The organism is Microbacterium oxydans (assembly GCF_900095745.1).
Lineage (GTDB): Bacteria > Actinomycetota > Actinomycetes > Actinomycetales > Microbacteriaceae > Microbacterium > Microbacterium oxydans_B.
Map to the genome: position 1 here is coordinate 1 of NZ_FMIR01000017.1, position 56,565 is coordinate 56,565.

Below are 56,565 nucleotides of genomic sequence, written 5' to 3' on the forward strand. Positions count from 1 at the left end.
GTGCCAGCTCGACATCCGCCTGCCCCGCCCAGCCCACCCACGCGCCGTGCACGTTGCGCATCATCGGCTCGAGGGCGGCGACGAGCCCACCGGGAGACGTGCGCCAGACTTCCTCGCCGTCAGGTCCCTCCACCCGGTCGACCGGCAGGCGGTTGGCGACGACGACGAAATCTGCGGCGGTCAAGTGGGACTCCTCACATCAACGATGGAATCCAACCTACCCAGGATCACGGAATACCGTCGCCCGAGGTCAGGCGGTCACCGACGAACGACCTCGCCTCTCGCCGCTGAGAACCCAGTTCGCCACTCCCGCTCCGAAGGCGATGAACGCGGCGATCATCGGCAGCAGGAGTGCGGCGGATGTTCCGACGTTCTCGGCGATCTCGCCGGCCACTGCCGCACCGATCGACTGCCCGACCACGACGCCGGAGCCCAGCATCGTCATCACCGTCGCCGAACGTCCACGCGGGCTGCGGGCGGCACCGAAGCTGTATTGCGTGACCAGGGTGGGTCCGATCCCGATTCCCATGATCGCCAGCGCCAGCATCATCGTGCCGGGCGAGTCGACGAGGCCGAGCAGGAGTGTTCCAGCCAGCAGGATGCCGGAGAAGACGAGCCACCGTGCGCGCATCGAGAACGACGGAGGAAGCCAGGCGACGCCCAGCGCGAGCACCGCCGACCCGACGCCCATCACGCCGTAGAGCAGTCCGGCCTGCTCGGGCGCACCGCGGTCCGCCATGAACGACGTCAGCGACGTCAGCATCGTCCCGAAGAAGATCCCGACGCCCAGGATGCCGAGGACGACGATGAGCAGCTGCGGCCGGAACAGCTCCGAGACCGCTGACGGGGCCCTGCCGTCGGCGTCGCGGTCCTGCGACACGTGACGTCCGCTGGGGTGCAGCGCGAACGCGCCGACGAAGACGACGGTGAGCACGGCGGCGCCCACCAACGGGGCCCAGGGCGCGAATGCGGACGCCAGGATGCCGACCAGGAAGGGGCCGAAGACGAAGACGGTCTCATCCGCCGCGGACTCGTAGGCCATCGTCCCGGAGACGGTCTTCGCGCGGCGCGCCTCCGGCATCCGATCGGCGATGATCGTGACCAGACGTGAGCGCGAGAGCGGCGCGACCTGCGGTGCCGTGGCGCCGATCCCGACCGCCGCCAACAGCACGAAGCCGTCTGAGGCTTCCCCGTAGACCACGAAGGTGAAGAGCAGGAGCATCGCGCCGTTGGCCAGTGCGAGCACGACCAGGACCACCCGCTGGCCGAACCGGTCGGCGGCAGCACCGAGAAGGGGGCCGAAGCACGCCGTTCCCAGACCGACGGCGGCCGATGTGAGCCCACCCAGCGAGAGCGAGCCGCGGGCCGAGACGACGACGGTCAGGACGCCGACGACCATCATGGCGAACGGAAGTCGCGCGATGAAGGCGATGAGGAAGTAGGGGAATCCGGCGAGACGGAGAAGGCTCGGGCTCGGCTCGGTGATCTGCGGGGGTGCTGATGCGCGTGTCATGGCTCTCGCGCGTCGAAGACGCGATGTCGGGTGCCGCCGCTGTCCGCCGGGGATGCCGACGGCCGGTAGATACACGGTTTGTGCGGCCGCGGGCGAGCCGCGACGACCCCAGGATAGCGGATGCGCCCGGGAAGCAGCCGGGAGATCGGTGTTTCGAGACGGGTCTATCCTGGGCGACACCGCCGCACCGCTGTCCCCGCACTCACTCCTCCGAGGAAGAACCTCCGTTGACCACTGCCCCGCATGCCGCTACCGCCGCACTCGCCCTCCCTCCGCGTTCGCAGCGCGCAGGAAACGCCAAGACCTCGCCGGTGCGCGACCTTCTCGCACTGACCGAGCGCCCGGAGGTCATCTCGTTCGCCGGCGGCCTCCCCGCGCCCGAGCTGTTCGACGTCGTCGGCATCCGGGCGGCGTTCGACGCGGTCCTCGACTCCCCCACTGTGCTCCAGTACTCCACGTCCGAGGGAGACGCCCGGCTCCGGGAGGAAGTCGCCCGGCGCTACTCCGCGGACGGATTGCCCACCGCGGCATCCGACCTCATCATCACGACGGGTTCGCAGCAGGGGCTCGGCCTGATCTCGACGACGCTTCTCGATCCCGGCGACACGATCCTGGTCGAGGAACCGTGCTACCTCGCGGCCCTGCAGACCTTCGCGCTGGCCGGGGCTCGGGTCATCGGCGTCCCCTATGACGGCGACGAGCTGGATCTCGAAGCACTGGACCGGCTGGCCGCCGAGCACAGCCCGAAGTTCCTCTATACGGTCCCCACCTTCCAGAATCCCACCGGACGCACGCACGGACTCGATGCCCGTCGGCACATCGCCGCCATCGCACAGCGGCGGGGGTTCCGCATCGTCGAGGACGAGCCCTACCGCCAACTGCAGTATTCGGGTGAGGCCCTCCCCTCACTGGCCGAGCTCGCACCGGAGCACGTGATCAGCCTCGGCAGCTTCTCGAAAGTGATCGCCCCGGGACTGCGCATCGGATGGATCCGCACGACCGCTGATATCCGCCCCGCCGTGACGATCGCGAAGCAGGCCGCCGACCTCCACACCTCCACCATCGACCAGGCCGCAGCTGCCCACTACCTCCTCTCGGGTCGCGGGGAGCCCGCGCTCACGCGCATCCGTGAGGCCTACTCCGCCCGGCGCGACGCGATGCTCGACGCCCTGCCCGCCGCGCTGCCGACCGGCAGCACCTGGAACCGTCCCGACGGCGGCATGTTCGTCTGGGCACGGCTGCCTGAGGGTATGGATGCCGCCGAATCGCTCGGACGCGCCCTGGCCAACGATGTCGCGTACGTGCCCGGTGCCTCGTTCTACGCCGGAACGCCCGATCTACGGACGCTCCGTCTGTCTTTCACGACATACTCCCCTGACAGGATCAGGGAGGGCTTGTCAAGGCTCGGTACGACCTGGGGTGCGGGAAGGTAGCGTGGGGGCATGCGCTACCTCTTCAGCACCGGACTCGTCGCTGCGATCTCTGCAGGGGTCTCGCTGCTACGCGGCACCCGCGAGCAGCCGATCACCTGGCGCTCCCTGCTGTCCTGGCTGAGCTGGGGCATCACGATGGCGCTCGCCGTCGGCGCGGTGATCGATATGAACCGCGAGCGACGCGGGGTGCTCGTCGACGCCGACTCGCCGCAGTCGGTCAAGAAGGCGAAGAAGGCTCAGCGACTCCAGTTCCGCTCGCAGAAGGCCCTCGCCGACACTCAGGATCACGCCAAGGACGCACGGCACTGACACCGTGCGCCCCGAGCGCATCGTTCACCGTGTGAGGATCAGCGCCTCGCCCTGACCGCCACCGCCGCACAGGCCGACGGCGGCCGTTCCCCCTCCGCGACGCGCGAGCTCGTGAACGGCGTGCACCACGAGTCGGTTACCGGATGCGCCGATCGGGTGCCCGATCGCGATCCCTCCGCCGTGGATGTTCACGATGGCCTCGTCCAACCCGAGCTCGACCTGCGAGCGGGCCACGACCGCGCCGAAGGCCTCGTTGATCTCCACGAGATCGAGGTCCGAGGGGGCGATGCCCTGCTTCTCGCACGCGCGCTCGATCGCGCGCGCCGGCTGGGACTGCAACGAGTTGTCGGGGCCGGCCGTCTGGCCGCTGGCGCCGACGGTGGCAAGTACCGACCAGCCCTTGGTTTCGGCCGCGCGCCGCGTCGTGATGACCACGGCCGATGCGCCGTCGGAGATCTGTGACGAGTTCCCCGCCGTGATCGATCCGCCCTCCGCGAAGGCCGCCCGCAGACCGCCGAGAGTTTCGACGGTGGTGTCGGGGCGCACCCCTTCATCCTTCGTCACGCGAACCGGCTCGCCCCGGCGCTGGGGCACGGCGACGGCGACGATCTCGGCCTCGAACACTCCCGCTTCCTGCGCCGCGGCCGCTCGTTGATGCGACAGTGCGGCCACGCGATCCTGCGCCTCCCGAGTGAGCTCGTATCGCTCGTTGTGGCGCTCCGTCGACGCGCCCATGCTCTCCCGGTCGTAGGCGTCGGTCAGACCGTCGTAGGCCATGTGATCGAGCACCTCGACGCTGCCGTATGTCCAACCGTCGCGGGACCCCATCAGCATGTGCGGTGCCCGCGTCATCGACTCCATCCCGGCGGCGACGACGACGGACGCGTCGCCGGTACGGATCATCCGGGCGGCGTCGATGATCGCGGTCAAGCCCGACAGACACACCTTGTTCACGGAGTGGGCGGGAACGTCCCAGCCGATCCCGGCGCCGATCGCTGCCTGCCGAGCAGCATTCTGGCCGGAGCCTGCCGCCAGCACCTGTCCGACGATCACCGCGTCGACATCTCCGGGGTCGACGGAGCCCTGCTCCAGCGCGCCCCGGATCGCGAAGGATCCGAGTTGAGGAGCGGTGAAGGCCCCCAGCTGGCCTTTCAGTCGCCCCTGCGGGGTCCGGGCGGCGGCGACGATGACGATGTCGTTGTCAGTCATGGTGCGAGGTCCTTTCGTGGAGGAGATCCGGATGGATGGTGAGCGTCGGCTGGGTGGCGGCGATGACCTCGTCCACGCTCACTCCGGGGGCTGTCTCGACGAGCGTCAGCCCCTCGGGGGTGACGTCGATGACGGCCAGGTCCGTGATGATCCGGTCTACCACGCCGCGACCGGTCAGCGGCAGCGAGCACTCGTCCACGATCTTGGGCGATCCGTCCCTGGCCACGTGCTCCATCAGAACGATCACCCGAGCGGCACCGTGCACGAGATCCATGGCACCGCCGGGACCCTTCACCATCTTGCCCGGGATCATCCAGTTCGCGAGATCACCGCTCGTCGAGACCTGCATCGCGCCGAGGATCGCGGCGTCGATCTTGCCGCCGCGGATCATCCCGAAGCTGGTGGCCGAGTCGAAGAACGCCGCACCGGGCAGGGTCGTGACCGTCTCTTTGCCCGCGTTGATGAGGTCGGGGTCCACGGCGTCCTCGTGCGGATAGGGCCCGACGCCGAGAATCCCGTTCTCAGATTGGAGCACCACCGTGATGTCGCTCGACACGTGGTTCGGAACGAGCGTCGGCAGGCCGATTCCGAGGTTGACGTAGGAACCGTCCTCCAGCTCGGCTGCCGCGCGGGCCGCCATCTGGTCTCGTGTGAGTGCCATTTCAGGCTCCTTCCACGGCGACGGTGCGTCGCTCGATGCGCTTGGGGATGTCCGTGCCCACCTCGACGATGCGATGCACGAAGACACCGGGAAGATGGATGCTGTCCGGATCGAGGTCGCCCGGCTCCACGAGCTGTTCGACCTGAGCGATGCAGATGCGTCCGGCCATCGCGGCCAGCGGGTTGAAGTTGCGCGCCGCCTTGTTGAAGACGAGGTTCCCGTGGCGATCGCCGCGGGAAGCGTGCACGAGCGAGAAGTCCGTGGTGATCGCCTCCTCCAGCACGAAGTCCGCCGGCGAGCCATCGACCTCGAATGTTCGGACGTCCTTCACCGGGGAGGCGACGGCGATCGTGCCGTCCGCGTTGTACCGGCGGGGCAGCCCGCCTTCTGCGACCTGGGTGCCGACACCCGTCTGCGTGTAGAAGGCCGCGATCCCCGATCCCCCGGCCCGGAGCTTTTCGGCCAGCGTGCCCTGCGGCGTGAGTTCGAGCTCGAGTTCGCCGCTCAGGAACTGACGCTCGAACTCCTTGTTCTCCCCCACGTACGACGACGTCATCTTGCGGATGCGCTGCGCGCCGAGCAGGACCCCGAGTCCCCAGTCGTCGACCCCGCAGTTGTTGCTCACGACGCTGAGGTCTTTCGTGCCCTGCTCCAGCAGGGCTTCGATGAGCGCGATCGGGTTGCCGGACAACCCGAAGCCACCGACCGCCAGCGAGGCTCCGTCCGGGATGTCGGACACGGCGTGCGCTGCCGAGTCCCATTGCTTGTCGATCACGTCTGCTCCTTCGAAATCGTGCCTCACTCCAGCATCCGCTCTTCGGTCCGTGGCGCAACCGTCGGGTCTTGCCATGTGGGCAGATACGGAGATAGCGTCCACGATATGGAATCGACCGCGCGCTCCGTCCCCGGCGCACAGGCCATCGCTCGGGCCGCGCGCCTGCTCCGGCTCGTGACGGCCGCCGGTGCGGACGGCGCCTCCCTCCAAGATCTCGCACGTGCTGCCGAGCTGTCGCGCTCGACCGCCCATCGCTTGCTCAGTGCACTCAAACTCGAGGGCCTCGTCGACCGCGACGAGGACAGCACCCGCTGGATGCCCGGCCCCGAGCTGTTTCTGATGGGCTCGGTTGCCGCTGCGCGCTACGACGTGACCGCCCTCGCGCGGGACATCGTCCGGTCGCTGGCGGTCAAGACTGAGGAGAGCGCGTTCTTCTCCGTGCGGCGAGCGGATGAGACGGTGTGCCTGCTTCGGGAGGAAGGCTCCTTCCCCATCCGCTCCTTCGTCCTGAGCGAGGGCGTGAGGTTCCCCCTCGGCGTCGCCAGCGCGGGTCTCGCAATCCTGGCGTTCCTCCCTGACCATGATGTGGACACGTATCTGGAGCGGCACCCCGACCTCGAGAGCGCGTGGGGGCCCACACACCGCCCCCGCGCGCTGCGCACCCGATTGGCCGAGACCAAGGAACGCGGATACGCCGTCAACCCCGGCTTGATCGTCGAGGGCAGCTGGGGCATCGGCGCCGCGGTCTTCGATCGATCCGGACGCCCGGAGTGGGCGCTCAGTCTGACCGGAGTCGAGTTCCGCTTCGGTCCGGATCGGATGGCGGAGCTGGGTCGAACCCTGTTGGCGCACGCCCATCAGCTCTCGGCGCGGATAGCGAACGCCCGACGTTAGAAGTAAGTACATACCATCTGGTATATACTCGATGGTATGAATCGTTCGGATGTCGTCGCATCACTGGTGCTCTCCGGCTACGCTCTGGGCCGCATCGCGGCGCAGGATGCCGGCAACGACGCGCCCGCCGCGCAGTGGCGGGTGCTGACCCTCCTCGAGCAGGAGGGTGCCAGGCGCGTGGGCGAGCTGGCCGCCGCAGCGCGTACCACTCAGCCCGGCATGACCCGCCTCCTCGGCATGCTGGAGCGTGAGGGGCTCGTGCTCCGCTCCCCCGACCCGGACGATTCGCGAGCGACCGTCGTCGACATCACCTCTCAGGGCGCTGCCGCCGTCGCTGCCTGGCGCGCAGAGTTCCGCGAGATCCTCGCGCCGCGGTTCGCCGCGCTGAACGACGACGACTGGTCCGCTCTCACCCGCGCGGCGGAGATCCTCGCTGCGCACACCGCCACGGAACGAACAGGAGAATCTCGGTGAACAACACCGCCACCCCCTCGGTGTGGAAGCAGCCGGCGCAGGTCTGGGCCGTCGCCTTCGCATGCGTCGTCGCCTTCATGGGCATCGGACTCGTCGATCCGATCCTCCCCGCGATCGCGGAGTCGCTCCAGGCGTCGCCGGTGGAGACCGAACTCCTCTTCACCAGTTACCTGTTGGTGACCGGCCTCGCCATGCTGGTGACCAGCTGGATCTCCAGCCGCATCGGCGCCAAGACCACCCTGCTCATCGGGCTCGCGCTCATCGTCATCTTCGCCCTCCTGTGTGCTCTGAGCGGCAGCGTCGATGCCGTCATCGGCTTCCGTGCCGGCTGGGGACTCGGCAATGCACTGTTCATCTCGACCGCCCTCGCGACGATCGTCGGGTCGGCATCCGGCGGGAGCAGCGCCGCGATCATCCTGTATGAAGCGGCACTCGGCCTCGGCATCGCTGTCGGCCCCCTGCTCGGCGGCCTCCTCGGCGAGCAGAGCTGGCGCGGCCCGTTCTTTGGCGTCGTCGTGTTGATGGCGATCGCCTTCGTCGCCGTGCTCGTGCTCTTGCGCGGACCGGGCGAGAAGCGGGTACCGGTGCCCTTCTCCGCCCCGTTCTCGGCGCTCCGACGCCCCGCCCTCGCGATCCTCGCGGTCGCCGCACTGTTCTACAACATCGGCTTCTTCGTGCTGCTGGCGTTCTCGCCGTTCCCCCTGGGCTTCGGCGCAATGGGAATCGGGTTCACATTCTTCGGCTGGGGGGTCGCTCTCGCGGTCACGAGCGTCTGGGTGGCGCCGGTGCTGATGCGCCGCATGCCGCGCACGCGGATCATCCTCGTGGTGCTCCCTCTGCTCGCACTCGACCTCGTCGCCGCCGGGCTCGTGGTCGGGAACGCGGCCGCCCTCGTCACCTGCATCGTCATCGGCGGTCTGCTGCTCGGTGTGATGAACACCGTGCTGACCGAAGCGGTCATGGAGGCCACGGACCTCCCCCGCTCCGTCGCTTCCTCCGCCTACTCCGCGGTGCGTTTCCTCGGTGGCGCGATGGCTCCTCCGATCGCGGCGCTCCTGTGGCACGCGTTCAACGCGACAGTGCCATACCTGTTCGCGGCGGCGTCTGTCCTCATCGCAGCGCTGACGGTGTTCCTCGGCCGGCGCGTGCTCGCGCACATCGACGACGAGCCTGAAGACGCCGCCGCTGAGGATGCCGCGGCGATCCTCGTGGGCGACGCCGCCTGAGGCGTCATGTCGGTGCCGGATCGGCCGCTGACGCCCGATCCGGCACCGACATCCCCCTCCGATATCGTGGGGCGATGAGCGAAGAAACGCCCCTTCCCGAGCGCAGCAGACTCGTGCAGCAGCACCTTGTGGATGCAGGGGTCGACACCACCATCCGCGTCCTGCCGGACTCGGCGCGCACCGCGGCGGCCGCGGCCGCGGCGATCGGATGCGACGTCGCCGCTATCGCCAACAGCCTCGTGTTCATCGCCGACGGAGAGCCGGTTCTCGTCATGACCAGCGGCGGCCACCGGGCGGAACTCGCCGTGCTCACCGCCAGCATCGGCGCGCGCGAAGTATCGATGGCACCGGCGTCCGTCGTCCGCGCGGCCACCGGCCAGGCCATCGGCGGCGTCGCACCGGTCGGGCATCCGACCCCGCTGCGCACCTTCCTCGACGACGCGCTCCAGCGCCACGACGAGCTGTGGGCGGCAGCCGGCCACCCGCACACCCTCATGCCGCTCACGTTCGACCAGCTGCGACTCATCACCGGAGGCACGGTCATCGCCGTGGCTTGAGGCTGACCCACGACCTACGGAGGCGGTCTGCAGCCGCGTGACTCCCCACCACCGCCGCGGGGCCGACGCCGCGGAGCTTCTGCTCCGACGACATCGACCCCAGTGCCCGGATCAGCCCTGGGCCTCGCGTCGTCGAGCGCGTACGGCGGCCAGAGTGGTGAGCGCGACGCCGAGCAGAAGCGCGCCACCGGCGCCCCAGAGCATGACCGCCGGCACATCGCCACCGGTCGTGGCGAGGGAACCGGCGGTCAACGGCAGCTCCGTCGGAGGCGTCACATCCGTCGGCGGCGTCGCGGGAGTCTCCGGCGTGGGAGGCGTGGCCGGCGGCACCACCGGCGGCTTCGCCGTCGCGGTGTTGGTGAGCGTGATCGCGAGTGTCGAACCCCCGTAGACGGTGATCTGTGCGCCGCCGTCTGCGGTCGCGCGCACTCCGGTGCCCGAGAACACCGGCGCACCCCATTCGATGCCGTCGATGGCCGGCGGGGTCAGCTCCTCGAGCGTGACGACGGTGCCGGCGGGGAGGCGAACGGGAGCGGTCGTCGCTCCTGCGATCACGGCGATGGTCTTCTCGACCGCCGGGTCGCCGTAGCTGTAACGGACCGTGTACTCGGCGTCGGCCGGCACATCCGTCGCGCCGGAGCCGCCCACAGCCTTGGTCAGGGTGAACGCACCGGTGGCGGTTCCGTCTCCGGTGCCGCCACCCGTGACCTGCCAGACCTCACGGTCCTGCAGCACCACTCCGTTGACATTGGCGACATTGCTGAACGAGGTGCCGTCCGCCTGAGTGCTCGGTACCGTGAGGTATTTGACGAAGTACATCCGTGCGGGATCGATCGCACCAGGGATCTCGAGGTGGAACGCCGTGCCGCCCTCGTTCCAGGCTCCGGTCCAGTTCGTGATCGTGCGGTCGTCCTGCTGGTCGGCGTCGGTGCTCCAGACCACGAGTTGACCGTCTTCGTTGTGGTGCTCGGCGACCTCACTGTTCGGTGCGGTCAGCACGTCGTCGACGATGATCGACTCGACCCCGGCAAAGCTGGACCCCGGAAGCTCGATCTGCCACGCGATGTTGCCGTCGTCCGTCTGCCACGACACCTTCTGAGGTTCCGTGGGCAGCGGCGCCACAGGCGTGATCCCACCCCCGGGGGTCTCGACCCGGGTGGTCTTGCCGTCGATGACGAACTCCAGGGTCGTTTCCGTGCTCTGCTCGTCCGCGCTGGCGAGGAACCACAGCGAGCCGTTCACGCCGGTGCGGCCGTTCACGTAGTCGGTGAGGGTGCAGGTCACGACCGGTGCCGCGTCGCTGCTGACGGCGCATTCGGCGACGATCTCCGTCGGGTCCTCGGTCGACGGGACCGAGAACGTCAGGCCGGACCGAGCGAACTGGGTCGGCAGCGTGAACCCGAACGTCTCGCCGCCGAGAGCACCATCCGGCACCGACCAGTCCGCGCCCACGCGCACCTGATCGAACTGCGCCAGAGTCTCATCGCCGTCCACGGTGGTCACCGTGATCGACGCGGGATCGATGGCCGCCGGATGGTCGTACTCGGCAGCGGTGGCCGCGGTGGCGCCCATGCCCGTGACCACAGCGGTGAGTGCCGCCGCAGCGGCGGCGACGAGCGTGATGGATGTGCGGCGCGATCGCGCGCGCCGATTACTTCTGTACACGGTGTTCCCCAGTTTCTTGTCGAAGCCCCACCGCCTCGGCGGTGCTGCTGCGCAGCGACGCATCCGACGGCGGTGACGCGGTTGTCCCCGTGTGAGAGACGGCGTCGACAAGAGCCCATTACGCGGTACACCGGCATTCTCTGCAAGCCCTCAGAAACCCGGACTTCGCGGGCCTGTCCGGATCGACAAGCGGACCGCGTGCACAAGAAAGCAGAAAAGCCTCAGAAACTGGCGAGAGTTTCTGAGGCTGATCCGTGCACCCCCTCGGACTTGAACCGAGAACCCACTGATTAAGAGTCAGTTGCTCTGCCGATTGAGCTAGAGGTGCGTGGCCCGGGATAACCCCGACCGAGGAATTACATTACCAGCCGACCGCCCCCATGCGAAATCGAGGCGGGCCCGGGCGTGCCGGTCTCCGTCGCGCGCGGAAACATGGCCCTTCGGCCCTCAGCGCCCGCTATTCGGCCGACTATCCTGAAAGCGTGACCGCCTCCCCTCACACTGACGACCTGCGCAGCGATATCGCCCTCGCGCTCCGCCTCGCCGACGCCGCCGACGCCCAGTCGCTCCCGCGTTTCGATGCGGCCGACCTCGAGATCTCGACCAAGGCCGACAACTCGCATGTCACCGACGCCGACCTCGCGACGGAGCGTGCGATCCGCACCATCCTCGAGACCGAACGACCCGACGATGGAATCTTCGGCGAGGAGTTCGGCGCGCAGGGCGGGACGCATCGCCAGTGGATCATCGACCCCATCGATGGCACGGCCAACTTCCTCCGCGGCGTTCCCCTGTGGGGCACGATGATCGCCCTGGCGATCGATGGCGTTCCCCAGGTCGGTGTCGTCAGCATGCCGGCACTCGGCAGACGCTGGTGGGGAGCCACAGGCGAAGGCTCCTGGACGGCCACCGAGGGCGATCCCCGCCGGCTCCAGGTCTCCGCGGTGGCATCACTCGACGATGCCAGCGTGAGCTTCCAGAGCATCGGGCAGTGGTCCGACGCGGGACGACTCGACACTCTGCTCAAGGTCGCGGCACGCGTCTGGCGCGATCGCGCCTACGGCGACGTGTACTCCTACATGCTTCTCGCCGAGGGACGGATCGACATGGTCGCCGAATTCGACGTCAAGGAATACGACATCGCCGCGGCCGTGCCGATCATCCGGGAGGCCGGAGGGCGGATGACCGCCGCCGACGGGGCCGAGACGATATCGGCGCGCTCGACACTCGCCACCAACGGCACGCTCCACGAAGAGTTCCTGAAGCTCATGCACGACTGATCCGAACCATGAGGCCACGATGACCCCCCGCATCATGACCGCCGCAGCAGGCTCACTGTTGCTGCTCGTCACTCTGACAGCGTGCGGAGCACCTGCGGATCCGCCGGCCTCACCCACATCGAACGCCGTCGCTCCAAGCCCGGCACCGAGCCCCGAGCCGGTGAACTCGAGCGTCCCGGAGGCTCCTGCCGAGCTCACCTGCGAATCCATGATCTCGGCGGGAACGGTTTCTGTGTTCACGGATATGGGATGGACCGCGCAGTCGAAGGAGTTCGTCGTCGGCGGGGTGGAACTCACCGACGGGCTGCTGTGCTTCTGGGCCGACTACAGCGTTGCGTCCGACCACGGCCAGCTCTACGGGTGGGCGGCTCTGAGCACGGAGGAAGCCACTCAGGCTCAGGAGGGTCTGCTTGCTGAGGGGTGGAAGCGGGAAGCAGGCGCGGACGGCGTGTACGTCACAGAGGATCCGCGGTACGCGATGGGTCTCGATGAGGACGGCTACGGGATGACTTATCTGTTCGGCGACGGATGGGTGCGGTTCGCCGACACGCGTCAAGGACTGATCCTTGTCGAATGGACCGGCTGAGCGCCGCTCGAGGTCACGACGTCACTACGGTGCCGCGCTCCCCATCGAACTCTCGAGGACGGGCCGGAATCCCCGGGCGACCGGTGGGGTCCAGAGCAGGACGACGATCAGGGCAGCGACCACGGCAGTGGCGGCTGCTCCCCAGTCCCACCGATCTCCGAGCACGAGCACGATCGCGCTGAGTGCGAACACGACCCCGAGGAAGATCGTGAGCAACAGCCGCGAGAGACCACTGCCCCGGCGGATACCGGCCGCGACCGCGAACACGAGAAGACCGAACAGCGCGATGGCCGCGCCCGTGAGCGAGAACGCGGAGGCGCTCACGTCCGGGTCGTAACGTCCGAGGAAGACCAGGATGCCGAAGCCCGTGGCGAGGACTCCGAACACGTAGGAGAGCACGGCGACCGTCGTCGTGATGACGGTCGCCAGCCCACGACGAGGACCGATGCCCGGCTCGGGTGCCGGCGCAGGCGCCGAGGCCGGCTCCTCTCTCAGGACGAGCCGACGATGCACGATGCGCACGACCTCGATCGCCGCGATCATCACGATCGTGATCCCGGTGAGCGCGATCGCGAGGTCTTCCCCCGGATCGACGAGGACGAAGAACTGTCGCGCGAGGGGAAGCGAGAACACGGCGATGAGCAGGATGAACATCGCACCCACGACCAGCACCTTGAAGCGGTTGAGGGGGCGGGCGAGCACGGCGAGCACCCAGATGCCGACGACGGCGAGGATGACGGTCGCTCCGGTGCGCAGCTGCTCCTCGTGCGCGTCGAGCCCGCGCGCGACGAAGGTGAACCACGTGAGACCGAGCGCCACGATGATCCCTGAGGGAATGGCGAAGCTCAACGATCGCCGGAGGAATCCGGGCACATAGCGTGCCGCGTTGGGCATGAGCGCGAGGAAGAACGCGGGGATGCCGATCGTGAGGCCGTCGGTGATGGAGAGCTGACGCGGGAGGAACGGGAACTCGAGCACGAACACCCCGAAGATGATCGCGAGAAGTGTGGCGTACACGGTCTTGTTCAGGAAGAGCATCGAGACGCGTTCGATGTTCGCGATGACCTGACGTCCTTCCGCGACGACATCGGGCAGGTGCGAGAACTGCCCGTCGAGCAGCACCAGCCGCGCCACCGCCTTCGTGGCGGGCGAGCCCGAGTTCATCGCGATACCGATGTCGGCGGCCTTGATCGCGAGGGCATCGTTGACGCCGTCTCCGGTCATCGCCACGGTGTGCCCGCGGCTCTGCAGGGCCGAGACCATGCGCTTCTTCTGCTCGGGTGAGACGCGTCCGAACACCGTGTGCGTCTCGAGCACGTCTGCCAGTTCGGCGTCATCGTCAGGAAGACGACGTGCATCGAAACCCTCGGTGACGTCCACTCCCACCTCACGCGCGATCGCCGCGACGGTGCGCGGGTTGTCACCCGAGATGATCCGGATCCCGACATCCTGCCGGGCGAAGTATTCGAGGGTCTGTGCCGCGTCGGGGCGCACCTGCTCGCGGAAGGTGAGGACGATGGCCGCGGCCACACCACCCGGAAGCCGCTCGGCATCCACATCCGCCTCGGACAGCGCCGATTCCGAGTGACCGAGGACCAGCGTACGACGGCCGGTCTCTGCGAGGGCGGTGACCGTGCGTCCGAGCTCGGTCTCGTCCGATGTCGCGGCATCGCCGAACACCATCTCCGGTGCACCCATCACCCAGGTCCCGGCGATCTCGTCGAAGGAGACCGCGCTCCACTTGCGCACGGACGAGAAGGGGACGTACTCCGCGACCGTGAGCGGAGACGCGGCCGGATACGCCGCTCGCATCGAGCGCGCCGTGGTGTTCGCATCCGGAGACGCGGCGTACCAGCCGAGCGCCGCCGCTGCCGCCTCCGCACGCTCCGATGTGAGGCCGGCGAGTCCGTGGGCTTCGTCGAACCCGATCTCCCCCACGGTGAGGGTGCCGGTCTTGTCGAGACACACGACGTCGACCCGGGCGAGCCCTTCGACCGCGGGCAGCTCATTCACCAGAACCTGCCTGCGCGCGAGTTTCGACGCACCGACGGCGAATGCGATGCTCGTCATGAGCACCAGTCCGAGGGGGATCATCGCCGTCAACGCGGCGATCGTGTTCACGACGGCCTGGACCCAGGAGCCGCTGGAGAAGACGGTGGCATACCCGCCCGTGACGATGATCTGCGCGTTCAGGACGAGCAGCCCCACCGGGCCGATCACCCAGCTCACCCATTTCAGGACCCGGTTGACCGACGAGCGGAGCTCGCTGGAGACGAGCGAGAAGCGCTTCGCTTCACCCGCGAAGTGGTTGGCATACGAGTCGGCGCCCACACGGGTCGCCTGCGCGGTGCCCTCCCCCGCGACGACCACGGCGCCGGAGAGCGCCTCGTCGCCCGGCTGCTTCTCCACCGGGTCGGACTCGCCGGTGAGCATCGACTCATCGATCTGCAGCCCGCGCGCCGTGAGTATTCGAGCGTCGGCCGGCACCTGCTCGCCGGCGCGTAGGACCAGCACGTCGTCGAGGACGACCTCGGTGGGGGCGATTGCCGCCTCTGCGCCCTCCCTGAACACCAGGGCGCGGGGCGCATTCATCAGCGCCAGGCGGTCGAGCGCAGACTTCGCTCGGAACTCCTGAACACAACCGATGATGGCGTTCGCGAAGGCGGCGAGCCCGAAGAGCGCATCCTGCCACCGCCCGACCAGGAAGAGGATGAAGAAGCACGCGAAGACGATGCCGTTGAACAGCGTGAAGACGTTCGCCCGCACGATGCTCCATGCGCTGCGGCTCGTGTCCGCCACGAACGCGTTCGTCCTCCCGGTCGCAACGCGTTCGGCGACCTCCGCTCGGGTGAGACCGGTCGCGACAGTTTCGGGGGTCGATTCCACAGACCTCAATATAGGTCCCCCGTCGAAACCAGCGGAGGTCTTTCGCGCTTCCTCGACGTGTGTATGGTCCGTGCCTGTGATCGCGCTCACCGCAGCAGCGCCCGAGTATGCGGATGCCGTGCTGACGGTGCCGTACACACAGACGGTGGAGTGACACCCGGGTCCGCACACGAAGAAGCCCCGTGACCTCCTGGTAGGAGTGCACGGGGCTTCTTTTCAGTGACAGCGACCTGGTGGAGCTGGGGGGAATCGAACCCCCGTCCAACGCTGAGTCTCCACGCCTTCTCCGGGCGCAGTCTGTGAAGACGTTCTACTCGGCTCCGACCTTTGTCACAGACACCTAAGTCGACAAGCCCAGCCTGGGAAGAGTCCCACGTGACGTCCAGACGCCATCACGCAGCAAGATTCCTAAATGACGCCAGGATCCGTATCGGAATCACATACGGCCTGACGGACTATCGGGCTCGCTTATGCAGCGAGGGCGAAGTCGTTGCGCTTGGTTTCGGCAACTATTTTTTTGCAGAGAGCGTTAACGAGATAACTCTGCATCCTCGGCCCGCTTCTCGTGGATTCACAGGCGCTGTCGAAACCGATCAGCCCCGTGGTCCTTCTCTCGAAGGAGCCGCTGTCACACTGTGGAATTACCATCCCGGGCGACGAACACCCGAGCATCACAGACTACAACGTTCACCGGCTCTCCGCCATTCCGCAGGTGCCCGGAGTGCTGGCGTAGAGTCGGCGCATGAGCGAAGTCACCGTCACAGTCCGCGGCGAACACGAGGCGCGCATCGCGCCGGAGCGCGCCACCATCCGGGTCAGCGTGCGGGCGGAGGGCTCGGAGCGCACGACGGTCGTCGAGCACGTGATGCGGTTGGCCGAGCCCGTGCGCGGCAGCATCACCGAGCGGGCTGACGCGGGCAGCGTCGTCGACTGGACCAGCAAACGACTCTCCGTGCGAGCCGAGCGTCCCTGGAACAACGACGGGAAGCGCCTCGCCCCCGTGTACTACGCGAGCATCGACTTCACGGCGACGTTCGCAGAGGCGTCGGAGCTGTCGATATGGGTTTCGGACGTCTCGCCCTGGGACGGCGTCGAAGTGGGCTGGGTGGACTGGCACCTCACCCCTGTGACCCGAACACAGGTGGAGCGCGAGGTGGCCGCCGAAGCCGTCAGCGTCGCCGTGACTCGCGCCAAGGCGTATGCGGGGGCTCTCGGACTCGACGAGGTCACGCCGCTCGAGATCGCCGATGTCGGCCTCATCTCGAGCGGACAGCCGATGCCGGGTGCACCGATGATGAAGGCCCGCGGAGGCGTCGCATTCGCCGCCGACGCAGCCCCGGCCATGGAATACGAGCCGGAGGAGATCATCATCTCCGCGACGGTCGAGGCGCGCTTCCTCGCCCGCTGAGCCCGTCAGCCTTCGACGGTGAAGGGCGCGAGTTCTGCCGCGAGGCGTTCGGACACCCGTGCGTGCACAGCGGTGCCCGCCTCTCGATGCTCCACCTCGAGGAGCATCCCCGTCTCATGGATGGCTGCCACGAGGTCACCGCGGTCATAGGGGATCACCGCGTGGATCTCGATCGCGGGCTTCGGGAGGGCTTCCTCGATGACGGCACGCAGCTCGGCGATTCCCTCACCGGACCGCGACGACACGAAGTGCGCATGCGGCTGCAGACCGCGGAGCACCAGGCGCTCGTCGTCATCGATCAGGTCAGCCTTGTTGAAGACGACGATCTCGGGCAGATCTCGCACGCCGACATCGCCGAGTACGTCGCGCACCGTCTGCAGCTGCCCGGCCGGATCGGGGTGCGACGCATCGACGACGTGAAGCACCACGTCCGCCTCTCCGACCTCCTCCAACGTCGAGCGGAAGGCCTCGACGAGCTGATGCGGGAGGTTGCGGACGAAACCGACGGTGTCGGTCAGCGTGTAGACACGGCCGTCTTCGGTCTCCGAACGGCGCACGGTCGCGTCCAACGTCGCGAACAGCGCGTTCTCGACCAGGACGCCGGCACTGGTGAGCGCATTGAGCAGACTCGACTTGCCTGCGTTGGTGTAGCCGGCGATCGCCACCGAGGGGATGGTGTTGCGTTTGCGCTCCGCACGCTTCGCTTCACGAGCCGGTCCGAAGTCACGGATCTGCCGACGGAGGAGCGCCATCTTGGTGCGGATCCGTCGCCGATCGAGCTCGATCTTGGTCTCACCGGGGCCACGGGATCCCATGCCCGCACCACCGGCGCCGACCTGGCCACCGGCCTGGCGACTCATGGAGTCACCCCAGCCGCGAAGACGAGGGAGCAGATACTCGAGCTGGGCGAGCTCGACCTGCGCCTTGCCCTCCCTGCTCTTCGCGTGCTGGCTGAAGATGTCGAGGATCACGGTCGTGCGGTCGATGACCTTCACCTTCACGACATCCTCGAGCGCGCGTCGCTGGCTCGGCGCGAGTTCGGTATCGGCGATGACTGTATCGGCTCCGACGGCAGCGACGATGTCCTTGAGCTCCTGCGCCTTGCCGCGCCCGAGATACGTGGCAGCATCCGGGTGGGGGCGACGCTGCAGTACGCCATCGAGCACGACGGCACCCGCGGTCTCCGCCAGTGCGGCGAGCTCACGCAGCGAGTTCTCGGCATCCTCCTGCGCACCCTGCGGGTATACACCGACGAGGACGACGTTCTCCAGGCGAAGCTGTCGGTACTCGACCTCGGTGACGTCCTCGAGCTCTGTCGAGAGTCCACCGACGCGGCGAAGGGCGTGACGGTCTTCGAGATCCCATTGCGCCCCGTCCCTGCTGGTGTGCGCAGCGGTCGACTCGTCCTGCAGCGCCTGCGCTGCCCCGAACACGTGCACGTCGGAGCGCTTCTCTGCGTTCGCGAGCACACGATCGACCGTCTCGTCGCCGTTGGAGGGTGTCGTGGTATCCGTCATCCGTTCCTTGTCTCTGGGGGTTTTGTAGCGAGCCTTAACCTTAGCCCGCGCTGTCCGGTACGCTCACCGTATGGGGTCAGACCACTACTTCACTGCGGCCCCGGCAAGCCCCGAGAATCTGCGCAGGATCCGTGTATCACTCGCAGGCCGAGAGCTGGAAGTCACCACCGCCGGTGGCGTCTTCAGCCCGGATCGGCTGGATGCCGGCACTGCAGTGCTTCTCGCCAACATGCCCCCGGTTCCCCCGGGAGGCAATCTTCTCGACCTCGGCAGCGGCTGGGGCCCCGTCAGCATCTCGATGGCCCTCGCCGCTCCGCATGCGACGATCTGGGCCGTCGATGTGAATGAGCGAGCCCTCGATCTGGTGCGCCGCAACGCCGCGTCCCTCGGGCTCACCAATGTCAACGCATCTCTACCCGACGATGTTCCCGAGCACGTCTCGTTCCGCACGATCCGTTCGAATCCGCCCATCCGCGTCGGCAAGAACGAACTGCACGGGCTGCTCGAGCGGTGGATACCGAGGCTCGACGAACGCAGCGATGCCTGGCTCGTGGTCCAGCGCAATCTCGGCGCCGATTCGCTGCAGCGCTGGATCGGTTCCACGTTCCAGCCCGGATACAGCGTCTTCCGCACCGCCACGGGCAAGGGCTACCGCATCCTCAAGGTACGCAAGCACGGAACGCCGCCGACCGAGCCGATCGCACTGTCCGGGCTCTGACCGCTTCGATCCGGAGCGGCCACCCCCGGCGACGATGACGCCATCCGGCTTCGGTCAGCGCAGTTCGATCTCTCCGCTGAAGACGAGTTGAGCGGGACCCGACAGCGCGACGTGCTCCCCGTCTTCCGCGGGGAACATCCGCACTCCGAGCGTCCCCCCTGGGACCTCGACCTGCCAGTTGTTCGGCGCGTTCTCCCCTGCCCAGTAGCGTACGGCGAGTGCGGTCGCAGCCACACCGGTGCCACAGCTGAGGGTCTCACCGACGCCGCGCTCGAACACGCGCATGCGCACGTGCCCGACTCCGTCACGAACCAACGGCTCGCCCGGAACGACGAACTCGACGTTGGCACCGGCCGGCAGAACGGGCTCGAGTTCCGGCGCGCGGTGCAGGTCGAGCAAGCCGAGCTCGTGCTCCGACGCGATCGCCACGATCACGTGCGGATTGCCCACATCGATGCCGAGACCAGGACGCGTGACCGGAAGGCCGTCGACCCGCACCAGCGGATCGTCGCCGGAGAGCTTCCACCGACCGAGGTCGACCTGGTATCCGGTCGCGCTGCGCGTCACGTCGCGCACACCGGCACGGGTGCCGATCGGGAGCGTCGCTCCCGGTTCGATGGTCGCGAGACCTGCCCGTACGAGATAGTGCGCGAAGACCCGGATGCCGTTGCCGCACATCTCCGCGATCGACCCGTCGGCGTTGCGATAGTCCATAAACCACTCGGCGGCGGGTTCCTCCGCCAGCGCTGCAGCACCGTCGGCGATGGAGGCCGACCGCACGACCCGGAGGATGCCGTCGGCACCGATCCCGAAGTGGCGGTCACACAGCACTGCGACCTGCTCCACCGTGAGATCGAGCGCCCCGTCGGGGTCGGCGATGATGATGAAGTCGTTGCCCGTGCCGTGACCCTTGGTGAATGCGACCATGCTCCCCAGTCTAGAGAGCGCGGCCATACCGCGGAGACGCCGCGCATCCCGCCACGGAAGCGTTCGAAGAAATCACTCCGAGACTCCGGCCGAGACGACGGCGTAGCGACCGCAGAGGAAGTTGCGGTTTCGCGCGACCTCGAGAAGTTCGAGGTCGAGCCGTCGCGGAAGCAGCGGTGCGCCGGACCCCAGCGTCGCCGGCGCGTACTGGATCCACACCTCATCCAGGAGGCCCGCGTCTGCGAACTGACCGGCGAGGTCTCCCCCACCGACGATCCAGATGTCCTGATCTGCGGCGGCAGCGAGCATATCGGCGTGCACGCTCCGCACGTCGCTTTGTGTCAGCCGCACATCAGCGCCCTCGGGGAGCGGGATCTCGCGGTGCGTGAACACCCAGGTGGGCTGACTGTAGCCCCATCGTCCTTCTTCGTGCTTCATCACCCATTCGTAGGTCGACGAACCCATCGCCAGCGCGCCGATATTCTTCTCGAAGGCGTTATAGCCCATCGGTCCGTCGGGATCGACGTCTTGCGTGAGCAACCAGTCGAGCGAGTGCTCGTCGGTCGCGATGAATCCGTCAAGGCTGGATGCGGTGAAGAAATGCGTGGCCATACCGTGAGCTTCGCACCGGCCACCGACATCGCGACGAGGTCAGTCGCGGCGCACCGGCTCACTCAGCCAGGAGTGCCTCCGCATCCGCCGGGGCATCCCACCACTCCAGGTCGCGGTACCGCTTGAACCACGACACCTGTCGACGGGCGTAGCGGCGTGTGAGCGCCTGTGTCTCGGCGATGGCTTCCACCGCGGTGAGAGTGCCGTCCAGCTGGCCAAGCGCCTGCGCGTACCCGATCGCTCTGGAGGCCGTGGCGCCCGGCTCGAGACCCTTCTGCCGCAGTTCGGCGACTTCGGCCAGCATCCCGGCCTCCCACATCCGCTCGACGCGTTCATCCAGACGGGCGACCAGCTCCGAGCGTTCGACATGCAGGCCGATGAGTCTCGTGCGCCGATGCCACAGTACGGGCTTCTCCGGCAGGGACGCGCCGTGCGTACTGCTCCCCTGCGCGAGCACCTCGAGGGCGCGGATGACCCGTCGGCTGTTACGCGGGTCGACCTTCGCCGCTGCTGCCGGATCCTCCGCTCGGAGCCGATCGAGGAGAACGCCCAAACCGTGCGACTCCAGCTCTGCTTCCAGGCGTGCACGGACCTCGGGGTCTCGCGGCGGAAAGTTGAACTCGTAGACGACACTCGACACATAGAGACCGGAGCCGCCCACCAGAATCGCATCGCCTCCGCGTCGGTGAATCGCGTCGATCGCGTCTCGTGCTGCGGGCTGGTACCAGGCGACCGCCGCTTCCTGATCGACTTCACGAACATCGAAGAGGTGGTGGGGGATCCCGCGACGGTCCTCGACAGGGAGCTTCGCTGTGCCGATGTCCATCCCGCGATAGAGCTGCATGGCGTCGGCGTTCACGATCTCCGCCGGATTGCCGCGAGCACGAAGCGCCTCCGCCAGGTCAAGCGCCAGGTCGCTCTTCCCGGTTCCTGTGGCCCCGACTATCGCCCAGAGGCGCGGTTCGCTCACACTCCGACGCGAAGGGTCGGCAGACCGAGAGATACGGCGCGCAGGCCGCCGTCGGACGCCGGAGTCGGCACCGCGCACGATTCCGCCTGCGAGCGATCCCACGCATCGCCCCCGCGCGTCCGGCGGATCCGCAGCGGAGCCCCGGTCGGATCGTCGGCAAGCAAGTGGAAAGGCGCAGCATGCGTCACTCTGACAGTCACGACGTCGCCGGGCCTCGGCAGGTCCGAGCCGGCAGTGACTTCGAAGTGAACCAGACGGTTGTCTTCAGCGCGGCCGGTGAGGCGGTGCGTCTCGGCGTCTTTCTTGCCTTCACCGGTCGAGACGAGCACCTCGATCTGGCGTCCGACCTGCTTCTGGTTCTCTTCCAGAGAGATTCGCTCCTGGAGTGCGATCAGACGGTTGTAACGCTCCTGGACGATCTCCTTCGGAACCTGATCCTCCATCGTCGCTGCGGGCGTGCCCTCACGGATCGAGTACTGGAAGGTGAATGCTCCGGAGAAGCGGGATTGCTCGACGACGCGCATCGTGTCTTCGAAGTCCTCGTCCGTTTCGCCCGGGAAACCGACGATGATGTCGGTCGTGATCGAGGCGTTCGGGATTCGCGCACGGACACGATCGAGGATCCCGAGGAAACGCTCACTGCGGTACGACCGCCGCATCGCTTTGAGGATGCGATCGCTGCCGGACTGCAGCGGCATGTGCAACTGCGGCATCACGCTCGGGGTCTCGGCCATGGCGTCGATCACGTCATCGGTGAACGCGGCAGGGTGCGGACTCGTGAAGCGGATGCGCTCCAGTCCCTCGATTTCGCCGGCGGCGCGCAGCAGCTTTCCGAACGCCTGTCGGTCGCCGAACTCGACGCCGTATGAATTCACGTTCTGGCCGAGGAGAGTGACCTCGATGGCGCCGTCTTCGACGAGGAGGCGGATCTCGTTGAGGATGTCGCCGGGACGCCGATCCTTCTCCTTGCCACGCAGACTCGGGACGATGCAGAACGTGCACGTGTTGTTGCAGCCGACCGAGATCGACACCCATCCGCTGTGCGCCGAGTCACGCTTCGTCGGAAGCGTCGACGGGAACACCTCGAGCGACTCGAGGATCTCCAGCTCCGCATCGCCGTTGTGGCGTGCACGCTCCAGCAGCCCGGGCAGCGACCCCATGTTGTGCGTGCCGAACACGACGTCCACCCAGGGCGCCTTGTCGAGAACCGCCTGCTTGTCCATCTGGGCCAGGCAGCCGCCGACCGCGATCTGCATACCTTCTTTACGACGCTTGACGGAGGCGAGATGCCCGAGGGTGCCGTAGAGCTTTCCGGCGGCGTTGTCGCGCACCGCGCAGGTGTTGATGATCACCACGTCGGCCTCGGCGCCGTCGAGTGCACGGACGTAGCCGGCGCTTTCCAGCGATCCGGAGAGCCGTTCGGAGTCGTGCACGTTCATCTGGCACCCGAAAGTACGAACCTCGTACGATCGCTGGCGTCCGTCTTCGTCGACGGCTGCGGACGAGGCGCTGATGATCGTCGGTTCGCTTCGCGGAATAGTCATGATCAACCCATTCTACGAGCCGTGCGGATGCGGTTGCTGCGTCGCTTGCTCAGTCCGAATCGACGAATCGAACCCCCGAGCTCGACGCACTCGGGCCAGTCTCCCGCAGTGCCTGCTTGGCCGCCTTCATCGCGACGGACCCGTTGTAGCCGCGTCGAGAGAGCTGCCCCACCAGACGCCGGAGCGCGGTGTCATTGTCGAGTCGGCTCAAGGAACGCGCCTTGGTGCGGGCGAATTCGAGGGCGCGCTCATCGTCGTCATCCGGCAGTTCGTCGAGTGCAGCGTCGACCACGTCTCGAGGAATGCCTCGTTGAGCCAGCGCACGAGCGAGGGCGACTCTCCCCTGCCCCTTCCGTTCGACACCGGACGTCACCAGAGCGCTGGCGAGTGCAGCATCGTCGAGGTAGGCACGACGACAGAAGTCTTCGATCACTTCATCTATCACGCCGTTCCCGAGCCCGTGCCCTCGCAGAGCCTGACGTGCTTCGGAGATGGAGAGAGATCGCGTCCGCAGTTTTCTTACGAGCGACTCCTCGGCCGCACTCCGAGCTTCGTCCGGCACACTCGGATCCTCAGTATCGCCCTGCGATGCGGGCGGTGCCCCGAGCGCATGAAGCCGGGGGGCGGATCTCGATGCCGGCGAACCGGATCTGGCTGACGCCCCACGGGCGGGATGACGGTCACTCGGGCTCCCGGACTCCGCTGCACTTTCGGCGGGCGATGCACCCGCACCCCACGTGGGCCGCCACAGATCTGCACCGTCGGAGCGATCCGACCGGTCGCCGGAGATGTCGTCGTCCGTTCCCGGACTGATCGAAACCGGGTCGACATCCTTCGCGGCGCGACCGAAAAGGGGAATGATGGGGGCGATCCGATCCGGACCGCCCCCACGTGTGTCATTCATCAGGCCGGACGACGCTCAGCGAGCTCGTCTGCCGCAGCAGGCACGGCCGCCGGTCCGCCGATGCCGAGCTTCTGCTTGATCTGCGTCTCGATCGCCAGCGCGACATCGGGGTTGTTGAGCAGGAACGTCCGTGCGTTCTCCTTGCCCTGACCCAGCTGGTCGCCATCGTAGGTGTACCACGAGCCCGACTTCTTGACGATGGCATGTTCGACACCGAAGTCGATCAGGCTGCCCTCGCGAGAGATGCCGACACCGTAAAGGATGTCGAACTCCGCCTGCTTGAAGGGCGGGGCCATCTTGTTCTTCACGACCTTGACCCTGGTGCGGTTTCCCACCGCGTCGGTGCCGTCCTTCAGCGTCTCGATACGGCGGATGTCCATGCGGACAGAGGCGTAGAACTTCAGCGCCTTACCGCCGGCGGTGGTCTCGGGCGAGCCGAAGAAGACACCGATCTTCTCGCGCAGCTGGTTGATGAAGATCATGGTGGTGTTTGTCTGGCTCAGACCACCGGTGAGCTTGCGCAGCGCCTGCGACATGAGTCGCGCCTGCAGACCCACGTGCGAGTCACCCATCTCGCCCTCGATCTCGGCACGAGGCACGAGCGCCGCGACGGAGTCGATGACGATGAGGTCGATGGCACCCGAGCGCACGAGCATGTCGGCGATCTCGAGCGCCTGCTCACCGGTGTCGGGCTGGGAGACGAGAAGCGCGTCGATATCGACGCCGAGCTTCGCCGCGTAGTCGGGGTCGAGCGCGTGCTCGGCATCGATGAAGGCTGCGATGCCTCCGCCACGCTGGGCATTCGCGATCGCATGCAGTGTCAGCGTCGTCTTACCCGAGGACTCAGGTCCGTAGATTTCGACGATACGGCCACGCGGGAGACCTCCGACGCCGAGGGCGACGTCAAGGGCGATGGAGCCGGTGGGGATGACGGCCACGGGGGCGCGCTCATCGCTGCCCAGCCGCATGACCGAGCCCTTTCCGAACTGACGGTCGATCTGGGCGAGTGCGGTCTCGAGGGACTTCTCGCGGTCGGCGGGTGATGGCATGGTCTGCTCCTTCTGCGCGCGTGGTGCCGCCTGTAGGCTGTCGCGGCTCTCCCGGCTGGGAGGAACTCTCCGACAAGGCGTAATGGCTCTTCGGCTTGTTTCCACCGTAGGAGAGGCCACCGACATCGACGCGGAGAGCTCACATACCGTGGAGAACAGATTGCCTGAACCACTTGTGCAGAAGACTACGCCCGGTTCGAACAGATCTTCGACGACACGCCGCCCACTGCACATTGTGTGCCGTAACCTGCGGACATCCCCTGGGACTCAACGCCCCCGCGGCTCCTGCCGTCCGACGCCGTGTCGTCGGTTCTCCGGAACATCCATCTCTGCGCACAACGCAAGCCAGATCTCCCGCGGCGGAGTTCCGTCGTCCAGAGCCTCGAGCGCCGTACGGCCGCGCAGGGCCGAAAGCCCGAGGTCGTTCACCAACGAAGAGGCCCGCGCCTGGAATTCGGTGTCGACCGCGCGAAGGAACTCGCTACGACGCATCGCTCACCCGCACGCCGACGCTCAGTGCAGCGAGAGCTGGGGTTCGATCGACGCCACGAGGTCGTCCGGAACGACATCCGGGAAGACCTGAATGCCCTCGAGAACAGAGATGCGGTCCCCGACCTCACGCATGATCGTCGAGATGGGGACGTCGAGAGCATCGGCGACGGATGCGAGGATCTCGCTCGACGCCTCCTTCTGCCCCCGCTCGACCTCACTGAGATAGCCGAGCGCCACCGACGCCTTGCTTGCGACCTGCCGGAGCGTGCGCCCCTTCTGCAGGCGGAAGTCCCTCAGCACATCGCCGATTTCCTGTCGTACAAGAATCATCGGAACCTCCTCCCCGTGTGATCGTTCGAGGTTTCCCCCGATGAGACAGCCAGTCTAGTACTCCTGGCCTGCTCGAAATCTACCCCTGCACTCTGTGGTTTGAATGTGAGCACATCGGTAATAACCGACATCGGACCGCCACTATTCCAGGACGAACTCAAGCAACACCTGAAGAGCCGCGTTCACCGTCTGCGCACGGATCGAATCACGGTCACCCTGCAGGTGCAGCGCCTTCGCCGAGGAGCCGTCTGGCGTCACGATCCCGATGTGCACCGTTCCCACCGGCTGGCCGTCGGGGGAATCCGGCCCCGCGATCCCGGTCGTCGACACACCGACATCCGCCGCGACGCCGTTCACGCTCACCACGCGGCGCACACCGTCAGCCATCTGCAGGGCGACCTGCGGATGAACCGGCCCCTCGGCGGCGAGGAGCTCGGCGTCCACTCCGAGCACCGTCGTCTTGACCGGGGTCGCATACGCCACGACGCCGCCGAGCAGGACCGCGGAAGCGCCCGGAACGGATACGATCTCGGCACACAACGCGCCGCCCGTGAGGGACTCCGCGACGCCCAGAGACCAGCCGCGCTGATTTAGAGCCGACAGCAGTGCGGCGGCGCCCGCGTCGCTCATGCCCGCTTCTGGCGCGCCCCGCGTACCTGCGCGACGATGTAGTCGATGCCGCTCGCCACCGTGAGGACGAGCACGATGAGCATCAAGATGAACGTGATGATCGTCCAGGCTTCGAGCCCGATGAGGACGTTCAGGGGAAGCAGCGCCCAGCCGAGCGCGACGCCCTGGAAAGCCGTCTTGATCTTGCCCATCCAAGCAGCAGCGACGACATGCTCGCTCGCGACCATGAGGCGGTGGATCGTGATCCCCCACTCGCGGACGAGGATGACCGCGACGATCCACCAGCTGACCTCCCCGAGGATCGCGAGGCCGATGAAGCCCGCTCCGGTGAGCATCTTGTCGGCGATCGGGTCCCAGAGTTTGCCGAAGTCACTGACGATGTCGTACTTGCGTGCGAGGTATCCGTCGACCCAGTCGGTGGAGATTCCGACGATGAAGATGATGGCGGCCGCCCAGCGGAGGCCGGGCTCGGGGAGACCGTAGGTGCCACCCAGGAGCAGCAGCACGAAGAAGATGACCGCCAGCGGGATACGCGCGACCGTGATGGCGTTGGGCAGCTGCCGAGGAATAGCCATCAGTCGCGCCCCGTCAGGCCCCAGGCGTCTTCGTCGCCACCCTCGGCCTCCACCTCGGGGAGTCCTTCGTACTGAGCGGCGATCGGATCATGCGTCTGCGGCATCGGCGGAACCGGAGGAGTAGCCGGAGACGGGGAGGACGCGGGAGCGTCGTCCCCCCGCAGCTTCGCCATCACCTGCGGGAGCTGCTCGGCCGTGGCCAGCACATCTCGGGCCTTGGAACCCTCGGAGGGCCCGACGATCTCGCGCGATTCCAGAAGGTCCATGAGGCGACCCGCCTTGGCGAAGCCGACACGCAGCTTTCGCTGGAGCATCGACGTCGAACCAAACTGGGACGAGACGATGAGCTCGGCGGCAGCGAGCAGCAGCTCGAGGTCGTCGCCGATGTCTTCGTCGACTTCCTTCTTCTTCGTCGGCTCCATCGCCTCCTGGACGTCGGGACGGTAGTCCGGACGTGCCTGACGGGTGACGTGCTTGACGACGGCGTCGATCTCCTTCTCGTCGACCCACGCACCCTGCAGACGGAACGGCTTCGACGATCCCATCGGGGAGAACAGCGCGTCGCCCTGCCCGATCAGCTTGTCTGCACCGGGGCTGTCGAGGATGACGCGGCTATCGGTGACGCTGGTGACGGCGAACGCGAGTCGCGAAGGGACGTTGGCCTTGATGAGACCGGTGACCACGTCGACGCTGGGGCGCTGCGTCGCGAGCACCAGGTGGATACCCGAGGCACGAGCGAGCTGCGTGATGCGGACGATCGAGTCCTCCACGTCGCGAGGGGCGACCATCATGAGGTCAGCGAGCTCATCGACCACGACCAGGAGGTAAGGGTACGGCTTGAGAACACGTTCGCTGCCCACAGGCAGCTCGACCTCGCCGGCGCGCACGGCACGGTTGAAGTCGTCGATGTGACGGAAGCCGAACGACGCGAGGTCGTCGTACCGCATGTCCATCTCCTTCACGACCCACTGCAGCGCCTCGGCCGCCTTCTTCGGGTTCGTGATGATGGGCGTGATGAGGTGCGGGACGCCGGCGTAGCTGGTGAGCTCGACGCGTTTCGGGTCGATCAGGACCATGCGCACGTCAGCGGGGCGAGCGCGCATCAGCAGGCTCGTGATCATGGAGTTCACGAAGCTCGACTTACCGGAACCGGTGGAACCGGCCACCAGGAGGTGCGGCATCTTCGCGAGGTTCGCGATGACGATGTTGCCACCGACGTCTTTGCCGACGCCGATGGTCATCGGGTGTGTGCTCTTCTGCGCGGCCGGCGACCGGAGGACGTCGCCGAGCGCGACCATCTCCTTGTCGGCGTTCGGGATCTCGATGCCGATCGCGCTCTTGCCGGGGATCGGCGAGAGGATGCGGACATCGTTCGAGGCCACGGCGTAGGCGAAGTTGTTGCTCAGCTGCAGGATCTTCTCGACCTTGACGCCGTGACCGACCTCGACCTCGTACTGCGTGACGGTCGGCCCGCGCGAGAAGCCGGTGACCTTCGCGTCGACCTTGAACTGCGTCAGCACGCTGGTGATCTGCTCGATCACCTTGTCGGTGGCCTCGGAGCGAAGAACCGGCGGCGGCCCTTCGACGAGGAGGCCGGGAGAAGGCAGGATGTACGGCGTCACGGGAGCCTGCGGACCCCGGTCGCCCGGACCGTCTGTACCGAAGCCGTCGAGGCCGGGAAGCTCCGGTGCTTCGCCCGTGTCGGAGGAATCGTCGAGGAGCGCCGTGGTCTGCTGCTCGGCGAGCGAATCCGCGACCGAGCGAACCTCGGACAGCACCTCGGTGGCGGCGTCATAGGGATTCTCGACGACGACCGCCTGGTCGTAGGCCGGAGTCGGGTCGGAGGTCGTAAGCAGCGCCGTGATGTCGTCGGAGCCGAGAGTGCCCTCGTCAGGGTCTTCTTCCCGACCCGTCTTGTTGCGTCGCCACCAGGGCAGCACGTCGGGGTCGTCGACCTTGTCGGCCTCATCGATTGCGGCGGCGTCTTTGGCGGGCTTTTCCGGACGCTCGGCGTCGAACATCCAGGCGTAGAGATCGCCGAGGCGCCGACCGATGCGGTTCGGCGGTGTCTTGGTGAGGATCAGGATGCTGAGTGCGGTCAGCAACGCGAGCACGATGTAGGCAGGGATATTCGTGAGGTAAGTCAGCGGCTGCCCCACCAACCACCCGAGCAACCCGCCCCCCGTGTTCAACGCCGTGATGTTCGGCTGGGGCTGTGGCTGTCCTCCGGCGACATGGCAGAAACCTGCCAGGGAGATCACGAACAGGCCGAAACCGAAGCCGATGCGTCCGTTGTCGTGAACCGACGCGGGGTGGCGGAACAGCCAACCGGCCAGCACCAGCAGAAGCAGGGGCATGATGAACGCCACTCTGCCGACGAGCAGCCCCACGGAGTAGGCACTGATGTTCTCGGCCACTTCGTTGCCGATGAAGACCCACTCGTTCACGGCGCCGAGAGCCGCGAGCAGCACGAGGAGGAACGGGAAGCCGTCGCGGCGGTCGTCCTTCTCCAGCGCCTCAGGCCCGAAGGCACGGAAGAGCCCGCCGACGCCGTGGGCGAGTCCGATCCAGGCCCGGACTGCCACCGGAGGCTTGTCTGCCTCGTCGATGTACTTCTTCGGTGCGGGCTGGGCCTTGGGAGCCGTCTGCCGCTTGGGGCGCGACGGTGCGCTGGTCGACGCGCGCTCTGTCTTCGTGGTACTCCTGGCCATGCTCTCACGTTACGTCCAACAGCCGACATCTCCGCGTAATGACGCGGCTTTCCGTCGATCCTCGCGGAGGCGGCTACCTGGTGCGACGCGCCATCGTGTCTCGGGTCTCACCCTCCCCGACAATGGCGAATCCCTCGGCGCGATACAGATTGCGGGCGAAGTTGTCACGCTCGACGCTCAGGCTGATCCGTGCATGCCCCTCTGCGCCGGCGAGCTGCACTATGCCGCGCAACAGAGATCGTCCCACCCCCCGAGCCCGCCAGAGCGGGTGCACGCCGATGATCAGCTCGGGGACAGCGGCTCCGATGAAGCCGAGTCCCGGGGCGTTCTGCGGCAGGACCCGATACCAGGCAGCGCCGACCGGGATGTCATCGTCGCTGGTGGCGACGAGCCCGTCGTCGGACATCCGCTTCCACCCCGCGAGATAGCGTCGATGATCCGCCGACGTCAGCACCTCGTGTCTCGGGCGCACTCCCCCGGCGCGCCAGTTGGCGGCCTCGACGAGCATGTCGCCGAGGAACATCGCATCCGTCTGCGCCGCCCTGCGAAGGGCAATGCCCCTGTCCATGCCGTGAGCATAGAACCGGGGTGTTACGCCGGGATGACGGCCAACCGTGAATACCGGGCGGCGGTCACGCTTCGATGACGAGCGGGACGATCATCGGACGACGACGCAGCCGCTGGTTCACCCAGCGGCCGATCGTGCGTCGCACGACCTGCGACAGCGAATGGGTGTCGCGCACCCCGTTGCCCGCCGCCTCCTTGAGCGCCGCGACGATCTTCGGCGCGACGTCATCGAACACGGAGTCATCTTCGGCGACACCACGCGCGTGGATCTCGGGACCGGAGATGATGCGGCCGGTCGCGGCATCCACGACGACGATCACAGAGATGAAGCCCTCTTCGGCGAGGATGCGTCGATCCTTGAGGTCGGCATCGGTGATCGCTCCGACCGAGGAGCCGTCGACGTAGACGAACCCGAGATCCAGCTGGCCTACGACGCTCGCCACGCCGTCCTTGAGATCGATCACGGTGCCGTTGGAGGCGATGATCGTGTTCGCCTCAGGGACGCCGGTTTCCTGCGCGAGCTTGGCGTTCGCGATGAGGTGTCGGTATTCGCCGTGCACCGGAAGGACGTTCTTCGGCTTCAGGATGTTGTAGCAGTAGATCAACTCTCCGGCGGCGGCATGTCCGGAGACATGCACCTTCGCGTTGGCCTTGTGCACGACGTTGGCGCCGAGCTTGGTCAACCCGTCGATTACGCGGTAGACGGCGTTCTCGTTGCCCGGGATGAGGCTGGAGGCGAGGATGACGGTGTCGCCCTCGCTGATCTCGATCGCGTGGTCCATGTTCGCCATGCGACTGAGCACCGCCATCGGCTCACCCTGGGAACCGGTCGACATGTAGACGATCTTCTCGTCCGGGAGATCGCGCGCCTTCTTGAAGTCGATGAGGACCCCGTCGGGCACCTTCAGATAGCCGAGCTGCTCGGCGATGGTCATGTTCCGCACCATGCTGCGGCCGAGGAATGCGACGCGGCGACCGTTGGAGTACGCGGCGTCGATGACCTGCTGCACACGGTGGACGTGACTGGAGAAACTCGCGACGATCACGCGGCGCGGTGCCTTGGCGATGACCTGGTCGAGAACCGGACCGATGGAACGCTCGGTGGGAGTGAAGCCGGGGACGTCGGCATTCGTCGAATCGACGAGGAACAGGTCGACGCCCTCCTCGCCGAGGCGGGCGAACGCGCGCAGGTCGGTGATGCGGCCGTCCAGCGGCAGCTGGTCCATCTTGAAGTCACCCGTGGCGAGCACCATGCCGGCCGGGGTCCGGATGGCGACGGCCAGAGCGTCGGGGATCGAGTGGTTCACCGCGACGAACTCGAGATCGAAGGGTCCGACTCGTTCCTGCTCGCCCTCCTTCACTGTGAGAGTGAAAGCCTTGATGCGGTGCTCCTTGAGCTTCGCTTCGACCAGCGCGAGCGTGAGCCCCGAGCCGATCAGCGGGATGTCGCTCTTCAGACGCAGCAGATACGGAACGGCGCCGATGTGGTCCTCGTGGCCGTGAGTGAGCACGACGCCGACGATGTCGTCGAGGCGATCACGGATCGGCTCGAAGTCGGGCAGGATCAGATCGACGCCCGGCTGGTGCTCCTCGGGGAAGAGCACGCCGCAGTCGACGATCAGGATCTTGCCGTCGTACTCGAACGCGGTCATGTTGCGACCGATCTCGCCGAGACCGCCGATCGGGATGACCCGCAGCGTCCCTTCAGCGAGAGCGGCCGGTTCTACCAGGGGAATGGACATGCTGTCTCCTCAGTCGGACACTCCACGCGTCCGTTCGTTCGTGGGGACGCGGCTCAGCGCGTCGTGCCGTGCACCTTCGGCAGGGCACCACCCGCAGCCGCGTTGCGGTCGGGTCGGAAGTTCGAGAAGTCGGCTCCGGGAACGTTCTTGACGAGGTCGAGCTCATCCTCGATGAGCGCGGCCTCCCATTCCTCGGGACCGACCAGGGGCAGACGGACGCGCGGGCTCGAGATGCGGCCGAGCCCGTGCAGGATGTACTTGGCGGCGACGGTTCCTGGGACGTGCGTCATGACAGCGCGCACGAGCGGCTCGAGCCGCTTGTGCTCGGCTGTCGCCGTGGCCAGGTCGCCCGCGTTCACCGCGTCGATGATCGTACGATACGGCGCGGCGGCGACGTTCGCCGTCACGCCGATGAGGCCGGTGGCCCCGATCGCGAGGTGCGGCAGCACATTGGCGTCGTCGCCGGAGAAGTACATCAGATCGGTCTGGTTGAGCACGCGGCTCACCTCGGAGAAGTCGCCCTTGGCGTCTTTCACCGCGAGGATGTTCGGGTGCTTCGCGAGGCGCAGGATTGTCTCGTACTTGATCGGCACACCGGTGCGCCCCGGGATGTCGTAGAGGATCACCGGAAGGTCGGTCGCGTCGGCGACCAGGCGGAAGTGCGTGAGGATGCCGGCCTGCGTCGGTTTGTTGTAGTACGGCGTGACGATCATGATGCCGTCGGCGCCGGCCTTCTCGCTGGCCTTGTAGAGCTCGATGGCGTGCGCGGTCTCGTTGGAGCCACCGCCGGTGATGATCTTGGCGCGGCCTGCCGATACGGACTTGCCGACCTCGACGAGCTTGAGCTTCTCGGGGTCCGTCAGGGTCGAGGTCTCGCCGGTCGTTCCCGTCACGACGATGCCGTCCGCTCCCGCGGTGATCACGTCATCGATGTGCTTCTCGACGGCGGGCCAATCGACTTCACCGTCGGCTGTCATCGGAGTGACGAGCGCGACGAGAACCTGTCCGAAAGGGTTGCCCGAGTGCGTCATAGACCCAGCGTATCGGTTCGGGTCGAGGTCATGCGGACGCGGTGACGCTCGTCAGACACGGCCGCGACGAGCGACGCCCGACGTCAGCGAGCTCGGCAGCACACGCGTCAACGCCACGATCGCCTTGTATCGCAGCGACGGGATGGACACGGACCTGCCCCGGGCTGCATCGCGTAGCCCCGCACGGACCACGTCGCGGGCGTCCAACCACATGAAGGCGGGCACGCCCTCCTCACCCACGGCGAGTCCCATCCGCTCGTGGAACGAGGTGTGCGTGAATCCGGGGCAGAGGGCGGTGACGCTGACTCCGTCGCGCGCATACTCCGCGTTCGCCCACCGACTGAAGCCGATCAGCCACGACTTACACGCCGAATAGGTCGAGCGGGAGATGAAGCCGGCGACGGAGGCCACGTTGATGATGCGCCCGCCTCGTCCGCGCATGGACTGCAGAGCGGCGTGCATGAGACGCATCGACGCCTCGACATGCACCCGGAGATGCCGTACCTCATCATCGATGTCGTTGTCGGCGAAGCGGAGCGGCAACCCGAATCCGGCGTTGTTCACGAGCAGGTCGACCGGGTCCGCGGTGTCGCGCAGCCGTTCAGCGACGCTCTCGACCCCCGCAGCGTCTGCCAGATCGGCGGGGAGCACCTCGACTGCTACCCCGTACTCGCTGCGCAGCTCGGTCGCCAGCTGCTCCAGCGCGGCCTCGGAACGTGCGACGAGGACGAGATCGGCGCGGCGGCGGGCAAGCTGGCGGGCGAACTCTGCCCCCAGTCCGGCGCTTGCGCCGGTGATCAGAGCGGTGGGCATCAGCGCTCGTATCCGAGGAAGCGGTAGCGGATACCGGTGCGCGAGGTCTGCCACTCCCCCTCGTCGACGAGTCGCCACCCGGTCTTGGCCGGCGCGTAGGCGTCACCGTCGACATCGAGGTCGAGCTCGGTGACTTCGAGCCGGTCGGCATCCCCGATCACCTGGCGGAAGATCTCCGCGCCGCCGATGATCCACACCCGGTCCAGGCCGCGGACGGCTTCGGCGACGGTGGCGGCGCGGCGGGCACCCTCCTCCGACCAGTCCTGCTGACGGGTCACCACGATGTTGTCGCGGCCGGCGAGCGGACGGAAGCGCTCCGGAAGCGAGTCCCAGGTCTTGCGCCCCATCACCACCGGGGCCCCGAGAGTGACGTCCTTGAAATGCGCGAGGTCTTCGGGCACGTGCCAGGGCATGCCCCCCGCGGCACCGATCACGCCGCCGTGGGCTTCGGCCCAGATGAGCCCGACCCAGGTCATACCGCCACCGCCGCGCGGATCGGCGCGTGATGCTGGTAGTCCTCCACGACGAAGTCCTCGTACCGGTAGTCGAGGATCGACTCGGGCTTGCGGGCGAAACGGAGCGTCGGATACTCGAACGGCTCACGGCTCAACTGCTCGCGCACCTGCTCGACATGGTTGTCGTAGACGTGGCAGTCACCGCCCGTCCAGACGAAGTCACCGGGCTCGAGGCCCACCTGCTGCGCGATCATCATCGTGAGCAGGGCGTAGGAGGCGATGTTGAACGGCACCCCGAGGAACATATCCGCGCTGCGCTGATACAGCTGGCACGAGAGTCTGCCGTCGGCGACGTAGAACTGGAAGAGCGCGTGGCAGGGAGCGAGCGCCATGTCGGGGATGTCGGCCGGGTTCCACGCCGACACGATGAGCCTGCGCGAATCGGGGGAACGACGGATCTGCTCGATCACCTCGGAGAGCTGGTCGATGCTGCCGCCGTCGGGCGTCGGCCATGACCGCCACTGCACACCGTAGACCGGTCCCAGGTCGCCCGACTCGTCCGCCCACTCGTCCCAGATCGTGACGCCGTGCTCCCGCAACCAGCCGACGTTGGAGTCGCCCTGCAGGAACCAGAGCAGCTCGTAGGCGATGGACTTGAAGTGCACGCGCTTCGTGGTGATGAGCGGGAACCCCTTCGCCAGGTCGAAGCGGATCTGTCGGCCGAAAACACTCGTGGTCCCCGTCCCCGTCCGATCCGACTTGTGCGTCCCGGTCTCCAGCACATCGCGGAGCAGGTCTTCATAGGGCGTCGGGACGGCTGCACTCATGACAGCCACGATACCTTCCCGCCCCCGGTCACGGGCGGATCCACCGCGGCGGGATCGGGGTTCGTCACGCTCGGAAACATCGGCCTCGGTACCTCTGTGGAGCACGTAGCCTCGACACATGTCGCCCGCCCTCGCCCTCGGATTCGCAGCGGCGCTTCTCGCGCTCGCGACGATCGTCGGCATCGTCCTGCGACGTCGAGACGGGCGGCGACGCGACGGCGGGACGCTCCGATTCGATCCCGCGGATGTCGCCTCGGCGGAACTCGGCTCGCGCGCCACCCTGGTGCAGTTCAGCACCGAGATGTGCGCGCGGTGCCCGCAGGTCCGTCGCCTGCTCCGCGACTACGCATCCGGTCACGATGGGCTCGCGCACGTCGAGGTGGATCTGACGCATCGTCCCGATCTCTCCGCGCGATACAAGGTGCTGCAGACGCCGACAACCTTCCTGGTCGACGATTCCGGCGCGGTCCGCGCACGATTCCATGGCGTGCCGCACCCGCACGCCCTCAAAGAAGCCGTCGCCGCCGTCTGAGGCGCCAAGACCGGAGCACACCCATGAGCACATCCGCAGGCATCGATCCCCGTGGTCCGCGCTTCGCCGCCTCGATCACCGCGATGCTCCTGTTCGTCGCGACGTTCCTGGCACTGATCGGGATATCGACGGAACCCGCCAGTGCGGGCTCATTCGGCTGGTTCGCCTATCAGCCGCTCACGGACTCCGCCTTCGTGCCCGGTGGTTTTGTGATCTCCTCGTCGACGCCCGCCCAGCGCGCGCTCGACCCGGGCTTCCTGCTCACGGTCGTGATCGCCCTTCTGTTCCTGTGGGGTGTCGTCTCGCCCCGGACCACGCCGTGGAGCGTCGTCTTCCGCACGCTGGTGCGCCCGCGACTCTCGGCGCCGACCGAACTCGAGGACCCGCGCCCGCCTCGCTTCTCCCAGGGAGTGGGGCTGTTCGTCGTCGGCATCGGTCTTGTGCTGCATCTCCTCGGCGTACCGTGGGCGCTGCCGATCGCCACCGCTGCCGCGTTCATCGCCGCGTTCCTGAACGCCGCCTTCGCTTTCTGCCTCGGCTGCCAGCTCTACCTCCTGCTGCAGAGGGCCGGCATCATCGGTCGCGCAGCCGCTGCCTGACTCCTGTTCCGTCCCGCCCGGCCCCTCGGTAGGCTGGCCGCAACGTGCCCCGCACACCGAGCGGGGCCCGAGAAGCGGAGGAATCATGCCCGTCACCAGCGAAGCCGCCAGCACCTGGACCGGATCGCTCATGGAGGGATCGGGCACGGTCGCGTTCTCGTCGTCGAACCTCGGCACCTTCCCGATCAACTGGAAGGCGCGCAGCGAGGGCAGCGACACCACGACCACCCCGGAGGAGCTCATCGCGGCGGCCCACGCCTCGTGCTTCAGCATGGCGCTCTCTCACGCACTCGCCGAGAACGGCACGCCGCCGGAGCGCGTCAACACGACGGCCTCGGTCACCTTCAAGCCGGGCGTCGGCATCACGGGCAGCCATCTGAACGTGAACGCGACGGTCCCGAACCTGACGCCCGAGGCGTTCCAGGAGATCGCGGCCGGCGCCAAGACCGGCTGCCCGGTGTCGCAGGCCCTCGCGGGCATCGAGATCACGCTCGAAGCGACTCTCGCCTGAGGAATGATGCGGGGTCAGCGACGCGAGAGGCGGATCGCCTCGCGAATGCTGGCCCTGGCATCCTTCCGGTGGCCGGCCGCATCCTGCACGACACCCAGTCGGTAGCGTGCACGCCAGTCATCATCGGCGGCATCGGCCTCGGCGGTGTATCGCGCGATGAGCGGATCAGCGTCGGCTCGAGCGATGCGACCGCTGGGGGTCAGTTCCGTCTCCACCGGAGGCATCCCGCCCTCCGCGTCGAGCAGGCGCCCGAGGCGGTCCGCACCGAAGCCGAACATCATCTCCCGCACCAGCGCCCAGGCACCGATCGGAGCCAGCACCAGCAGCGTGATGCCCATGCCGATCGACACCGGCGAGCCGACCGAGATGAACATCACAGCCAGCCAGATGGCGACCGCGAGATAGACCAGCAGCGCCGCGGCCATCAGCCCGACGCCGATCCGCGACATCACGAGCGGATGCCGATGTCGATCATGTTCTCCAGGCCGACGATCACACCGCGCGCCTCAACCGCGAACGGGACGGCGAGCCGGATCCCCGGCGCATAGGCGAGCGCCGAGTCGGTGGTGTCATGCGTGAAGGTCAGCGACTCGCCGGGGCCCGACAGAATGACCTCCTGCTTGGCGACGACACCGGGGCGCCGCAACGAGTGGATCGGCACGCTGCCGACCTGCTGACCGCGTGCACGCTGATCCGCATGCGGAGCGCTGACCGGGCCTTGCTCCGCACGGGCGGCCGCGATGAGCTCGGCGGTGCGCACCGCCGTGCCGCTCGGCGAATCGATCTTGGTCTCACGGTGCGCTTCGACGATCTCGGCGGAGCCGAAGAACGGGGCGGCGGCCGCAGCCAGTGCCGACCCGAGTACCGAGCCGAGTGAGAAGTTCGGGATGAAGACGACCCCGGTGCCGGCAGCCTCGACGAGCGGACGCACGAGGGCGATCCGCTCCGAGGACCACCCGGACGTCGCGACGAGGACGTTGGTGCCCCGTTCGACGGCGGCGCGGACGACCTCGATGCTGACCTGGGGCGTGGAGGCATCGACGACGAGATCGGCTCCGTCCAGTTCGGAGAGATCACTCGACGAGGTCAGCACACGGCTCACCTCGAAGCCTTCGAGCTCATCGATCACCGCTCCGATGATCGTGCCGAGCTTCCCGGTTCCGCCGACGAGGGCTACCTGCGTGGTCATGCGTCCAGTCTATTTCGCGGGACGCGGTCCGGCCGGGGGCGCGCGGGCGGTCTCCGCCGTTCGGGAGCGAGAGCTCAGACGAGAAGCGCGTCGGGGATTCCCGTTCGCAGCTCCACCGGAAGATGCCCGGTGTCGTTGTGCGTGAGAAGCGTCCACGGACGCCCCTGCTTCTGCGCGATGACCGTCAGACCGCAGTGGGACTGGTTCAACGTCATCCACCGCCACTCAGGCGCTGCGAGCACCTCGCGCACGAACCACGAGATCACGAAGTTGTGTGTGATCAGCACCTCATGCACCTCCCCGGTCTTGCGCACGAGGAACTCCTCGACGGCATCCGACATCTGTGCGCGCCCCGCCTCGATCTCGGCTTCGGTGACCGAGCCGAAGAATGGCTCGAACACTGCGGGAGTCTCCTCGGTCATCCCGGTGGGGACGCAGTCGAAGAGCAGTGCGGTGGGCTCAGGGTCGACGGACGGCAGACGAGCAGCGATCGCTCGAGCCGTCTCGTTCGCGCGGAGCAACGGCGAATGCCAGACCGCGTCGAGCGGAAGCCCGGACAGCCGGTCGGCGATCAGCTCCGCCTGACGCTGCCCTCGAGGAGAAAGGGGTCCGTCGGCGAGACCATGCTCTGCATCCTGATGTTCACCGTGTCTGACCAGATATATGTAGTGCGTCACAACTCGCTCGCTTCATCGCCAGCATCCGCCGGGCCTTGATCCCACCCTATGTCACGGGTGGGACGATGCTCAGTTACCGGCCCGGGTCAACTCGGCGACGTGGCTCCGCGAGAGCGAAACACCGGCGCCCTGCATGAGTTCGTCGACATGATCCGTCGCGAAAGTGTTCACGATCGGTGCCGCGATCGTGCGCTGAGCGAGCAGCCAGGCGACCGAGACCGCCGCCACCGGCACAGCCAGTTCTTCAGCCACCTGGTCGAGTGCGCGCAGGATCTTGATCCCCCGCCGATTCAGGTGCCCGCGCAGCTGCTCGCCACGCACGCCCCGTGAGGTGAGGGCCTTGTTGCGGTGACGCCCCGAGAGGAAACCGTGCTCGAGCGCGTGCGACGGGGTGACCGCGAGGTTCTGTGCGCCGGCGACGAGGCGCAGGTCGCCTTCGAACGGCTGACGACGGATCAGGTTGTACGGCGCATCGATCACCTGGATGCGCGGATAACCGGCCGAGGCGAGGATCCGTGCCTCGACGAGGCGCTCCGGCGACAGGCCGAAGGCTCCGACGGCACCGACCTTCCCCGCGTCCGACAGCCATTCGACGGTCGCCAAGGTGTCTTCGAGGTTGGTCGTCGCGTCGAGCGTGGCGTCGAGATACAGCACATCGATGCGCTCTACCCCGAGCCGTGTCAGCGACCCCTCGACCGCACGCACGAGGTTGACGGAACCCAGCCCCGGATTGTCGGCGTGGGCTCCGATGCGCACGCTCAGCACCGCGTGATCGCGTCGGCCGCGCGATCGCAGCCACTGCCCGATGATGTGCTCGCTGCGTCCGCCGGAGAATCCGTCGGCCGTGTGGATGGCGTTGCCGCCGAACTCCATGTAGCGATCGAGGATGCCGTGGCTGGTCTCGAGGTCGACGTTCCAGCCGAACTCGGCGGCACCCAGCATCAGCGGGAAGGTCTCATAGCCGGTCTCGCCGAGCGGGACGCGGATCGTCTCCCCTACCCCCGGTCCGACGATGGGGATAGGTGCGGACGGGTGCTCGGCATGCTGCTGGGCGCGATCGGCCGACGCTCCTGCGCCTACGCTGAACAACCGCATACTCTCTCACCCCCGCGTCGATCGGTGCGTGCCGACCTGCGTACCTGCTGGATCTGCACCCCCCGGTGCGTACTTCGAGGGTAAGCGAATTCATCGAACGCCCTGACCAATCCGGGGAACGGCGCGGAAACGGCCGATAACGATTTGATCACACCGGGATGCGCCGGAACCCGGGCCCGTCCTCGACGGACGGACCCGGGTTCCGGTTCGATCTCTGCGCTTACTCGGCGGCCGCGTCTTCTGCGGGCGCTACCTCAGCGGCGGCGGCATCGTCGAGAACAGGCTCGAGCGAAAGCTTGCCGCGGTCGTCGATCTTCGTGATCTTGACGAGGATCTTCTGACCGACCGACAGCACGTCGTCGACGTTCTCCACACGCTTGCCACCGGCGAGCTTGCGCACCTCGGTGACGTGGAGCAGGCCGTCCTTGCCCGGGAGCAGCGAGATGAACGCACCGAAGGTGGCGATCTTCACGACGGTGCCGAGGAACTGCTCCCCGATCTCCGGGTTGGTGGGGTTGGCGATCGCGTTGACCTGGGCGCGAGCGGCCTCGGCCGCGGGGCCGTCGGTCGCACCGATGTAGACGGTGCCGTCCTCCTCGATGGAGATCTGCGCCCCGGTCTCGTCCTGGATCGCGTTGATCGTCTTGCCCTTCGGGCCGATCAGCTCACCGATCTTGTCGACCGGGATCTGCACGCTGATGACGCGCGGCGCGGTGGGCGCCATCTCGTCAGGTGCGTCGATCGCAGCGTTCAGGACGTTGAGGATCGTGAGGCGAGCCTCGCGAGCCTGCGTCAGCGCGCCCGTGAGCACCGACGTCGGGATGCCGTCGAGCTTCGTGTCGAGCTGGATCGCCGTGACGAAGTCACTCGTTCCCGCGACCTTGAAGTCCATGTCACCGAGAGCGTCTTCCGCGCCGAGGATGTCGGTCAGCGCCGCGTAGCGGGTCTCGCCGTTGACCTCGTCGGAGACGAGACCCATCGCGATACCGGCGACGGGGGCGCGCAGCGGCACACCCGCGTTCAGCAGTGACAGGGTCGACGCGCACACGGAGCCCATCGACGTCGAGCCGTTGGAGCTCAGCGCCTCGGACACCTGACGGATCGCGTAGGGGAACTCCTCGCGGCTCGGCAGCACCGGCACGAGTGCGCGCTCGGCGAGGAAGCCGTGCCCGATCTCGCGACGCTTCGGCGAACCGACACGGCCGGTCTCACCGGTCGAGTAGGGCGGGAAGTTGTAGTGGTGCATGTAGCGCTTGCTCGTGACCGGCGACAGCGAGTCGATCTGCTGCTCCATCTTGAGCATGTTCAGCGTGGTGACACCCAGGATCTGAGTCTCGCCGCGCTGGAAGACCGCGGAACCGTGCACGCGCGGGATGACCTGCACCTCGGCGTCGAGCGGGCGGATGTCCGCGAGCCCACGGCCGTCGATGCGAGCACCCTCGGTGAGGATGCGACCACGGACGATCTTCTTCGTGACCGACTTGTACGCCGCGGAGAACTCGAGCGGAGCCGCAGCCGGGAGCGAACCCGCCTCGGTGGCCTCGATGAGCTCGGCCTTGACGCGGTCCTTGATCGCGTCGTCAGCGGTCTGACGCTCGACCTTGTCGGCGATCTGGTAGACGCCGACGAGCTCGTCGTAGGAGCGGCCGGCGACGAAGTCGTAGACCTCCTGGCTGTACGCCGGGAAGACCGGGTAGACGCCCGGCTCCTTCGATGCGGTCGCAGCGAGCTCGGCCTGAGCCTTGACGAGCTGAGCGATGAAGGGCTTCGAGGCCTCGAGGCCCTGGGCCACGACCTCTTCGTTCGGCTTCGTGGCGCCGGCCTTGATCAGGTTCCAGCTGCCCTCGGTGGCCTCAGCCTCGACCATCATGATGGCGACGTCTTCCGTGCCATCGGCCTTGGTGACGACACGACCGGCGACGATCAGGTCGAACACGGCCTCCGAGACCTGCTCGGCGTTCGGGAACGCGACCCACTGGTCGTCGTTCTGGCCGTTGCCCGGGATGAACGCGAGGCGCACACCGGCGACCGGGCCCGAGAACGGGAGACCCGAGATCTGCGTGGACGCCGACGCGGCGTTGATCGCGAGAGCGTCGTAGAACTCGCCCGGAGCGATCGACATGACGGTGATGACGACCTGGACCTCGTTGCGCAGGCCGTCGACGAACGACGGGCGCAGCGGACGGTCGATCAGACGGCAGACGAGGATCGCCTCGGTGGAGGGGCGGCCCTCGCGACGGAAGAACGAGCCGGGGATCTTGCCGGCGGCGTAGGAGCGCTCCTCGACGTCGACCGTCAGCGGGAAGAAGTCGAAGCCTTCGCGCGGGTGCTTGCCTGCGCTGGTGGCCGAGAGGAGCATGGTCTCGCCGTCGAGGTACGCGGCGACTGCGCCCTGAGCCTGCTGCGCGAGGCGGCCGGTCTCGAAGCGGATGGTGCGGGTGCCGAAGCGGCCGTTGTCGAGAACGGCCTCGGTGGCGGTGATTTCAGGACCTTCCAAGAGGTCTCTCCTTCTTTGTTTAGACTCGCGAGTCCATGTGACGCGCGAGCGTATTCAAAGGAGCGGAACGGAAGGGTTCGGGCGCGCGGGCATTCCCGCGAATGTCGCCTGCGCTGGCCACCAGTAGAAAGCCACCCGACATGTCCTGCCGAGGAACCCACCACAGGGGACCAGCTTCTCCGCCGCTCGCTCCATGAGTCGATATTCGATTGTGCGATTGACACACGTCAACCTCGTCCACCCTACCAGCGGACGTCGCAAAACCCACGTCACCGCAGCAGCGCGGAGTGGACAGGCGCCGGCCACGGAACGTTCACCGAGCGGATGCCGCGCCGTGGCGGGAGTCCGTTGTGCTGTCTCCATGCGCATGTCAGTGATCGGCTGCGGGTACCTCGGTGCCGTGCACGCCGCCGCCATGGCCTCGATCGGACACGACGTCATCGGCATCGACGTCGACGAGCGGAAGGTGGCCGCGCTCAACGCGGGCTCCGCACCGTTCTTCGAGCCACAGCTGACGGAGCTGCTCATCGAGGGGCGGGAGTCCGGTCGGCTCCGGTTCAGCGGTCGGCTGGCGGATGCCGCCGGCGCGCAGGTGCACTTCCTCGCGGTGGGGACGCCGCAGATCCCGGGCGGTCACGCCGCCGACCTCCGATACGTCGATGCGGCGATCGACGGGCTGCTCCCCCACCTCCGCCCCGGCGACGTGATCGCGGGGAAGTCGACCGTGCCGGTCGGCACCGCCGCACGACTCGCGACCCGCGTCGCCGACTCCGGCGCGACCGTGGTGTGGAATCCCGAGTTCCTTCGAGAGGGCTGGGCCGTGCACGACACGCTGACCCCGGACCGGTTGGTGGTCGGCGCCGAGCCGGACGCGGCCGGTGAACGCGGCGTCGCGGTGCTGCGCGAGGTCTACGCGGCGGCTGTCGAGGCCGGGACGCCGTTCCTGGTGACCGACCTCGCCACGGCGGAACTGGTGAAGGGCGCCGCGAACGCCTTTCTCGCGACCAAGATCTCGTTCATCAACGCGATGGCGGAGATTGCTGAGGCTTCCGGCGCCGACGTGGCGCTGCTCGCCGACGCTCTCGGCCACGACTCGCGGATCGGTCGGCGCTACCTCGGCGCCGGCATCGGCTTCGGCGGCGGATGCCTGCCGAAGGACATCCGCGCATTCGCCGCGCGTGCGGAGGAGCTGGGTCGCGGTGAAGCTGTCGGCTTCCTCCACGAGGTGGACGCGATCAACCTCCGGCGCCGCGAGCGGGCCGTGCAGCTCATCGTGGACGCGCTGGGCGGGCTCGTGTTCGGGCGCCGGATCGCCGTTCTCGGCGCCGCGTTCAAACCGTTCAGCGACGACATCCGCGACTCCCCCGGCCTCGACGTCGCTGTCCGTCTGCGTGGGCTCGGCGCAGACGTCGTCGTGACCGACCCCGCGGCTCTCGACAATGCCGCCGCCGCCCATCCGCAGCTCGGCTATGAGCGACACCGTGATGATGCGCTTCGGGAAGCGGATGCGGTCGTGATCGTGACCGAGTGGGACGAGTACCGCCGCGACCTCTCCCCTGCCCACGCCGGCGGTCTGGTTCGCGGACGGATCATCATCGACGGGCGCAACTGCCTCGACGCGGCGGCCTGGCGCGCAGCGGGCTGGCAGTACCACGGCATGGGTCGGCGCTGATCGGCCCCGGCCGTCGGCGGTGAGGTAACGCGACGCGAGTCAGCCGACGTTCGCCCACCGCGCCGCGGATGAGCGCCCGAGATACACGTAGTCGTCATGCTTCGCCGCGCGACCGTCGCCCGCCGCGCGTCCGTGCAGGCGGCGCCAGACCCAGGGCAAGGCGTGTCGGCGCCACCACACGCCCGCGCCGATCGGCTCGTGCTCGTGCAGGGCAGCGTCCAGGATGCCCAGGGCATCCGCATCGGGCACCCCCAGCATCTCGGCCGCTCGATACGCGAGGAGACGATGGCCACGACTGCTCAGATGCACCAGGTCCTCACCCCAGTTCGGCCGCTCGGCCAGTGCAGGATGCAGATCCGTGTCGATCAGGATCGCTCCCGTGCGCGCGGCGACCCCCGCCAACGCCGTCGCGAACGCGGCGAAGCGCCGTGTATAGATCGCCGCCGCCCGACGTCCCGGCAGGAACGGCGTGACCAGCAGCACATCCGCACCGATCGCCCGCAGCCGCACGACGGCGTGCTCCACCTCCGCGGCGAGCGCTGCGACGTCGACACGATGCTTCACGAGATCGTTCGCTCCGATGAGGATCGAGATGAGGTCAGGATGCAGCTCGAGCGCACGCTCCAGCTGTCGACCGCACACATCGCGCACGCGCTTCGACCTGATCGCGAGGTTCGCATAGTGGAGCCCTCCCCGCGCGGCGAGCAGCAATGCGAGCCGATCGGCCCAACCGCGCAGGGCGCCATCCGGGGCGGGATCGCAGAGTCCCTCGGTGAGCGAATCCCCCAGCGCGACGAAGCGGCGCCAGCGATGCGCGGTGACCGGCGGCGGGGAATCCGGCCGGGTGACGCGGCGAGCGCGCGAAGCCGCATCCACCCGCTGCAGCAGCCGCGCCTCCTCGAAGTGGCCGAGCAGTTGATCGCACACGCTCGCCCAGCTGCGACTCTGCACTGCATCACGACCGGCTTCTCCGAACGCCCGCCGCTTTCGCGCGTCGCCTGCCAGATCGGCCACTCGCATCCGCAGGTCATCGAGGTTGCCGGGGCGGTACAGCCATCCGTCGACGCCCATGCGAACGAGGTCGAGGGGCCCGCCGCGCCCGGTCGCGATCACCGGGACCCCGCTGGCGTGCGCCTCCTGCAGGGTCTGCCCGAACGTCTCGCTCTCCCCGGGGTGCACGAAGACGTCGAACGACGCCATGGCCGCGGCGAGCGCAGACCCGTCGAGGTGGCCGAGGAACACGGCATCCGGGAGCAGCCCCTCCAACCGTGCTCTGCTGGGGCCGTCTCCGACGATCACCAGGCGCGCCCCCGGGAGGTCGCGGAGCACGACGAGGTCCTCGACCTGCTTCTCCGGGGCGAGGCGGCCGACGTATCCGATCACGACCTCGGCATTCCACTCGGCACGCAGCGCAGGGTCCCGACGCACCGGCTGGAAGCGTTCCGCGTCGACGCCCCTTCCCCAGTGGCGCACGCGATCCACTCCGAGTGCGGCGAGCTGCTGGGCTGCATCCGCGGAGGGAGCGAGTGTCATCGTCGCTCGTCGGTGCAGCCGCGCGATGTGCGTCTGGGCGATGCCGGTCGCCGCGGCGACCCCGTAGCGCTCCGTATAGGCCGCGACGTCGGTCTGGTAGGCGGCGACGCTGGCGACCCCGATCCGCTCAGCGGAGATCACCCCACGCCAACCGAGCGCGAACGGCGAGGCGAGGTGCACGACATCCGGCTGGAAGCGGCGCAGGGACGCGGCGATGCGCGGGACGCCAGACGTGCCGACCCTGACGTTGTGATAGCCCGGAAGCGCGAGGCTCGGAATAGCCTCGATCGACACTCCGCGCACCGCCCCGGGGATCCCGACCGCGGCGGGGGCGATCACGTGGGCATCGTGCCCGCGGTGCTCGAGGTGTCTCAGGATCTGCAGCACTGACCCGGTGACGCCGTTCATGTGCGGAAGGAAGGACTCCGTGACGATCGCTACTCTCACAGCCTCAGGATGACCGTGCTCCGACGCTGCAGTCGCCACAAACGGCTTGCGGCACCGGATGTTCACCGGATGCTGGACGGCGGGTCACCGGCTATGCGCTCTTTGGTTGCCGTTCACCGTCTGCGGGCACAGTGGACGACGTGTCGACGGATCTGCTCACCGAATCCCTCACCGGGCCTTGGAGCCTGGCGCTGATGGGTCTGCTCGTGCTCGGGGACGCCTTCTTCGTCGTCGTGCCGGGTGAGATCGCGGTGACCGCACTCGGAGCGCTGGCGGCGACCACGGGGACCCCGCCGCTCTGGTCGGTCGTCGTCTGCGCCGCGGCAGCCGCGACCGTCGGAGACGCGTGCTGCTACCTGATCGGCCGGACCGTCGGCCTCGATCGGTGGCGGTGGATGAGGGCGCCTCGTGTGCAGCAGGCACTGGGTTGGGCACGGCACCGGCTGGACGCGGGCACAGCCACCGTCCTCTTCACCGCCCGCTTCGTGCCCTTCGCCCGACTCGCGATCAACCTCGTGGCGGGGGCGTCGCGCATCCATCCACCTCGGTACCTCGCCCTCGTCGCACTGGCCGGGTCCGGTTGGGCGCTGTACCAGGCGGCCGTGGGCGCCGCCGTCGCCGCCATCCTGCCGGGCGGCCCGCTGATCGCCGTCCCGGTCTCTATCGTCATCGCGCTGGGTCTGGGAGTGCTGCTCGATCGCGTCCTGCGCGGCACGAGAGGGTGACCCGCCGCAGCCGGTGCTCTAGGCTCGGGGCATGAGCACCGAAGAAGGCGCCTCCTCCTCTGAGGAGATGAAGCGCAAGTTCAAGGAAGCGCTCGAGAAGAAGAACGCGCACCACCGGCAGGGCGAGGCGCACCTGGATGGCGACTCCGCCGTGCACAGTGCGAACGCCCCGCAGACCCGGCGCGAGTTCCGACGCAAGAGCGGTTGACCGCGCGGATGCGGGAGCCCGTTCACCCGGACTCCCGCATCCCTCACCCCTCTCGTCAGCCGCGTTCCGCGCGCGCCCTGGCCCGCTCCTCCTTCGCCGCCATCTCCGTCATGGCCGCCTCCCGCAGCTCCTGCACGTCCGCGCCTTGTGAGGCCTTCTCATGACCGTGCGCGTCGACGCCGTCGAGCAGGGACTCGTCGAAGGGGAGGTCGCCGCTCAGCACCCGCCGCACGCGGTCACGGTCGATCTGCTTGGTCCAGGTGCCGATCAGCAGCGTCGCGACGGCATTCCCGGTGAAGTTCGTCAGAGCCCGTCCTTCTGACATGAAGCGGTCGATGCCGACGATCACGCCCACCCCGTCGACGAGGTCGGGGCGATACGCCTGCAGCCCCCCGGCGAGTGTCGCCAGTCCCGCACCGGTCACTCCGGCCGCCCCCTTGCTGGCGATGATCATGAACACCAGCAGCCCGATCTGTTCGCCGATCGACATCGGCTGCCCCATCCCCGTGGCGATGAACAGCGACGCCATCGTCAGGTAGATGGCCGTTCCGTCGAGGTTGAACGAGTACCCGGTCGGCACCGTGATGCCGACGACCGGCTTGGACACGCCGACGAACTCCATCTTCGCGATCAGGCGAGGGAGGGCGGACTCCGAAGAAGACGTGCCGACGATCAGCAGGTACTCCCGTGCGAGGTACTTCATGAGGGCGAAGATGTTCACCCGTGTCACCGCCCACAGCATCACACCGAGGATCACCACGATGAACAGGATGCAGGTGATGTAGAACGCGACCATCAGCGTCCCGAGACTCCAGATCGCCGCCACACCGGTCTTGCCCACCACCGCGGCGATGGCTCCGAACGCCCCGATCGGTGCGAGCCAGAGGATCATCCCGAGGATGCGGAAGACGAGCTTCTGCAACTGCTTGACCGCCTCCATGATGGGGGCGCCGCGCTCGCCGAGTCCCTGCAGCGCGAAACCGACGAGCAGTGCGATGAACAGCACCTGCAGCACGCTCTCCCCCGTGAAGGCCGAGAAGAACGTGGTCGGGATGATGCCGAGGATGAACTCCTGCGTCGTCTTGGCCTCCGCTTCGACCGCGTCATACGTCGAAGACGCCATGTCGAGCCCCGCGCCCGGGTGGATGATGTTCCCGACGACGAGGCCGATCGCCAGCGCGAACGTCGACATCACCATGAAGTAGAGGAGAGCGAGCCCGCCGATCTTGCCGACCGTCGCCGCCTTGGCGATGGATCCGACGCCCACGACGATCGTGCAGAAGATGATCGGGGCGATCATCATCTTGATCAGGGCGACGAAGCCCGTGCCCAGCGCTTCGAACCCTCGACCCACCTCCGGCCAGATGAGCCCGACCATCGCGCCGAGTACGACCGCGATCAGCACGGACATATACAGCCAGGTGTGCCGGTCCCACGCGTGCTTCCCTCGTCGCCAGTTGAACTTCGGCAGTGCGAATCCCGTTGTGAGCGCCATGGCTTCCTCCTCGATCGTCGACGTCTTCGTCCGAATGGCGGCTTCTGCGCCGCCGATCGGTTCCCACGGTCATCCACCTCCCGCCGCAACACGAGTTGTGGTCGTATTGGTCACGGCACCTGACCATCGACGATCGGAGCAGGCGATGGCGCACACCTCCCGCGGCCGCAGCACCGCTTCGCGCGTCTTCGCCGTGCTGCTCGTCGCGGCGGTCGTGATCGGCGCCCTCGTGGCGGTCTTCCTCGTCGCCGAGGCGCAGCGATCGATCCGCACCGAAGCGGAGCGGGTGACGGCGGCCATCGCGGCCTCGTTCGCCTCCTCCCCTCTCGTCGTCGACGGCCTGCGCTCGAGCGATCATGACGCGGCCACCCGCGTGCTCGAGCCCTACTCCCTGGGGGTGATCGCCGGTGCCGGGCTCGACTTCATCACCGTCATGACCCCGGGCGGCACGCGGATCACCCACCCCGATACCGACCAGATCGGCGGGATCTACCTGGGCACGATCCCCGCGACACCCCAGACACTGACGGAGGAGTTCACCGGAACCCTCGGTCCCTCCATACGGACGATCTCGCCGGTCATCACACCGGACGGAGACCTGATCGGCTGGGTCGCGGCCGGGGTGACAACCGAATCCATCACCGACACCCTGATCCGCCGCCTGCCTCTCACGCTCGGTATCACGGTCGCCCTCATCGCACTCGGCGTCGGTGGCGCGATCATCGCGCGGCGTGTGACCCGCCGCATCACCGGTGACCTCCCACCCGGTCAACTCCGCGACGCGGTGTCGTCGTACGAGTCGATCCGCACCCTGGGCGAGGCTCTGCGCGCGCAGACGCACGAGCACGGGAACCGTATGCACGCCGCGGTCGCGCTGCTCGAGCTCGGACGCCGCGATGAGGCGATCGAGATACTCGCGGAGACGTCACGACAGAGCCAGTCGCTCGTGGACCAGGTGACCGCGCGACGCCACGGGGATCCCGCCGTCGGCGCGCTCCTCCTCGGCAAGGCCTCGCAGGCCAAGGAGCGCGGCATCGACTGGCGGGTGCACATCGAGCCCGATACGCCCCGCACGCCGTTGTCTCCTGTCGATGCCGTCTCGGTGCTGGGCAACCTCGTGGACAACGCCATGGACGCCGCCGCCGAGTCGGACGACCGCTGGGTGCAGGTCTCACTCCGCCCCGACGATGGCGCAGGGATCGTGCTGGAGGTCTCGGACAGCGGTCCCGGGATCCCTCCTGCCGTGCGCGAGCGGATCTTCGACCAGGGTTACTCCACGAAACCCGCCGACGGGAACGGCCGCGGTATCGGTCTGGCGCTCGTCCGTTCCGTCGTGACCGGTGCCGGCGGCTCGGTGACGGTGAGCGACGCACCGACCACGTTCCGGGTCATCGTCCCGGCAGCGGCACCTCGGCGGTCGACGCCGTGATCCGCGCACTCATCGTCGACGACGACGCTCTGACGCTCGAGTTGCACCGCGACTACGTAGCCCGCCTCGACGGGTTCGTCGTCGCCGGCGAGTGCACGGGAGCCCGGGCCGCTCTGACCGCCCTGATCGAGCATCCCGGCGCGTTCGACCTCGTCCTGCTCGACATCACGATGCCGGACGGCTCCGGCATCGATGTGCTCCGGGCCCTTCGCGCTCGCTCCGCTGCGGTGGATGTGATCGCGATCACCGGTGTGCGGGACGCCGAATCCGTACGGCAGATGGCGGCGCTCGGCGTCTTCCAGTATCTCGTCAAGCCCTTCCCCTTCGCGGTGTTCCGCGAGCGGATGGAACAGTATCGTGCGCATCGGGAGCAGGCGCGGACCACCGATGGCGAAGCCACCCAGGCAGAGATCGACGCACTGCTCGGCCGCGCCACCGGGACGATCACGCTTCCCAAGGGGCTCTCGGCGGCCTCGCTGGACAGAGTCACCGCACAACTGCGCACCGACGGGCCGTTGTCGGCAAGCGAGGCGGCCGAACGGCTCGGCATGTCCCGGGTCGCCGTGCGACGCTATCTGGAACACCTGGTCGTCGAAGGTGTGCTCACGCGGGCCGCACGTTACGGGAACCGCGGACGACCGGAGACCGAGTACGGCTGGAAGCGGCGAACCGGCCCCGAGGTCTGACCGTCAGCGGGGCAGCCGCCCCTCGTGCAGCAGAGCGTCGGGATCGAACCGCGCGCGCAGTTCCCGGAGACGGGCGATCTCGTCGGCAGATCCGCAGCGCTCGAGGGTCTGCTCCGGCTCGAGGAAGGTCGCCACGGTCTGAGAGGCCTCGTTCGGGGCCAGCAGCTCTCGGAAGGCCACGAGACTCGCCTCTCCCGGCTCGGCGGGCACTCCGGGGATCACTGGCACGAGAGCGTGCAGCAGCCAGCCCACGGACTCCAGAGAGGCGAAGCCCGGTCGTCGCGGTGTATCCAGGGCGCCACCGAGCATGCGGATGTCGATGCCCATGATCGGCCACTGCTCGGGCAGTTCGCGGAACTCGAGGAGCGCGTCGATGGTCGCGTCGTCGAGGGCGCTCAGCGCCATCGATGATCCGCGGCCGGGCGTCGGATCCGTCGGCTCGTTCGATGCGGCGGCCAGTGCCGCCGGCGAGGTCGGGCCGGTGATATCCCTGCGCACCTCTCCGGCCCGGCGCACCGCGTCGATCAGCTCTTCCTGCGGCCCGTCGGTCGACAGCGCCTGGACCGTGAGGAAGCTGCGCCCGCGGATCTGCTCGGGGAGCTGCGGCGCATCCGGCATCCGCATCGAGTTCAGGAACACGTTGAGCGTCGATGGAGCCGAGGACGCCAGGTCGCGGACCGCTCGGACGACCGTCGGCGCATCGGCGACGTCGAAGGTGAGGTTCGACCCCCAGACGGCGGGTGCCCGCACGAGTTCGATCTCGAGTGCGGTCACGATGCCCACGAGGCCGCCGGCCCCCCGCAGCGCCCACAGGAGGTCGGCGTCGGCATCGTCGTCCACGCGCTCGTGCGTGCCGTCTGTGCGCAACACCCACGCCGCGCGCAGATTGTCGGAGCCGAGGCCCGCCGTGCGGCTGAACCACGAGTGTCCACCGCCCAGTGTGTACCCGGCGACGCTCACGACGGGGCTGGTGCCGGCCGGCGCGACCCATCCGGTGCCTTCGAGCGCCTCGACGACCGCGCCCCAGCGCACGCCGCTGCCCACCCTCGCGACGCCGCTGTCGAGATCGATCTCCAGATCGTCGAACGCGCTCATCCTCACCAGCACGGCACCGGACAGAGAACCCGAGGCTCCGTGGCCACTCGGCTGGATCGCGAGCCGCACACCCGACTCCCGCGCCGTGTTCAGCAGCGCGCGGAGGTCGTCGACATCGGCGGGCGTCGCGACCGCGACCGGCCGCTGCTCGATCGCGAGATTCCACGGCTGTCGAGCCGCGTCGTAACCCGAGTCATCGGGAAGGAGGAGGGTGCCGGAGAATCGTTCCTGGAGCGCGACGATCGCGGGGTGTGTGGGCATGACGCCACCGTACGATACCCCTCGGACATCGTCGATGGCGTCATGCGCCACTCACTCCCCCGCGAGGCCTCCGAGCATGTGCCCGAAGGAGCGCCCTTCGCCCAGGTACGTCGCCGGGTCGTACGGGTCTGCGACCGTGGTCGCTTCCTTCCGCGCGATCGTGTCGGCGAGCTCCCGTGCGCCCTTCTCCACGCGCTTCGCGAGCGGGGCGACGTCGTCACCCGAGTCTCCCCAGTCGCTCGATGCCGCGAACACGCCCGTCGAGACGGTCTCGGCGTGCAGGTAGGCGAACAGCGGCCGGATCGCGTAGTCGATCGCCAGCGAGTGCCGCGCGGTTCCCGCGTTCGCGCCGATCAGGACCGGCTTCCCGGTGAGCGCGTCGGGATCCAGCACATCGATGAACGACTTGAACAGTCCCGAGTAGCTCGTGGAGAAGATCGGTGTGACGGCGATGAGCGCGTCGGCGGAGACCACCGTGTTGATCGCGGTCTCGAGCGCCTGCGGTGCGAACCCCGTGAGCATGTTGTTCGTGATGTCGTGCGCATAGTCGCGCAGCTCGATCACGTCGACGGTGGCCTCGATGTCGCGCTCCGCGAGGGCCTTCACGGTCTCGGCGGCCAGTCGATCGGCGAGCATCCGGGTGGACGACGGGTTCGAGAGCCCCGCCGCGACGACGGCGATACGACGCGTGGTCATGTCACGCCTCCTTCCGGCCGAGCCCGAACGCTGCGCCGGCGGGCGCCGGGCTGTCCTGGTACGGCGAGTCGCCGGTGAGGTTGTCACCGCGATTCGCGCCGGGGCGAGCCTGGCGCGTCGGACCGTCACCGAACTCCGCGGCCACGCGTGCGGCGTGGGTCGGTGCGTCCGGGACGGCGGACGGGCGGTCCTTCGCGAGTTCCTTGCGCAGCACCGGCACGACCTCGGAACCGAGGATGTCGAGCTGTTCCAGCACCGTCTTCAGCGGGAGCCCCGCGTGGTCGATCAGGAAGAGCTGGCGCTGGTAGTCGCCGTAGTACTCGCGCATCGACGCATACCGGTCGATGACCTGCTGCGGCGAACCGACCGTCAGCGGCGTCATCTCGGTGAAGTCCTCCATGCTCGGACCGTGACCGTACACCGGCGCGTTGTCGAAGTACGGGCGGAACTGGTTCACCGCGTCCTGCGACTTGGCCGCCATGAACACCTGACCGCCGAGGCCGACGATCGCCTGCTCCCTGGTGCCGTGACCGTAGTGCTCGAAGCGCTGACGGTACAGCTCGATGAGGCGCTGGTAGTGCTCCTTGGGCCAGAAGATGTTGTTCGCGAAGAACCCGTCGCCGTAGTAGGCGGCCTGCTCCGCGATCTCCGGGGTGCGGATGGACCCGTGCCACACGAACGGCGCGATGCCGTCGAGCGGCCGCGGTGTCGAGGTGAAGCCCTGCAGCGGGGTGCGGAACTTGCCCTCCCAGTCGACGACGTCTTCACGCCACAGCTTGTGCAGCAGCGCGTAGTTCTCGATCGCGAGCGGGAGACCCTGGCGGATGTCCTGCCCGAACCAGGGATACACCGGTCCGGTGTTGCCGCGACCGAGCATGAGGTCCATGCGCCCGTCGGAGACGTGCTGCAGCATCGCGTACTCCTCGGCGATGCGCACCGGGTCGTTCGTGGTGATGAGCGTCGTCGAGGTCGACACGATGAGGCGCTCGGTCTGCGCGGCCAGTGCCGCGAGGAAGGTGCTGGGGCTGGAGGACCAGAACGGCGGGTTGTGGTGCTCACCGATCGCGAAGACGTCGAGTCCGACCTCTTCGGCGTGCACGGCGATCGCCGTGGTCGCCTTGATGCGCTCCTGCTCGCTGGGGGTGATGCCCGTGGTGGGATCGCGGGTGATGTCGCTGACCGACATGATGCCGAACTGCATCGCCTGCGCGCCTGACTGCTCGCTCATGATTGCTCCGTGTTCTCCGAACCGGATGACTCGCATCCGTTTCTATTCATTTGAATGTATCTGTGTCAACGCGCTCACAGCAACTTTATTCCCGGGCTGTAGCCTCGAAAGATGAGCAGTACCGGGGCGGACATCTCAGGGCCCACCACAGGATCTCTCCCGCGAAAGCGACGGCGCGTGCCGTTCTGGGACAACGCGCGGTACATCTGCATCGTCCTCGTCGTGCTCGGGCATGCGATCCAGCGGCTCATCTACGACTCGGACATCGCCTTCGCCTTCTACCTGGCGCTGTACGCGTTCCACATGCCGGCGTTCGCGATCATCTCCGGCTACTTCTCCAAGTCGGGCACTCCCACCAAGACACAGATGGCGCGGGTGATCACGGACATCATCCTCCCCTACGTGATCTTCGAGACACTGTGGACGCTCACCAAGTGGCTCGTCGAAGGCGAAGCGACACCGAACTTCACGAAACCGAGCTGGACGCTGTGGTTCCTGCTCGCGCTCGGCATATTCCGACTGGTGCTGCCCTATCTCGCTCTGCTGCGCTGGCCGCTCCTGTGGACGGTCGTGATCTCGATCGGCTCCGGCTACCTCCCGAATGTCGACAGCACGTTCTCGCTGTCTCGCACTCTCGGCCTCCTGCCGTTCTTCGCACTCGGCTGGTGGCTGCGCGAGCACGACATCGTCGATCGGTTCCGGCTGCTCGACTTCCGCCCCTGGTGGATCCGGGCCGCCGCAGTGGCGCTCTTCGCGGGAGTGGGCTGGGCGGCGTGGAACTGGCTGCCGCTCTGGCAGGCCGTGGATCTGCGCCACTGGCTGTTCTACGAGGACTCGTACTCCGACCTGGTCGGCGAGCAGTGGTGGGCCGGTGCGATCCGTATCGCCCTGATGCTGTTGGCCGTGCTCCTGTGCGCCGGCTTCTTCGCCCTGATCCCCCGCGGCTCGTACTGGTGGACCACATTCGGTCAATACACGATGTACGTGTACCTGCTGCACTCCTTCGTGCTCTACCCGTTCCGCGAGACCGGCGTGCTGCGCGACCTCGAGCCCACATGGATCTGGTTGCCGCTGGTGACGGCGCTCTCCGTGGTCGTCGCGCTGCTCCTGGCCACTAAACCCGTGCGTCGGGTGTTCCGACCCCTGGTCGAGCCGCGTCCGCGCTGGCTCTTCACCGACCCGGCCCTCACGTCACGCGAAGGACGTCGAAACGATCCGACCGGGTCCCGACGACCCCGGACCGATCCGCGATGACCGCCGCACGAATCGTCCGCGACCGCATCGTCGAGGCGGTGTCCACGTCCGGCTTCGGCGCGCACGGGCTTCACGTGCGCATCGGAGCCGGCGAGGCGGAACACCGCTGGACGCCCGATGTGCGCGAGGATGTGCATTCGGTCGCCAAGGGCGTGTGCGTGCTCGCGGCCGCGATCGCCGCCGATGAGGGCGCGATCTCCTTCGATGTGCCCGTGACCGTCTACGTGCCCGACTTCGAGCGCGGCGAGGGCGTCGACGAGGTCACCCTGCGACACCTGCTCACGATGTCGAGCGGCATCGACCTGCCCTGGTCCGAGACGCTCATGACGGACTGGCCGGACCTGGCCCGTGAGTTCCTGCGTCGGCCATCACGCGGACGCAGATTCCAGTACTCGAACGCCAGCACCTACACCGCCATGACGGCCCTCTCCGCCCGAGTCGGCGATGTGGGCGACTACCTCGATGCCCGGCTGTTCCGCCCGCTCGGCATCGATGATGTGGTGTGGACGCGCAGCCCGAACGGGCGCATCGAAGCGGGCGGCGGGCTTCCGCTGCGAACGAGTGAGATGGCACGGATCGGCCTGCTGATCCGCGACCGCGGATGGTGGCAGGGCACGCAGCTGGTGTCGTCGGGATGGATCGACGCGATGCACGAGAACGGCGTCGTCGCCGGCCCGAACCCCGGCTACGACCGCTACGCCCTCGCCGGCTGGGGCGGCCCCGGGCGCGGGTGGCGGCTGCACGGCGCGCACGGCCAGCTGCTCATCTTCCTCGACGACGCGGTCGTGACCATCACCGCTGCCGATCACTTCGGTGCGGACGAGATGGCCGCCACGGTGGTCGACATCCTCGAGACCGCCCGACGCGGAGCCTGAACTCACTCAGGCGAACAGCTGCGCACCCACGTAGGACCCGGGGGTCGCGCCGCGCGGCACGGCCCAGATCCCGGAGCCGACATGGCGGATGTACTCGTTCATCAGATCGGTCGACAGCCGCCGCTGCAGTGCGATGAACTGTGCGGGGTCGCGCTGGTACGACAGGAAGAAGAGTCCGGCGTCGAGGCGTCCGAGCGCGTTGTTGCCGTCTACGTAGTTGTAGCCGCGCCGGAGGATCCGCACACCGTCGTTCTGCTCGGGATGCGCCAGGCTCACGTGACTGTTGGCGTCGATGGCCTTGCCATGGAAGTCGGGCGCGGTGAACTCGTCCCCTCCCGAAAGCGGCGCGCCCTCCCCTTTATCCCGTCCGACGATCGCATCCTGCTCCGAGAGCCGCACCCGGTCCCACGTCTCGATCAGCATCGCGATCTTGCGTGCGACGAGGTAGGAGCCACCGGCGAGCCAGCCGGGCTCATCCTTCTCGGACACCCAGACGTGGTCCGTGAGCGCCTCGGTGTCGTCGGCGAGGATGTTCGCCGTGCCGTCTTTGAAGCCGAAGAGGTTCCGGGGC

General features: G+C 67.7%; 54 protein-coding genes, 1 tRNA gene, 1 other RNA gene and 2 pseudogenes (1 of these 58 only partly in view). 20 read left to right on the forward strand and 38 right to left on the reverse strand.

Annotation, left to right across the window (positions count from 1 at the left end):
- Positions 1-184 (reverse strand): annotated as a pseudogene (locus tag BQ2383_RS10350) (trehalose-6-phosphate synthase); the annotation flags it as partial.
- Positions 185-250: 66 nt separating this feature from the next.
- On the reverse strand, positions 251-1,513 hold the full coding sequence (locus BQ2383_RS10355; RefSeq protein WP_091033447.1) for an MFS transporter: 1,263 nt from the start codon (positions 1,511-1,513) through the stop codon (positions 251-253).
- Between the two features lie 227 nt (positions 1,514-1,740).
- On the opposite strand from BQ2383_RS10355, the gene BQ2383_RS10360 reads away from it, so the two are divergent.
- Both BQ2383_RS10360 and BQ2383_RS10365 read left to right on the forward strand, forming a co-directional pair.
- Complete coding sequence (locus BQ2383_RS10360) at positions 1,741-2,946, forward strand: PLP-dependent aminotransferase family protein (RefSeq protein ID WP_244175987.1); 1,206 nt, start codon at positions 1,741-1,743, stop codon at positions 2,944-2,946.
- A 9-nt stretch (positions 2,947-2,955) separates the two neighbouring features.
- Entirely contained in the window at positions 2,956-3,255 is a 300-nt protein-coding gene (locus tag BQ2383_RS10365) for a hypothetical protein (protein ID WP_029263584.1), read from the forward strand.
- A gap of 24 nt (positions 3,256-3,279) precedes the next feature.
- Here BQ2383_RS10365 and BQ2383_RS10370 read toward each other — a convergent pair whose 3' ends face one another.
- Genes BQ2383_RS10370 through BQ2383_RS10380 form a run of 3 tightly spaced genes read right to left on the reverse strand, consistent with a single transcriptional unit; the run spans position 3,280 to position 5,900 of the window.
- On the reverse strand, positions 3,280-4,464 hold the full coding sequence (locus BQ2383_RS10370; RefSeq protein WP_091033451.1) for an acetyl-CoA C-acetyltransferase: 1,185 nt from the start codon (positions 4,462-4,464) through the stop codon (positions 3,280-3,282).
- A complete protein-coding gene (locus BQ2383_RS10375) occupies positions 4,457-5,125 on the reverse strand; it encodes a CoA transferase subunit B (protein ID WP_205828788.1) in 669 nt (222 codons plus the stop codon). Before BQ2383_RS10375 ends, BQ2383_RS10370 begins: the two co-directional genes overlap by 8 nt.
- 1 nt (position 5,126) lies before the next feature.
- A complete protein-coding gene (locus BQ2383_RS10380; protein ID WP_091034473.1) occupies positions 5,127-5,900 on the reverse strand; it encodes a CoA transferase subunit A in 774 nt (257 codons plus the stop codon).
- A 105-nt stretch (positions 5,901-6,005) separates the two neighbouring features.
- Between BQ2383_RS10380 and BQ2383_RS10385 the strand changes: the two genes are divergently transcribed.
- The 4 genes from BQ2383_RS10385 to BQ2383_RS10400 all read left to right on the forward strand — a co-directional run bounded on the left by BQ2383_RS10385 (position 6,006) and on the right by BQ2383_RS10400 (position 9,051).
- The gene (locus BQ2383_RS10385) at positions 6,006-6,794 is read left to right on the forward strand and encodes an IclR family transcriptional regulator (RefSeq protein WP_091033453.1); all 789 of its coding nucleotides are present in this window, start codon (positions 6,006-6,008) and stop codon (positions 6,792-6,794) included.
- A gap of 36 nt (positions 6,795-6,830) precedes the next feature.
- Complete coding sequence (locus tag BQ2383_RS10390) at positions 6,831-7,268, forward strand: MarR family winged helix-turn-helix transcriptional regulator (RefSeq protein WP_091033455.1); 438 nt, start codon at positions 6,831-6,833, stop codon at positions 7,266-7,268.
- Positions 7,265-8,494, forward strand: coding sequence for an MFS transporter (locus BQ2383_RS10395; protein WP_091033457.1), 1,230 nt, complete (start codon positions 7,265-7,267; stop codon positions 8,492-8,494). Before BQ2383_RS10390 ends, BQ2383_RS10395 begins: the two co-directional genes overlap by 4 nt.
- Positions 8,495-8,568: 74 nt before the next feature.
- A complete protein-coding gene (locus BQ2383_RS10400) occupies positions 8,569-9,051 on the forward strand; it encodes a YbaK/EbsC family protein (RefSeq protein WP_091033459.1) in 483 nt (160 codons plus the stop codon).
- A gap of 111 nt (positions 9,052-9,162) precedes the next feature.
- Here BQ2383_RS10400 and BQ2383_RS10405 read toward each other — a convergent pair whose 3' ends face one another.
- Both BQ2383_RS10405 and BQ2383_RS10410 read right to left on the reverse strand, forming a co-directional pair.
- Positions 9,163-10,716: a DUF5979 domain-containing protein gene (locus BQ2383_RS10405; protein ID WP_091033462.1), complete on the reverse strand. Its 1,554-nt coding sequence runs from the start codon at positions 10,714-10,716 to the stop codon at positions 9,163-9,165.
- Between the two features lie 255 nt (positions 10,717-10,971).
- Positions 10,972-11,044: transfer RNA gene (locus tag BQ2383_RS10410), tRNA-Lys, on the reverse strand.
- A 154-nt stretch (positions 11,045-11,198) separates the two neighbouring features.
- Here BQ2383_RS10410 and BQ2383_RS10415 point away from each other — a divergent pair.
- Both BQ2383_RS10415 and BQ2383_RS10420 read left to right on the forward strand, forming a co-directional pair.
- Entirely contained in the window at positions 11,199-11,996 is a 798-nt protein-coding gene (locus BQ2383_RS10415; RefSeq protein ID WP_244175988.1) for an inositol monophosphatase family protein, read from the forward strand.
- A 19-nt stretch (positions 11,997-12,015) separates the two neighbouring features.
- Positions 12,016-12,582, forward strand: a complete 567-nt coding sequence (locus tag BQ2383_RS10420; protein WP_091033467.1) for a hypothetical protein — start codon at positions 12,016-12,018, stop codon at positions 12,580-12,582.
- 24 nt (positions 12,583-12,606) lie between these two features.
- Here BQ2383_RS10420 and BQ2383_RS10425 read toward each other — a convergent pair whose 3' ends face one another.
- Together BQ2383_RS10425 and ssrA are read right to left on the reverse strand one after the other, a co-directional pair.
- Positions 12,607-15,468, reverse strand: a complete 2,862-nt coding sequence (locus tag BQ2383_RS10425) for an HAD-IC family P-type ATPase (protein ID WP_244175989.1) — start codon at positions 15,466-15,468, stop codon at positions 12,607-12,609.
- Positions 15,469-15,699: 231 nt separating this feature from the next.
- Positions 15,700-16,069, reverse strand: a transfer-messenger RNA (tmRNA) gene (ssrA, locus tag BQ2383_RS10430).
- 141 nt (positions 16,070-16,210) lie between these two features.
- On the opposite strand from ssrA, the gene BQ2383_RS10435 reads away from it, so the two are divergent.
- Positions 16,211-16,876, forward strand: a complete 666-nt coding sequence (locus BQ2383_RS10435; RefSeq protein WP_091033470.1) for an SIMPL domain-containing protein — start codon at positions 16,211-16,213, stop codon at positions 16,874-16,876.
- A 5-nt stretch (positions 16,877-16,881) separates the two neighbouring features.
- On the opposite strand, the pseudogene hflX reads toward BQ2383_RS10435, so the two are convergent.
- Positions 16,882-18,168: pseudogene (hflX, locus tag BQ2383_RS10440) on the reverse strand (GTPase HflX); the annotation flags it as partial.
- 295 nt (positions 18,169-18,463) lie between these two features.
- Here hflX and BQ2383_RS10445 point away from each other — a divergent pair.
- Positions 18,464-19,111 (forward strand): class I SAM-dependent methyltransferase, encoded by a 648-nt coding sequence (locus BQ2383_RS10445; RefSeq protein WP_091033475.1) that lies wholly within the window; start codon positions 18,464-18,466, stop codon positions 19,109-19,111.
- Between the two features lie 54 nt (positions 19,112-19,165).
- Here the strand turns inward: BQ2383_RS10445 and dapF are convergent, their stop codons facing one another.
- The 17 genes from dapF to BQ2383_RS10530 all read right to left on the reverse strand — a co-directional run bounded on the left by dapF (position 19,166) and on the right by BQ2383_RS10530 (position 35,290).
- Entirely contained in the window at positions 19,166-20,038 is an 873-nt protein-coding gene (gene dapF / locus BQ2383_RS10450) for a diaminopimelate epimerase (RefSeq protein ID WP_091033478.1), read from the reverse strand.
- Positions 20,039-20,110: 72 nt separating this feature from the next.
- Complete coding sequence (locus BQ2383_RS10455) at positions 20,111-20,650, reverse strand: dihydrofolate reductase family protein (protein ID WP_091033480.1); 540 nt, start codon at positions 20,648-20,650, stop codon at positions 20,111-20,113.
- 58 nt (positions 20,651-20,708) lie between these two features.
- The gene (gene miaA, locus BQ2383_RS10460) at positions 20,709-21,620 is read right to left on the reverse strand and encodes a tRNA (adenosine(37)-N6)-dimethylallyltransferase MiaA (protein WP_091033482.1); all 912 of its coding nucleotides are present in this window, start codon (positions 21,618-21,620) and stop codon (positions 20,709-20,711) included.
- A complete protein-coding gene (gene miaB / locus BQ2383_RS10465; protein ID WP_091033485.1) occupies positions 21,617-23,164 on the reverse strand; it encodes a tRNA (N6-isopentenyl adenosine(37)-C2)-methylthiotransferase MiaB in 1,548 nt (515 codons plus the stop codon). Before miaB ends, miaA begins: the two co-directional genes overlap by 4 nt.
- 49 nt (positions 23,165-23,213) lie before the next feature.
- Positions 23,214-23,597, reverse strand: coding sequence for a regulatory protein RecX (locus BQ2383_RS19660; protein ID WP_244175990.1), 384 nt, complete (start codon positions 23,595-23,597; stop codon positions 23,214-23,216).
- Between the two features lie 470 nt (positions 23,598-24,067).
- Positions 24,068-25,117, reverse strand: coding sequence for a recombinase RecA (gene recA, locus BQ2383_RS10475; protein WP_091033490.1), 1,050 nt, complete (start codon positions 25,115-25,117; stop codon positions 24,068-24,070).
- Between the two features lie 267 nt (positions 25,118-25,384).
- Entirely contained in the window at positions 25,385-25,609 is a 225-nt protein-coding gene (locus BQ2383_RS10480) for a DUF3046 domain-containing protein (RefSeq protein WP_091033493.1), read from the reverse strand.
- A gap of 21 nt (positions 25,610-25,630) precedes the next feature.
- Positions 25,631-25,939, reverse strand: a complete 309-nt coding sequence (locus tag BQ2383_RS10485) for a helix-turn-helix domain-containing protein (RefSeq protein ID WP_017830901.1) — start codon at positions 25,937-25,939, stop codon at positions 25,631-25,633.
- A gap of 141 nt (positions 25,940-26,080) precedes the next feature.
- Positions 26,081-26,569, reverse strand: coding sequence for a CinA family protein (locus tag BQ2383_RS10490; RefSeq protein ID WP_091033495.1), 489 nt, complete (start codon positions 26,567-26,569; stop codon positions 26,081-26,083).
- Entirely contained in the window at positions 26,566-27,144 is a 579-nt protein-coding gene (gene pgsA / locus BQ2383_RS10495; protein WP_091033497.1) for a CDP-diacylglycerol--glycerol-3-phosphate 3-phosphatidyltransferase, read from the reverse strand. Before pgsA ends, BQ2383_RS10490 begins: the two co-directional genes overlap by 4 nt.
- On the reverse strand, positions 27,144-29,855 hold the full coding sequence (locus tag BQ2383_RS10500) for a DNA translocase FtsK (RefSeq protein ID WP_091033500.1): 2,712 nt from the start codon (positions 29,853-29,855) through the stop codon (positions 27,144-27,146). Before BQ2383_RS10500 ends, pgsA begins: the two co-directional genes overlap by 1 nt.
- A gap of 73 nt (positions 29,856-29,928) precedes the next feature.
- The gene (locus BQ2383_RS10505) at positions 29,929-30,423 is read right to left on the reverse strand and encodes a GNAT family N-acetyltransferase (protein WP_091033502.1); all 495 of its coding nucleotides are present in this window, start codon (positions 30,421-30,423) and stop codon (positions 29,929-29,931) included.
- Positions 30,424-30,487: 64 nt separating this feature from the next.
- Positions 30,488-32,164 carry a ribonuclease J gene (locus BQ2383_RS10510; protein WP_091033505.1) on the reverse strand — a complete coding sequence of 559 codons (1,677 nt, stop codon included), beginning with the start codon at positions 32,162-32,164 and terminating at the stop codon, positions 30,488-30,490.
- 53 nt (positions 32,165-32,217) lie between these two features.
- A complete protein-coding gene (dapA, locus tag BQ2383_RS10515) occupies positions 32,218-33,195 on the reverse strand; it encodes a 4-hydroxy-tetrahydrodipicolinate synthase (RefSeq protein WP_029263611.1) in 978 nt (325 codons plus the stop codon).
- A gap of 51 nt (positions 33,196-33,246) precedes the next feature.
- Positions 33,247-34,008 carry an SDR family NAD(P)-dependent oxidoreductase gene (locus BQ2383_RS10520; RefSeq protein WP_091033508.1) on the reverse strand — a complete coding sequence of 254 codons (762 nt, stop codon included), beginning with the start codon at positions 34,006-34,008 and terminating at the stop codon, positions 33,247-33,249.
- On the reverse strand, positions 34,008-34,484 hold the full coding sequence (locus BQ2383_RS10525) for a dihydrofolate reductase (protein WP_091033511.1): 477 nt from the start codon (positions 34,482-34,484) through the stop codon (positions 34,008-34,010). The genes BQ2383_RS10520 and BQ2383_RS10525 overlap by 1 nt, the downstream gene beginning before the upstream one ends.
- Positions 34,481-35,290 (reverse strand): thymidylate synthase, encoded by an 810-nt coding sequence (locus BQ2383_RS10530; RefSeq protein WP_091034478.1) that lies wholly within the window; start codon positions 35,288-35,290, stop codon positions 34,481-34,483. The genes BQ2383_RS10525 and BQ2383_RS10530 overlap by 4 nt, the downstream gene beginning before the upstream one ends.
- Before the next feature lie 118 nt (positions 35,291-35,408).
- On the opposite strand from BQ2383_RS10530, the gene BQ2383_RS10535 reads away from it, so the two are divergent.
- The 3 genes from BQ2383_RS10535 to BQ2383_RS10545 all read left to right on the forward strand — a co-directional run bounded on the left by BQ2383_RS10535 (position 35,409) and on the right by BQ2383_RS10545 (position 36,932).
- Positions 35,409-35,822 (forward strand): thioredoxin family protein, encoded by a 414-nt coding sequence (locus tag BQ2383_RS10535; RefSeq protein WP_091033514.1) that lies wholly within the window; start codon positions 35,409-35,411, stop codon positions 35,820-35,822.
- A gap of 23 nt (positions 35,823-35,845) precedes the next feature.
- Positions 35,846-36,421, forward strand: a complete 576-nt coding sequence (locus BQ2383_RS10540; RefSeq protein WP_091033516.1) for a DUF4395 domain-containing protein — start codon at positions 35,846-35,848, stop codon at positions 36,419-36,421.
- Between the two features lie 85 nt (positions 36,422-36,506).
- The gene (locus BQ2383_RS10545; RefSeq protein ID WP_029263617.1) at positions 36,507-36,932 is read left to right on the forward strand and encodes an OsmC family peroxiredoxin; all 426 of its coding nucleotides are present in this window, start codon (positions 36,507-36,509) and stop codon (positions 36,930-36,932) included.
- Positions 36,933-36,946: 14 nt separating this feature from the next.
- Here the strand turns inward: BQ2383_RS10545 and BQ2383_RS10550 are convergent, their stop codons facing one another.
- The 5 genes from BQ2383_RS10550 to BQ2383_RS10570 all read right to left on the reverse strand — a co-directional run bounded on the left by BQ2383_RS10550 (position 36,947) and on the right by BQ2383_RS10570 (position 42,390).
- Entirely contained in the window at positions 36,947-37,381 is a 435-nt protein-coding gene (locus BQ2383_RS10550) for a hypothetical protein (RefSeq protein WP_091033519.1), read from the reverse strand.
- The gene (gene dapB / locus BQ2383_RS10555) at positions 37,381-38,121 is read right to left on the reverse strand and encodes a 4-hydroxy-tetrahydrodipicolinate reductase (protein ID WP_091033521.1); all 741 of its coding nucleotides are present in this window, start codon (positions 38,119-38,121) and stop codon (positions 37,381-37,383) included. Before dapB ends, BQ2383_RS10550 begins: the two co-directional genes overlap by 1 nt.
- Before the next feature lie 74 nt (positions 38,122-38,195).
- Entirely contained in the window at positions 38,196-38,798 is a 603-nt protein-coding gene (locus BQ2383_RS10560) for a histidine phosphatase family protein (RefSeq protein ID WP_029263620.1), read from the reverse strand.
- A 69-nt stretch (positions 38,799-38,867) separates the two neighbouring features.
- A complete protein-coding gene (locus tag BQ2383_RS10565) occupies positions 38,868-39,893 on the reverse strand; it encodes an aldo/keto reductase (RefSeq protein ID WP_091033523.1) in 1,026 nt (341 codons plus the stop codon).
- A gap of 220 nt (positions 39,894-40,113) precedes the next feature.
- The gene (locus BQ2383_RS10570; RefSeq protein ID WP_091033524.1) at positions 40,114-42,390 is read right to left on the reverse strand and encodes a polyribonucleotide nucleotidyltransferase; all 2,277 of its coding nucleotides are present in this window, start codon (positions 42,388-42,390) and stop codon (positions 40,114-40,116) included.
- Between the two features lie 361 nt (positions 42,391-42,751).
- Between BQ2383_RS10570 and BQ2383_RS10575 the strand changes: the two genes are divergently transcribed.
- Positions 42,752-44,062: a UDP-glucose dehydrogenase family protein gene (locus BQ2383_RS10575; RefSeq protein WP_091033526.1), complete on the forward strand. Its 1,311-nt coding sequence runs from the start codon at positions 42,752-42,754 to the stop codon at positions 44,060-44,062.
- A 39-nt stretch (positions 44,063-44,101) separates the two neighbouring features.
- Here BQ2383_RS10575 and BQ2383_RS10580 read toward each other — a convergent pair whose 3' ends face one another.
- Positions 44,102-46,042 (reverse strand): GDSL-type esterase/lipase family protein, encoded by a 1,941-nt coding sequence (locus tag BQ2383_RS10580; RefSeq protein ID WP_091033529.1) that lies wholly within the window; start codon positions 46,040-46,042, stop codon positions 44,102-44,104.
- A gap of 140 nt (positions 46,043-46,182) precedes the next feature.
- Here BQ2383_RS10580 and BQ2383_RS10585 point away from each other — a divergent pair, with 140 nt between their 5' ends.
- Positions 46,183-46,767 (forward strand): DedA family protein, encoded by a 585-nt coding sequence (locus BQ2383_RS10585; protein ID WP_167381604.1) that lies wholly within the window; start codon positions 46,183-46,185, stop codon positions 46,765-46,767.
- Between the two features lie 31 nt (positions 46,768-46,798).
- On the forward strand, positions 46,799-46,975 hold the full coding sequence (locus BQ2383_RS19370; RefSeq protein ID WP_017830923.1) for a DUF5302 domain-containing protein: 177 nt from the start codon (positions 46,799-46,801) through the stop codon (positions 46,973-46,975).
- Between the two features lie 55 nt (positions 46,976-47,030).
- Here BQ2383_RS19370 and BQ2383_RS10595 read toward each other — a convergent pair whose 3' ends face one another.
- The gene (locus BQ2383_RS10595; RefSeq protein ID WP_091033532.1) at positions 47,031-48,470 is read right to left on the reverse strand and encodes a cation:dicarboxylate symporter family transporter; all 1,440 of its coding nucleotides are present in this window, start codon (positions 48,468-48,470) and stop codon (positions 47,031-47,033) included.
- A gap of 145 nt (positions 48,471-48,615) precedes the next feature.
- On the opposite strand from BQ2383_RS10595, the gene BQ2383_RS10600 reads away from it, so the two are divergent.
- Both BQ2383_RS10600 and BQ2383_RS10605 read left to right on the forward strand, forming a co-directional pair.
- Positions 48,616-49,899 (forward strand): sensor histidine kinase, encoded by a 1,284-nt coding sequence (locus BQ2383_RS10600; RefSeq protein ID WP_091033534.1) that lies wholly within the window; start codon positions 48,616-48,618, stop codon positions 49,897-49,899.
- Positions 49,896-50,585 carry a response regulator gene (locus BQ2383_RS10605; RefSeq protein ID WP_091033537.1) on the forward strand — a complete coding sequence of 230 codons (690 nt, stop codon included), beginning with the start codon at positions 49,896-49,898 and terminating at the stop codon, positions 50,583-50,585. Before BQ2383_RS10600 ends, BQ2383_RS10605 begins: the two co-directional genes overlap by 4 nt.
- Before the next feature lie 3 nt (positions 50,586-50,588).
- Here the strand turns inward: BQ2383_RS10605 and BQ2383_RS10610 are convergent, their stop codons facing one another.
- From BQ2383_RS10610 to BQ2383_RS10620, 3 genes are read right to left on the reverse strand one after another with little or no spacing between them, the layout of a single operon-like run.
- Complete coding sequence (locus BQ2383_RS10610; protein ID WP_140403338.1) at positions 50,589-51,941, reverse strand: FAD-binding oxidoreductase; 1,353 nt, start codon at positions 51,939-51,941, stop codon at positions 50,589-50,591.
- 51 nt (positions 51,942-51,992) lie between these two features.
- Complete coding sequence (locus tag BQ2383_RS10615; RefSeq protein ID WP_091033542.1) at positions 51,993-52,637, reverse strand: FMN reductase; 645 nt, start codon at positions 52,635-52,637, stop codon at positions 51,993-51,995.
- Position 52,638: 1 nt separating this feature from the next.
- Entirely contained in the window at positions 52,639-53,865 is a 1,227-nt protein-coding gene (locus BQ2383_RS10620; RefSeq protein ID WP_091034484.1) for an LLM class flavin-dependent oxidoreductase, read from the reverse strand.
- Positions 53,866-53,976: 111 nt separating this feature from the next.
- On the opposite strand from BQ2383_RS10620, the gene BQ2383_RS10625 reads away from it, so the two are divergent.
- Positions 53,977-55,119, forward strand: coding sequence for an acyltransferase family protein (locus BQ2383_RS10625; RefSeq protein WP_091033544.1), 1,143 nt, complete (start codon positions 53,977-53,979; stop codon positions 55,117-55,119).
- Positions 55,116-55,994: a serine hydrolase domain-containing protein gene (locus BQ2383_RS10630; protein ID WP_091033547.1), complete on the forward strand. Its 879-nt coding sequence runs from the start codon at positions 55,116-55,118 to the stop codon at positions 55,992-55,994. Before BQ2383_RS10625 ends, BQ2383_RS10630 begins: the two co-directional genes overlap by 4 nt.
- Positions 55,995-56,000: 6 nt before the next feature.
- Here BQ2383_RS10630 and efeB read toward each other — a convergent pair whose 3' ends face one another.
- On the reverse strand, positions 56,001-56,565 hold the end of the coding sequence (gene efeB / locus BQ2383_RS10635) for an iron uptake transporter deferrochelatase/peroxidase subunit (RefSeq protein WP_091033549.1). 740 nt of this gene lie beyond the right edge of the window; the window shows 565 of its 1,305 coding nt (coding positions 741-1,305); the start codon falls outside the window, past its right edge; the stop codon is at positions 56,001-56,003.

Coding starts and splice junctions, on each gene's coding strand:
- BQ2383_RS10355 (WP_091033447.1), bottom strand. CDS start 1,513: ATGACACGCGCATCAGCACCCCCGCAGATCACCGAGCCGAGCCCGAGC.
- BQ2383_RS10365 (WP_029263584.1), top strand. CDS start 2,956: ATGCGCTACCTCTTCAGCACCGGACTCGTCGCTGCGATCTCTGCAGGG.
- BQ2383_RS10370 (WP_091033451.1), bottom strand. CDS start 4,464: ATGACTGACAACGACATCGTCATCGTCGCCGCCGCCCGGACCCCGCAG.
- BQ2383_RS10375 (WP_205828788.1), bottom strand. CDS start 5,125: ATGGCACTCACACGAGACCAGATGGCGGCCCGCGCGGCAGCCGAGCTG.
- BQ2383_RS10385 (WP_091033453.1), top strand. CDS start 6,006: ATGGAATCGACCGCGCGCTCCGTCCCCGGCGCACAGGCCATCGCTCGG.
- BQ2383_RS10390 (WP_091033455.1), top strand. CDS start 6,831: ATGAATCGTTCGGATGTCGTCGCATCACTGGTGCTCTCCGGCTACGCT.
- BQ2383_RS10400 (WP_091033459.1), top strand. CDS start 8,569: ATGAGCGAAGAAACGCCCCTTCCCGAGCGCAGCAGACTCGTGCAGCAG.
- BQ2383_RS10420 (WP_091033467.1), top strand. CDS start 12,016: ATGACCCCCCGCATCATGACCGCCGCAGCAGGCTCACTGTTGCTGCTC.
- BQ2383_RS10435 (WP_091033470.1), top strand. CDS start 16,211: ATGAGCGAAGTCACCGTCACAGTCCGCGGCGAACACGAGGCGCGCATC.
- BQ2383_RS10445 (WP_091033475.1), top strand. CDS start 18,464: ATGGGGTCAGACCACTACTTCACTGCGGCCCCGGCAAGCCCCGAGAAT.
- dapF (WP_091033478.1), bottom strand. CDS start 20,038: ATGGTCGCATTCACCAAGGGTCACGGCACGGGCAACGACTTCATCATC.
- BQ2383_RS10455 (WP_091033480.1), bottom strand. CDS start 20,650: ATGGCCACGCATTTCTTCACCGCATCCAGCCTTGACGGATTCATCGCG.
- miaB (WP_091033485.1), bottom strand. CDS start 23,164: ATGACTATTCCGCGAAGCGAACCGACGATCATCAGCGCCTCGTCCGCA.
- recA (WP_091033490.1), bottom strand. CDS start 25,117: ATGCCATCACCCGCCGACCGCGAGAAGTCCCTCGAGACCGCACTCGCC.
- BQ2383_RS10480 (WP_091033493.1), bottom strand. CDS start 25,609: ATGCGTCGTAGCGAGTTCCTTCGCGCGGTCGACACCGAATTCCAGGCG.
- BQ2383_RS10485 (WP_017830901.1), bottom strand. CDS start 25,939: ATGATTCTTGTACGACAGGAAATCGGCGATGTGCTGAGGGACTTCCGC.
- BQ2383_RS10490 (WP_091033495.1), bottom strand. CDS start 26,569: ATGAGCGACGCGGGCGCCGCCGCACTGCTGTCGGCTCTAAATCAGCGC.
- pgsA (WP_091033497.1), bottom strand. CDS start 27,144: ATGGCTATTCCTCGGCAGCTGCCCAACGCCATCACGGTCGCGCGTATC.
- BQ2383_RS10500 (WP_091033500.1), bottom strand. CDS start 29,855: ATGGCCAGGAGTACCACGAAGACAGAGCGCGCGTCGACCAGCGCACCG.
- BQ2383_RS10505 (WP_091033502.1), bottom strand. CDS start 30,423: ATGGACAGGGGCATTGCCCTTCGCAGGGCGGCGCAGACGGATGCGATG.
- BQ2383_RS10510 (WP_091033505.1), bottom strand. CDS start 32,164: ATGTCCATTCCCCTGGTAGAACCGGCCGCTCTCGCTGAAGGGACGCTG.
- dapA (WP_029263611.1), bottom strand. CDS start 33,195: ATGACGCACTCGGGCAACCCTTTCGGACAGGTTCTCGTCGCGCTCGTC.
- BQ2383_RS10520 (WP_091033508.1), bottom strand. CDS start 34,008: ATGCCCACCGCTCTGATCACCGGCGCAAGCGCCGGACTGGGGGCAGAG.
- BQ2383_RS10525 (WP_091033511.1), bottom strand. CDS start 34,484: ATGACCTGGGTCGGGCTCATCTGGGCCGAAGCCCACGGCGGCGTGATC.
- BQ2383_RS10530 (WP_091034478.1), bottom strand. CDS start 35,290: ATGAGTGCAGCCGTCCCGACGCCCTATGAAGACCTGCTCCGCGATGTG.
- BQ2383_RS10535 (WP_091033514.1), top strand. CDS start 35,409: ATGTCGCCCGCCCTCGCCCTCGGATTCGCAGCGGCGCTTCTCGCGCTC.
- BQ2383_RS10540 (WP_091033516.1), top strand. CDS start 35,846: ATGAGCACATCCGCAGGCATCGATCCCCGTGGTCCGCGCTTCGCCGCC.
- BQ2383_RS10545 (WP_029263617.1), top strand. CDS start 36,507: ATGCCCGTCACCAGCGAAGCCGCCAGCACCTGGACCGGATCGCTCATG.
- BQ2383_RS10550 (WP_091033519.1), bottom strand. CDS start 37,381: ATGTCGCGGATCGGCGTCGGGCTGATGGCCGCGGCGCTGCTGGTCTAT.
- dapB (WP_091033521.1), bottom strand. CDS start 38,121: ATGACCACGCAGGTAGCCCTCGTCGGCGGAACCGGGAAGCTCGGCACG.
- BQ2383_RS10565 (WP_091033523.1), bottom strand. CDS start 39,893: ATGCGGTTGTTCAGCGTAGGCGCAGGAGCGTCGGCCGATCGCGCCCAG.
- BQ2383_RS10575 (WP_091033526.1), top strand. CDS start 42,752: ATGCGCATGTCAGTGATCGGCTGCGGGTACCTCGGTGCCGTGCACGCC.
- BQ2383_RS19370 (WP_017830923.1), top strand. CDS start 46,799: ATGAGCACCGAAGAAGGCGCCTCCTCCTCTGAGGAGATGAAGCGCAAG.
- BQ2383_RS10595 (WP_091033532.1), bottom strand. CDS start 48,470: ATGGCGCTCACAACGGGATTCGCACTGCCGAAGTTCAACTGGCGACGA.
- BQ2383_RS10600 (WP_091033534.1), top strand. CDS start 48,616: ATGGCGCACACCTCCCGCGGCCGCAGCACCGCTTCGCGCGTCTTCGCC.
- BQ2383_RS10610 (WP_140403338.1), bottom strand. CDS start 51,941: ATGCCCACACACCCCGCGATCGTCGCGCTCCAGGAACGATTCTCCGGC.
- BQ2383_RS10615 (WP_091033542.1), bottom strand. CDS start 52,637: ATGACCACGCGTCGTATCGCCGTCGTCGCGGCGGGGCTCTCGAACCCG.
- BQ2383_RS10620 (WP_091034484.1), bottom strand. CDS start 53,865: ATGAGCGAGCAGTCAGGCGCGCAGGCGATGCAGTTCGGCATCATGTCG.
- BQ2383_RS10625 (WP_091033544.1), top strand. CDS start 53,977: ATGAGCAGTACCGGGGCGGACATCTCAGGGCCCACCACAGGATCTCTC.
- BQ2383_RS10630 (WP_091033547.1), top strand. CDS start 55,116: ATGACCGCCGCACGAATCGTCCGCGACCGCATCGTCGAGGCGGTGTCC.